This is a genomic window from Planctomycetia bacterium, from assembly GCA_016795155.1.
GTDB lineage: Bacteria > Planctomycetota > Planctomycetia > Gemmatales > HRBIN36 > JAEUIE01.
In genome coordinates, this window is record JAEUIE010000044.1 from 115,343 (window position 1) to 172,622 (window position 57,280).

General features: G+C 51.4%; 55 protein-coding genes (2 of these 55 cut by a window edge). 27 read left to right on the forward strand and 28 right to left on the reverse strand.

The features are described 5' to 3' along the window. Positions 1-147, forward strand: partial view of an HD domain-containing protein gene (locus JNJ77_15285; protein MBL8823949.1) — the 3' portion only. 564 nt of this gene lie to the left of the window's left edge; the window shows 147 of its 711 coding nt (coding positions 565-711); its start codon lies off the left edge, out of view; the stop codon is at positions 145-147. 45 nt (positions 148-192) lie between these two features. Here JNJ77_15285 and JNJ77_15290 read toward each other — a convergent pair whose 3' ends face one another. After that, positions 193-993 (reverse strand): hypothetical protein, encoded by an 801-nt coding sequence (locus JNJ77_15290; GenBank protein MBL8823950.1) that lies wholly within the window; start codon positions 991-993, stop codon positions 193-195. Positions 994-1,227: 234 nt separating this feature from the next. Between JNJ77_15290 and pyrF the strand changes: the two genes are divergently transcribed. The 3 genes from pyrF to JNJ77_15305 are packed head-to-tail and all read left to right on the forward strand — an operon-like array spanning position 1,228 to position 3,761. Next, complete coding sequence (gene pyrF, locus JNJ77_15295) at positions 1,228-2,106, forward strand: orotidine-5'-phosphate decarboxylase (protein ID MBL8823951.1); 879 nt, start codon at positions 1,228-1,230, stop codon at positions 2,104-2,106. A gap of 48 nt (positions 2,107-2,154) precedes the next feature. Continuing rightward, the gene (locus JNJ77_15300; protein MBL8823952.1) at positions 2,155-3,150 is read left to right on the forward strand and encodes an NAD-dependent epimerase/dehydratase family protein; all 996 of its coding nucleotides are present in this window, start codon (positions 2,155-2,157) and stop codon (positions 3,148-3,150) included. Next, complete coding sequence (locus tag JNJ77_15305; protein ID MBL8823953.1) at positions 3,147-3,761, forward strand: class I SAM-dependent methyltransferase; 615 nt, start codon at positions 3,147-3,149, stop codon at positions 3,759-3,761. The genes JNJ77_15300 and JNJ77_15305 overlap by 4 nt, the downstream gene beginning before the upstream one ends. 3 nt (positions 3,762-3,764) lie before the next feature. On the opposite strand, the gene JNJ77_15310 is transcribed toward JNJ77_15305, so the two are convergent. From JNJ77_15310 to JNJ77_15325, 4 genes are all read right to left on the reverse strand, one after another. Then, positions 3,765-4,961, reverse strand: coding sequence for a pyridoxal phosphate-dependent aminotransferase (locus tag JNJ77_15310; protein ID MBL8823954.1), 1,197 nt, complete (start codon positions 4,959-4,961; stop codon positions 3,765-3,767). An 84-nt stretch (positions 4,962-5,045) separates the two neighbouring features. Continuing rightward, entirely contained in the window at positions 5,046-8,612 is a 3,567-nt protein-coding gene (locus tag JNJ77_15315; GenBank protein ID MBL8823955.1) for a protein kinase, read from the reverse strand. A gap of 48 nt (positions 8,613-8,660) precedes the next feature. Further along, on the reverse strand, positions 8,661-9,485 hold the full coding sequence (locus tag JNJ77_15320; protein ID MBL8823956.1) for a rhomboid family intramembrane serine protease: 825 nt from the start codon (positions 9,483-9,485) through the stop codon (positions 8,661-8,663). 67 nt (positions 9,486-9,552) lie between these two features. Beyond that, positions 9,553-11,058, reverse strand: a complete 1,506-nt coding sequence (locus JNJ77_15325) for a hypothetical protein (protein ID MBL8823957.1) — start codon at positions 11,056-11,058, stop codon at positions 9,553-9,555. Between the two features lie 74 nt (positions 11,059-11,132). Between JNJ77_15325 and JNJ77_15330 the strand changes: the two genes are divergently transcribed. Continuing rightward, entirely contained in the window at positions 11,133-11,642 is a 510-nt protein-coding gene (locus tag JNJ77_15330; protein ID MBL8823958.1) for a DinB family protein, read from the forward strand. A gap of 221 nt (positions 11,643-11,863) precedes the next feature. Then, positions 11,864-12,379 (forward strand): hypothetical protein, encoded by a 516-nt coding sequence (locus JNJ77_15335; GenBank protein ID MBL8823959.1) that lies wholly within the window; start codon positions 11,864-11,866, stop codon positions 12,377-12,379. Between the two features lie 62 nt (positions 12,380-12,441). Here the strand turns inward: JNJ77_15335 and JNJ77_15340 are convergent, their stop codons facing one another. The 6 genes from JNJ77_15340 to zwf all read right to left on the reverse strand — a co-directional run bounded on the left by JNJ77_15340 (position 12,442) and on the right by zwf (position 16,429). Continuing rightward, positions 12,442-12,852: a DUF2177 family protein gene (locus JNJ77_15340; GenBank protein MBL8823960.1), complete on the reverse strand. Its 411-nt coding sequence runs from the start codon at positions 12,850-12,852 to the stop codon at positions 12,442-12,444. 126 nt (positions 12,853-12,978) lie between these two features. Beyond that, positions 12,979-13,497: a hypothetical protein gene (locus tag JNJ77_15345; GenBank protein MBL8823961.1), complete on the reverse strand. Its 519-nt coding sequence runs from the start codon at positions 13,495-13,497 to the stop codon at positions 12,979-12,981. 87 nt (positions 13,498-13,584) lie between these two features. Beyond that, positions 13,585-13,779, reverse strand: a complete 195-nt coding sequence (locus JNJ77_15350) for a hypothetical protein (protein ID MBL8823962.1) — start codon at positions 13,777-13,779, stop codon at positions 13,585-13,587. 89 nt (positions 13,780-13,868) lie between these two features. Next, on the reverse strand, positions 13,869-14,255 hold the full coding sequence (locus JNJ77_15355) for a VOC family protein (GenBank protein MBL8823963.1): 387 nt from the start codon (positions 14,253-14,255) through the stop codon (positions 13,869-13,871). A gap of 13 nt (positions 14,256-14,268) precedes the next feature. Then, complete coding sequence (locus JNJ77_15360; protein ID MBL8823964.1) at positions 14,269-14,982, reverse strand: methyltransferase domain-containing protein; 714 nt, start codon at positions 14,980-14,982, stop codon at positions 14,269-14,271. A gap of 76 nt (positions 14,983-15,058) precedes the next feature. Then, entirely contained in the window at positions 15,059-16,429 is a 1,371-nt protein-coding gene (gene zwf / locus JNJ77_15365; GenBank protein ID MBL8823965.1) for a glucose-6-phosphate dehydrogenase, read from the reverse strand. 132 nt (positions 16,430-16,561) lie between these two features. Between zwf and JNJ77_15370 the strand changes: the two genes are divergently transcribed. Next, positions 16,562-17,569: a trypsin-like peptidase domain-containing protein gene (locus JNJ77_15370; protein MBL8823966.1), complete on the forward strand. Its 1,008-nt coding sequence runs from the start codon at positions 16,562-16,564 to the stop codon at positions 17,567-17,569. Between the two features lie 19 nt (positions 17,570-17,588). On the opposite strand, the gene JNJ77_15375 is transcribed toward JNJ77_15370, so the two are convergent. The 3 genes from JNJ77_15375 to JNJ77_15385 form a co-directional block, all read right to left on the reverse strand. Then, positions 17,589-17,840, reverse strand: coding sequence for a hypothetical protein (locus JNJ77_15375; protein ID MBL8823967.1), 252 nt, complete (start codon positions 17,838-17,840; stop codon positions 17,589-17,591). Positions 17,841-18,005: 165 nt separating this feature from the next. Continuing rightward, complete coding sequence (locus JNJ77_15380) at positions 18,006-18,581, reverse strand: hypothetical protein (GenBank protein ID MBL8823968.1); 576 nt, start codon at positions 18,579-18,581, stop codon at positions 18,006-18,008. A gap of 62 nt (positions 18,582-18,643) precedes the next feature. Next, entirely contained in the window at positions 18,644-18,853 is a 210-nt protein-coding gene (locus JNJ77_15385) for a hypothetical protein (protein ID MBL8823969.1), read from the reverse strand. Between the two features lie 118 nt (positions 18,854-18,971). On the opposite strand from JNJ77_15385, the gene JNJ77_15390 reads away from it, so the two are divergent. Both JNJ77_15390 and JNJ77_15395 read left to right on the forward strand, forming a co-directional pair. Next, positions 18,972-19,538, forward strand: coding sequence for a PEP-CTERM sorting domain-containing protein (locus JNJ77_15390; GenBank protein MBL8823970.1), 567 nt, complete (start codon positions 18,972-18,974; stop codon positions 19,536-19,538). A 158-nt stretch (positions 19,539-19,696) separates the two neighbouring features. Further along, entirely contained in the window at positions 19,697-20,143 is a 447-nt protein-coding gene (locus JNJ77_15395) for a universal stress protein (GenBank protein ID MBL8823971.1), read from the forward strand. A gap of 506 nt (positions 20,144-20,649) precedes the next feature. On the opposite strand, the gene JNJ77_15400 is transcribed toward JNJ77_15395, so the two are convergent. Continuing rightward, positions 20,650-21,279 (reverse strand): hypothetical protein, encoded by a 630-nt coding sequence (locus tag JNJ77_15400; protein ID MBL8823972.1) that lies wholly within the window; start codon positions 21,277-21,279, stop codon positions 20,650-20,652. Between the two features lie 69 nt (positions 21,280-21,348). Then, a complete protein-coding gene (gene acs, locus JNJ77_15405; protein MBL8823973.1) occupies positions 21,349-23,298 on the reverse strand; it encodes an acetate--CoA ligase in 1,950 nt (649 codons plus the stop codon). A 286-nt stretch (positions 23,299-23,584) separates the two neighbouring features. On the opposite strand from acs, the gene JNJ77_15410 reads away from it, so the two are divergent. Next, positions 23,585-24,946, forward strand: a complete 1,362-nt coding sequence (locus tag JNJ77_15410) for a pre-peptidase C-terminal domain-containing protein (GenBank protein ID MBL8823974.1) — start codon at positions 23,585-23,587, stop codon at positions 24,944-24,946. A gap of 90 nt (positions 24,947-25,036) precedes the next feature. Here the strand turns inward: JNJ77_15410 and JNJ77_15415 are convergent, their stop codons facing one another. Both JNJ77_15415 and rsfS read right to left on the reverse strand, forming a co-directional pair. Further along, positions 25,037-26,512 carry a DUF1254 domain-containing protein gene (locus JNJ77_15415; protein MBL8823975.1) on the reverse strand — a complete coding sequence of 492 codons (1,476 nt, stop codon included), beginning with the start codon at positions 26,510-26,512 and terminating at the stop codon, positions 25,037-25,039. 234 nt (positions 26,513-26,746) lie between these two features. Further along, positions 26,747-27,214, reverse strand: coding sequence for a ribosome silencing factor (gene rsfS, locus JNJ77_15420; protein ID MBL8823976.1), 468 nt, complete (start codon positions 27,212-27,214; stop codon positions 26,747-26,749). Positions 27,215-27,523: 309 nt separating this feature from the next. Between rsfS and JNJ77_15425 the strand changes: the two genes are divergently transcribed. Next, positions 27,524-27,832, forward strand: a complete 309-nt coding sequence (locus tag JNJ77_15425; GenBank protein MBL8823977.1) for a hypothetical protein — start codon at positions 27,524-27,526, stop codon at positions 27,830-27,832. A gap of 150 nt (positions 27,833-27,982) precedes the next feature. Then, positions 27,983-28,261: a transposase gene (locus JNJ77_15430; protein ID MBL8823978.1), complete on the forward strand. Its 279-nt coding sequence runs from the start codon at positions 27,983-27,985 to the stop codon at positions 28,259-28,261. A gap of 607 nt (positions 28,262-28,868) precedes the next feature. On the opposite strand, the gene JNJ77_15435 is transcribed toward JNJ77_15430, so the two are convergent. Together JNJ77_15435 and JNJ77_15440 are read right to left on the reverse strand one after the other, a co-directional pair. Further along, positions 28,869-29,456 carry a transposase gene (locus JNJ77_15435; GenBank protein ID MBL8823979.1) on the reverse strand — a complete coding sequence of 196 codons (588 nt, stop codon included), beginning with the start codon at positions 29,454-29,456 and terminating at the stop codon, positions 28,869-28,871. 183 nt (positions 29,457-29,639) lie between these two features. Continuing rightward, positions 29,640-30,428, reverse strand: coding sequence for an FkbM family methyltransferase (locus JNJ77_15440; GenBank protein MBL8823980.1), 789 nt, complete (start codon positions 30,426-30,428; stop codon positions 29,640-29,642). Positions 30,429-30,595: 167 nt separating this feature from the next. Between JNJ77_15440 and JNJ77_15445 the strand changes: the two genes are divergently transcribed. From JNJ77_15445 to JNJ77_15455, 3 genes are read left to right on the forward strand one after another with little or no spacing between them, the layout of a single operon-like run. Next, complete coding sequence (locus JNJ77_15445; GenBank protein MBL8823981.1) at positions 30,596-31,552, forward strand: pyridoxal-phosphate dependent enzyme; 957 nt, start codon at positions 30,596-30,598, stop codon at positions 31,550-31,552. A gap of 24 nt (positions 31,553-31,576) precedes the next feature. Then, complete coding sequence (locus tag JNJ77_15450; GenBank protein MBL8823982.1) at positions 31,577-31,972, forward strand: RidA family protein; 396 nt, start codon at positions 31,577-31,579, stop codon at positions 31,970-31,972. Between the two features lie 58 nt (positions 31,973-32,030). Then, the gene (locus JNJ77_15455) at positions 32,031-33,143 is read left to right on the forward strand and encodes a polysaccharide pyruvyl transferase family protein (protein MBL8823983.1); all 1,113 of its coding nucleotides are present in this window, start codon (positions 32,031-32,033) and stop codon (positions 33,141-33,143) included. Here JNJ77_15455 and JNJ77_15460 read toward each other — a convergent pair. After that, positions 33,132-34,298 carry a glycosyltransferase family 4 protein gene (locus JNJ77_15460; protein MBL8823984.1) on the reverse strand — a complete coding sequence of 389 codons (1,167 nt, stop codon included), beginning with the start codon at positions 34,296-34,298 and terminating at the stop codon, positions 33,132-33,134. The genes JNJ77_15455 and JNJ77_15460 overlap by 12 nt on opposite strands. A 361-nt stretch (positions 34,299-34,659) precedes the next feature. On the opposite strand from JNJ77_15460, the gene JNJ77_15465 reads away from it, so the two are divergent. Next, positions 34,660-35,151, forward strand: a complete 492-nt coding sequence (locus JNJ77_15465; GenBank protein MBL8823985.1) for a DUF2203 family protein — start codon at positions 34,660-34,662, stop codon at positions 35,149-35,151. An 849-nt stretch (positions 35,152-36,000) separates the two neighbouring features. On the opposite strand, the gene JNJ77_15470 is transcribed toward JNJ77_15465, so the two are convergent. Continuing rightward, the gene (locus JNJ77_15470) at positions 36,001-36,363 is read right to left on the reverse strand and encodes a hypothetical protein (GenBank protein MBL8823986.1); all 363 of its coding nucleotides are present in this window, start codon (positions 36,361-36,363) and stop codon (positions 36,001-36,003) included. Between the two features lie 182 nt (positions 36,364-36,545). Between JNJ77_15470 and mutL the strand changes: the two genes are divergently transcribed. Then, positions 36,546-38,330 carry a DNA mismatch repair endonuclease MutL gene (gene mutL, locus JNJ77_15475; protein ID MBL8823987.1) on the forward strand — a complete coding sequence of 595 codons (1,785 nt, stop codon included), beginning with the start codon at positions 36,546-36,548 and terminating at the stop codon, positions 38,328-38,330. 113 nt (positions 38,331-38,443) lie between these two features. Here the strand turns inward: mutL and JNJ77_15480 are convergent, their stop codons facing one another. Both JNJ77_15480 and JNJ77_15485 read right to left on the reverse strand, forming a co-directional pair. Continuing rightward, on the reverse strand, positions 38,444-40,900 hold the full coding sequence (locus JNJ77_15480) for a ComEC/Rec2 family competence protein (protein ID MBL8823988.1): 2,457 nt from the start codon (positions 40,898-40,900) through the stop codon (positions 38,444-38,446). Positions 40,901-40,917: 17 nt separating this feature from the next. Continuing rightward, complete coding sequence (locus tag JNJ77_15485; GenBank protein MBL8823989.1) at positions 40,918-41,922, reverse strand: SMP-30/gluconolactonase/LRE family protein; 1,005 nt, start codon at positions 41,920-41,922, stop codon at positions 40,918-40,920. 275 nt (positions 41,923-42,197) lie between these two features. On the opposite strand from JNJ77_15485, the gene JNJ77_15490 reads away from it, so the two are divergent. Further along, positions 42,198-42,752 (forward strand): hypothetical protein, encoded by a 555-nt coding sequence (locus JNJ77_15490; protein MBL8823990.1) that lies wholly within the window; start codon positions 42,198-42,200, stop codon positions 42,750-42,752. Between the two features lie 94 nt (positions 42,753-42,846). Here the strand turns inward: JNJ77_15490 and JNJ77_15495 are convergent, their stop codons facing one another. Next, positions 42,847-43,380 carry a hypothetical protein gene (locus JNJ77_15495; GenBank protein ID MBL8823991.1) on the reverse strand — a complete coding sequence of 178 codons (534 nt, stop codon included), beginning with the start codon at positions 43,378-43,380 and terminating at the stop codon, positions 42,847-42,849. Positions 43,381-43,513: 133 nt separating this feature from the next. Between JNJ77_15495 and JNJ77_15500 the strand changes: the two genes are divergently transcribed. Continuing rightward, entirely contained in the window at positions 43,514-44,023 is a 510-nt protein-coding gene (locus JNJ77_15500; protein MBL8823992.1) for a MarR family transcriptional regulator, read from the forward strand. Then, positions 44,020-45,273 (forward strand): tryptophan 7-halogenase, encoded by a 1,254-nt coding sequence (locus tag JNJ77_15505; protein ID MBL8823993.1) that lies wholly within the window; start codon positions 44,020-44,022, stop codon positions 45,271-45,273. The genes JNJ77_15500 and JNJ77_15505 overlap by 4 nt, the downstream gene beginning before the upstream one ends. Here the strand turns inward: JNJ77_15505 and JNJ77_15510 are convergent. Next, positions 45,268-47,181, reverse strand: coding sequence for a phospho-sugar mutase (locus tag JNJ77_15510; GenBank protein MBL8823994.1), 1,914 nt, complete (start codon positions 47,179-47,181; stop codon positions 45,268-45,270). The genes JNJ77_15505 and JNJ77_15510 overlap by 6 nt on opposite strands. A gap of 135 nt (positions 47,182-47,316) precedes the next feature. Between JNJ77_15510 and rnr the strand changes: the two genes are divergently transcribed. The 7 genes from rnr (at position 47,317) to JNJ77_15545 (ending at position 55,298) form a co-directional block, all read left to right on the forward strand. Next, positions 47,317-49,605: a ribonuclease R gene (gene rnr / locus JNJ77_15515; protein ID MBL8823995.1), complete on the forward strand. Its 2,289-nt coding sequence runs from the start codon at positions 47,317-47,319 to the stop codon at positions 49,603-49,605. Between the two features lie 2 nt (positions 49,606-49,607). After that, positions 49,608-50,027, forward strand: coding sequence for a VOC family protein (locus tag JNJ77_15520; protein ID MBL8823996.1), 420 nt, complete (start codon positions 49,608-49,610; stop codon positions 50,025-50,027). Between the two features lie 405 nt (positions 50,028-50,432). After that, positions 50,433-51,308: a UTP--glucose-1-phosphate uridylyltransferase gene (locus JNJ77_15525; GenBank protein ID MBL8823997.1), complete on the forward strand. Its 876-nt coding sequence runs from the start codon at positions 50,433-50,435 to the stop codon at positions 51,306-51,308. Between the two features lie 71 nt (positions 51,309-51,379). Further along, a complete protein-coding gene (locus tag JNJ77_15530) occupies positions 51,380-52,435 on the forward strand; it encodes a metallophosphoesterase (protein MBL8823998.1) in 1,056 nt (351 codons plus the stop codon). Between the two features lie 13 nt (positions 52,436-52,448). Further along, complete coding sequence (locus JNJ77_15535; GenBank protein MBL8823999.1) at positions 52,449-53,459, forward strand: AAA family ATPase; 1,011 nt, start codon at positions 52,449-52,451, stop codon at positions 53,457-53,459. Between the two features lie 89 nt (positions 53,460-53,548). Next, positions 53,549-54,652, forward strand: coding sequence for an exo-alpha-sialidase (locus JNJ77_15540; protein MBL8824000.1), 1,104 nt, complete (start codon positions 53,549-53,551; stop codon positions 54,650-54,652). Continuing rightward, positions 54,645-55,298 carry a hypothetical protein gene (locus tag JNJ77_15545; protein ID MBL8824001.1) on the forward strand — a complete coding sequence of 218 codons (654 nt, stop codon included), beginning with the start codon at positions 54,645-54,647 and terminating at the stop codon, positions 55,296-55,298. Before JNJ77_15540 ends, JNJ77_15545 begins: the two co-directional genes overlap by 8 nt. On the opposite strand, the gene JNJ77_15550 is transcribed toward JNJ77_15545, so the two are convergent. Then, positions 55,248-56,630: an ABC transporter permease gene (locus tag JNJ77_15550; GenBank protein MBL8824002.1), complete on the reverse strand. Its 1,383-nt coding sequence runs from the start codon at positions 56,628-56,630 to the stop codon at positions 55,248-55,250. The two genes, JNJ77_15545 and JNJ77_15550, sit on opposite strands and share 51 nt — an antisense overlap. Positions 56,631-56,668: 38 nt before the next feature. After that, on the reverse strand, positions 56,669-57,280 hold the 3' portion of the coding sequence (locus tag JNJ77_15555) for an ABC transporter ATP-binding protein (protein ID MBL8824003.1). The gene runs 111 nt beyond the window's last position; only the last 612 of its 723 coding nucleotides appear in the window; its start codon lies off the right edge, out of view; it ends in the stop codon at positions 56,669-56,671.

A 57,280-nucleotide genomic window follows, 5' to 3' on the forward strand; every position in this document is an offset into this window, starting at 1 on the left:
CGATTTTCACTCACGCCACTGGAAGCACTGGAAGTACTGGAAGTGCAGACAACAGGCCAGCTTGATCCTGACCTGGTGATACCATTCAGTAAATTCATCCGCTCGTCGCTGGAAACACTCCCAGAAACCAAGGCCCTCAAAGCATAACACCCCAAGATTTCTCCCGGGGTGCTGCAAAGGTTCCAGAAGATATTACTTCTTGTCAGCAGCCACTTTGTTCTGATGGAAGTAGCTGTCGATATCATTCATGATGTTGCTGCTGGCAGCAGGCTTGGTGACTGCCTTGTCGTTTGATTTGATATCTTCACGCAATTGGTGTTCAATCAGACTGGTTTCGATACGGTTTTCCAGGCTATCGACCAGTTCACGCAGTTGAGCGATTTCAGGTACCTGGAAATCTTCGCCTGCATGCTTGGCCTTGAGCTGAGCTACCTTGAGGTAATCGAGATCGGTCTTGAGCTTGCTGACGCGGGTAACCAGTTCTGAACGCTGCCCCTTGAGAGCTTCGCGCTGATCCTGCATCGACTTGATGCGGGCCTGCATCTGTTCCAGCATACCCTGCTTGTTCTTGAGTGCAGCTTCTGCAATCTTGAACTGCTTGAAATCCCGTTCCAGCTGTAAAGTTGCCATATCGCGGCTGGTGGTTGTTTTGCTGACCTGGATATTACGCACTTCTTCGGTGCGGGCCTGCAGTTCAGCTTTACGGGAATCGAGATTGGCGGTCATGGTTTCCACGTCGCGTTCGCAACTTCGAACGGCTGACATGTGGCTGGCGAGTGTGGTGATCAGACGATCATCCGTCTTATCCAGGTTCTGGAGCAGGTCTTCAGCCCGCTTGATCTCAAAATCGAGTGGAACCACTTTCTGAGTGGCCTGTCGGACTTCTTTCCAGCCCGTCTTCACATAGCTCATCAGTTCCCGGCCTGCGTTCGAACCGAACGCCCAGCCGACAACGACCAGCATCCCCGAAAGAATCAGCAATTTCTTGAACATCTGTGGCATCCTTCTGTCTAGAGGGGGGATCCCCACGTGTACGGTTGGAACGTTTCGACCTCTGAATGATTCGGTGATAACGTTCGGCTTGGTTAAAGAGTGATTCGATTGACTGAGAAGGGTATTTAGAAGATTTACAAGAAATATCAGAAATCTTGAGAATATCGAAAAGTATCGTTATTTCGCACCAATTGCAGTAAGAATAGTACTGAACACACTAGAACATGGGTCAAGATGCACCATTTCGCGAACCGCCTGCATGCCGGAATTCACCAGAAAAGGACGCCCTTGTGCGTCGGGCTCGATCCGCGTTGGGAGAGTCTGCCCCTCTCCATTACCAGTCTGCATCAGCGTGATATCGAAGGTCGTGCACAGGCTTATGAACAATTCTGTAGTCGTGTTCTTGAAATCGTGCAGCCCTACACAGCCATCGTAAAACCACAGTCTGCATTCTTCGAAATACTCGGCTCTGCCGGCCACCGGGCAATGGAACACATCATTTCCAAGGCACACCAACTAGGCCTCCTGGTCATTCTTGATGCCAAGCGTAATGACATTGCATCCACCGCAACCGCCTATGCCGAGGCTGCATTTGACCTGCTGAAAGCAGATGCACTGACGGTCAACCCGTATCTGGGCCGCGATGCAATGGAGCCTTTTATTACCGAAGCTAGAAAGCATCATGCCGGGTTGTATGTACTGGTGCGAACCAGCAATCCTGGCGCGGGACAGTTTCAGGATCTGATGACTGATCAAGGCAAGGTCCATGAAGTGGTAGCCCGTGCCGTTAATGACTGGAGCAATGAGCACCTTGGAACGAGTGGCTATGGTGATGTAGGGGCAGTGGTGGGAGCCACTTCGCCTGCAGAGCTGTCTCATCTTCGCACAATCATGCCACAGGCTCCTTTCCTGGTACCAGGTTATGGGGCACAAGGTGGATCAGCTGCTGATTGCCAGGGTGCATTTCAGACGAACGGCATGGGAGCAGTCATCAACAGTTCGCGCGGCATCATGTTCCCATTCAAACCCGACGACGCTCAATGGGAACAAAAAATTGAAACGGCTGCAAAGAAGAGTGCAGAAGAATTAGGAAAAGTAGCAGGACTACGGTGAGCTGCAAGATCATACAACAATCCTGTCACGAATCTTTGAAGGATTGAAATGCCTAAGTATCTCATCACCGGCGCCACCGGGTTTGTCGGCAGCCATCTGGCGGAAGCCTGTCAGCAGCGTGGCATTCCCACGGTGACCATCGCCCGTTCCACCAGTGATTTACGCTGGCCTCAGCAGTTTGGCTGTCAAGTTGTACAAGGCGATATCACCGATCCAGCAGCCATCCGCCAGGCGATGGAAGGCGTCAATGTCGTCATCCATTCCGCAGCGAAAGTAGGCGACTGGGGGCCTGTGGAAGATTTTCGCGAAGTGAATGTGCAGGCAACTGTGCTGCTACTGGAAGAAGCCAAGAAACGCAAAATCGACCGCTTCGTTCACATCAGTTCACTCGGCGTTTATGAAGCTCGCGATCATTTCGACACCGATGAAACCACTCCTCCGCCCGCCCGACATATCGATGGCTACACACAGACCAAAATGGAAGCGGAAGCTGTTGTCACTGGCTTCTATAAAGCGTCGCAAGTCCCAACCGTTATCCTTCGGCCAGGCTTTGTCTACGGCACTCGCGACCGCACTGTGCTTCCCAAACTGATCGATAACCTCAGGCAAGGCAAAGTGCGTTACCTCGGCTCCGGCCAACAGCAAATGAACACCATCCACGTGAAGAACATCATCCAGGCAGTCTTCCTCGCTATCGAAAAGCCTGAAGCTGTAGGCCAAATCTATAACCTCACCGATGATGAAGTCGTCACCAAAAAGATGTTCATGGAAACCGTGGCTGATACAGCGGGTTTACCCAGACCCACGAAACATGTTCCATTGGCTGTTACTAAAACTCTTGCCAAGGTAATTGAAAGCATCGCCCGGATGCGGAAAGCCAAGCAGGCGCCATTGCTTACCCAGGGACGCATCAAATTCCTCGGCCTGAACCTTGGCTACAGTTGCAACAAAATCAAAAAAGAACTCGGATATAAACCCGAAGTAAAGTTTGCCCAGGGAATGCCCGAAGCAGTTCGCTGGATTCTTGAGGATCAGAAGCGATGAGCCAGGGCTCCACGTCGCCATCCCTCAGTGTGGAATTCTTCAACCAGGTCTATCAAGGCAAGCCGGCTTGGGAGATCGATACTCCGCAGCCTGAAATCATCAAGCTGGCTGAAGCAGGAAAACTCACCGGACATGTGCTGGATATTGGTTGTGGCACAGGCTGCAATGCCATCTACCTGGCAGAGCGAGGTTGCAACGTGACCGCTTTTGACCTGGTTTCTGCAGCCATCGAACAGGCCAAAGCCAGGCTGGGAAATCGACCATTGCCTGTTAATTTCCTGGTTGCGAGTGCCTTGCAGTTACCGGAATGGTCTGAACCGTTCGATGTCGCCATTGATGCCGGGGTGTTCCATGTGTTCAATGATAAGGATCGACTGCGGTACAGCGAGAATATCCATCGTTCACTGAAGCCTGGTGCGAAGCTGTATGTGATCTGTTTCAGCGAACATCAACCAGGCACTGACGGCCCCCGACGGATGACACAGCAAGAAATTCGTGACTCATTCCAGCGAGGATGGCAGGTTGAATCAATTGAACCAGCCATCTACCAGACACAGGCACAGTTTCACGGATCAGCGAAAGCCTGGCTGGCTACGATCAAACGAGTCTGAAAACTATTTATCCGGATATGCTTTGAGCGCTGCAGCCAGGATTTTCACCGAAGCACGTAGATCTTCTTCCTTCAATACATAAGCAATACGCACCTCGTTGTTGCCCAGGCCAGGAGTGGCATAGAAGCCATTGGCAGGGGCAACCATCACGGTGGCACCATCTAACTGAAAATCAGACAATAGCCAAGTGGCAAAGGCGTCGCTGTCTTTCACTGGCAGCCTGGCAACGAAGTAGAACGCGCCTTCGGGCTTACGCAGAAACACACCGGGAATCTCTGAAAGACCCCGGAACAGAATGTCACGCCGTTTCTGATATTCCTGAGCAATGCCCTGGAAGTATTCAGGCCCCAGCTCTACTGCACCGCGAGCTATGAACTGAGCCAGCCCAGGCGGCGATAAACGCCCTTGTGCCATCCGCATGCAGGCATCATAAATCGGCTTGTTCCGTGTCACCAGGCAACCCAGGCGGATACCACAGGCGCTGTACCGTTTGGAAAGACTATCCACCACGATGACATGTTCTTCGAAACCAGGCAGCGTCAGCGTACTGATCGCCTGGTTACCGTCGTATACAAACTCACGATATACTTCATCTGCCAGCAGAAACAGGTTATGGTCCTTACAGAACTGGGCGACCATCTGCAATTCATCCATCCGATAAACCGTACCGGTTGGATTGCTGGGATTACACAGAATGACCATTCGGGTTTTGGGTGTAACTACCTTTTCCCATTCGCTGCGAGGCGGAAGATGGAAACCATCTTCACCTTTGCTCAACAAAGGCTTCAGGGTGACACCCGCCATCATGGCGAAGGATCGATAGTTGGTGTAGAAAGGCTCAACCACCATGATTTCATCGCCGACATTGCAGCATGCATACATGGCAAAGAGAATGGCTTCGCTGCCACCAGTCGTAGCGAGTATTTCCGAAGTCTTCAATTCGATGCCGAGCTTGCGATAATACTGCTGAATGGTTGCAACATACTCCGGCGTACCTGCTGAAGGTGAATAAGCATAAACCTTGTCTTTGAGTTGCAACAGTTTATCCCGCAGCGCAGGTGGTGTTTCCAGATCAGGCTGACCGATGTTCAGATGATAAACATGCACGCCCATCTTCTTGGCAGCATCAGCATAGGGCGCCAACTTACGAATAGGCGAAGCAGGCATCTGCATGCCACGTTCTGAAACAGCTAAGGGCATTCAATCAACTCCAACAGGAAGAGTTATTGTAGAAGCCAGAAGTCAGGAGACAGTAGTCAGGAGAATGGAAGCAATAGTCGAACGTTACTTGCCTGTTTCAGTCTTCTTCTGAGGCAAATAGGCATGCCAGACCGAAAGGCCGGCGTCCCAACTGTTGATCGCCAGCCGCGTGCCTGATTTGTTAAAAACAATGCGGGGGTTGATGGCGTAGTCGTTCTGCCTTGGACTCCCGTGATGCTTGAGCGTAAAAATCTCGTGCCCCAAAATGGTGTCGAAAAAGACAATGTTGCTATCGTACCCAGCCACCAGCACGCGCTGGGAATCAGGTGTGAAGGCTAGTTCCGTTGATTCGTAACCGGCAAATACCCTGTGCTTCTCTTCCCCGGTCTTGGCATCGCGGATGGTCAGCACATTCTTATCAGGCACAAAATTGCAACCAGCCATCCATTTGCCATCCGGGCTGAATACCAGGCAGACACAGCGTTCCAGATCGAAGACTTTCGTGTAACGATAGGCACCACGATCTGCGAGATCAATCAATCTCAACCACTGTTTACGGTCTGCACTGCGCAGGATAGCTGCAATCTGGGTGCCATCCTGGTTCATGCAGAAAGCAGTAGAAAAGAAGGGCATCTCTTCCCGATGCACCAGTTCAAAACTATCCATGCTCCAGACCTGGTATTCGCACTTAAATGGAACAGGCTTGGGCGGATTGCTGGCAGGCTGCATGAAATGCCCTGCCATCAGCAATCTCTTGTCATCACCACTGAAGCTTAATCGGAACGCATAGTAAGGCAGCGTCGGAGATTTCCAGATCTGTTGTCCTGACAATGAATCAAACAGCAACACATGATGCCCGGTGGCATCAACACAAGCCAACCTTCGTCCATCCGATGTAAAGCGAACATCCTGACGAGGAGCCCGGAATTCCCCCATCACACCTGGCAGGTGCATTCTCTTCACTACTTTCCTGGTCTGCAGATCAAGGTGCAGCAACTGTTGTGAACGATGCTCAAAAACCGCCATGAATGGAGTGTTCTCGATAAAACGGCAATCCGAAATCCATTCGCCTCCACAACCTGCATCGATGTTGTATTTGTCCTGAAACAGATTCCGGTCTACATCCCAGAGAATCACATTGGCATCAATGCCTCCGCTGGCCAGCAGTGAACTGTCAGGATCAAACGATGAAGTCCGTACCGATCCCTTGTGTCCACGGTATTCCCGAATGCAATCACCAGCCCGTGGTGAATCCTGCTGGATGTTCCAGACTCTGACCGAGCCATCCATACCGGTTGACGCCAGAGTGGTACAGGAAGCGTTAAACACGATCGAAGTGATGAAACCCTGGTGCCCCCGCAACACCAGCGGTGCTGCATCTTTCTCCACGGCAGACCACATCAGAATATCCTGTCCAGCCTGATGATCGGAGGATACGCACAACTGCTTTACATCGGGAGTAAACATCAGATGCGTGGGACGATGAATGCGTGTATGTTTCAGCAAGCTGCCATCTTGTGAGTTCAACCAGAACAATTCTCCACTTTGATAACAACACACCGCAAGCTGGTTGCCATCGGCAGATATGGCTAATCGCCAGTCACGAAATGAAAAAGATTTGATCCAAAGACTTTTGTTCTGTTCGATATCCCAGATACCTGCCTTATTATCCTGGGTTACAAACAAAATGCGCCTACCATCCGCACTGAACTCCAGATGCTTACACGGTTCAGGAAATTCAATGGATCGAACTGTCTGTTTATTAGCCACATTAAACAACTGAACCGTTTTGGGAATCACATCATGCTGCCAGTAAATGGCCAACCCGGCTGGCAATGCCAGTTTGTAGAATTTGCCCGCAGGCATGGCAAAACCTTTCAGCTTTGCATCACCTTTCAGTTCAGCCAGATCGAGCACGGTAAAATTGTTTTCCTGATCCATGACCAGGGCATATCGCCCCTGGCATGCCAGATGCACGTCTCGCAATGGCAATCGACTGCTATACACCAGCCGATGTTTCCAGAGTTTTTCACCCTTCTGCGGAAAATACAGGTATAGCCTGCCGGGAAACTGCTTTGGCCCGTAATCACCATAAAATTCAGCGCCTTCACACACCAGCATACCCTGCTGATCAGGCAGAAAATGGATGCGCTGTACATAATCCTGTGCATGCCGGATTACCTGCTCCATCGGCCTGCACAAACGCTTGAGATAATAGAATTCCCAACTGCGTGGATCACGCTCACCCTCCGCAGGCCAGCTCTGATCAAGCAGATGTTCTGCACGCTGCAACTGCCCCTGGCGAAGCAGCAGATCAGCCTGAGCTACTTTGCTGTAATAAAGGGAAAGTCTGGCACGCTGTTCCGATTCACGGGCAATATGCTCTGCTGACAGCGCCTTCCCAGCTTCATCCCGTGCGACCTTCTCAGCAATTCGGGCCTGGTCGCGCGCCAATCCAGCTTGTAACGAATGGGCTTCCGCGAGATAGCGATCCTGCTCCGCCTGGTACCAGAAAAAACCAATCACTATCAAGGCAACAGTGATGACTGTCAAAAGTAACCCGGCCAATGCTGCAATAGCCGGGTGCCGTTTCATCCATTTCCGGAACCGCTGCCACTCAGTAAGGGGTCTGGCCTGGATTGGCTCATGATTGAGAAATCGCGTAAGATCATCCGCCAGTGCTGCCGCTGAGTGATAACGCCGCTGCGGATCCTTCTCCAGACATTTCAGGCAAATAGTCTCGAGGTCTTTGTTGAGTTGTGGCTTGTACTTTCGAGGTGAAGGCGGCTCCAGGGTCTGTGCTTCCACCAGCATCTTCAACACATCGGCCGCTTCGAAAGGCAGGTGCTCAGTCAACAACTCATAAAAGATGACGCCGAGTGAATAAACATCGATGGAACAATGCGGGGCACGGTAAGTGGGATCAGCCAGTTCCGGTGCCATGTATTGTGGCGTGCCCACCAGAAACTCAGGTGCAGTGAGATCCCGGCTAGCCTCCCCATCAAACGAAATCGCCTTCACCAGACCAAAATCGGTAATCTTGGGATTGAAAGCTGTCGATGCCACCAAGCGGCTTGCAACATGCGAATCCGATGAGGGTGCAGGTGCTTCATGACTCAGCAAAATGTTCGAAGGCTTCAGATCTCGATGGATCAACCCATGGTCATGGGCATGCTGAATCGCCCGGGCCAGGGTGATCATCAGTTGAGCAGCTTCATTTTCTGTGAACTTATGTTCGCGTATGTAGCGAAAGAGTGTCGGCCCTTCGACATACTCCAGCACCATATAGGGATGAGGAATTCCGCCCCGGATGCCGGGCATTTCTCCCAGTTCATACACCTGCACAATATGGGGATGACGCAACTGGGCGACTGCTTCCGCTTCAATGCGGAACCGCATCCGCTGTTCCGGGCTGGCAAACTCCGGATCAAGAAGCATCTTGATGGCTACCAGCCGCTTCAGCCGAACATCACGGGCCTTGAAGACAATACCCATGCCGCCGCGACCCAGTTCCTGGAGCACTTCATAGCCCAGAATATCAGGCAACTGTGGCGTCAATGCGACAATGGAATCATTGCGCAACGTATCGGGCCCATGATCTTGACTGGGAGTGCGCTCAGGCTCAACCGGATTCAGTACCGAGGTGGGCATGCATAAAGATAGGTTATTCTTGTGGCGAACTCAAATGGGAGTGAACAATTACTCCCATCGTTTTAATTTCTTCTGCATACCCATAATCTGCAGCAAATTTTCTTCGCCATACTCCAGTTCAACCCAACCTGTTTGGATCAACAGAATACCCAGAAGAATACCAGCCAGGCATCCTGAAAGGTGTGCCATGTAGCCTATCCCGTCATGCAGATAGAAAATGTTGCCAAGCAGGTCGCAGACCAGATAAAAGAGCACCAGCCAGCCTGAAGAGATGGTTAGCACACCGATACCGAAAGGGATTTGAACGTAAAAAATGCGAGCATCATTACGAGGGTAAAACACCAGACACAAACCGGCAATGCCCATGATGGCACCCGATGCACCGAGTGATGGAGTGAGATCACCTGCCGCATATTGCAATCCAACTCGCACAAAATCACTCACTATTCCAAGCGCGAGATAACACATCAGAAAGAGGAAGTGATTCAGCTTGGCATTGATGGCATTGCCGAAGAGAAACAGAAAGAACATGTTGCCAAGCAAATGTCCCAAGTCGCCATGAACAAACATGGAGGTCACAGGCTGCCAGGGCCGCCAGGCTTCCGGATGCGTTGCCAGCGGCGTAACTTCTTTAGACCGCTCGAACTTCAACTCATTGATCAGCTTAGATAAACGCTCAACATCCTGCGGCGTTTTGCTCGCCTTAGTGCCAAGCTGATGTATCTCGATGATTCTCCTCGCATTATCCAGATCTGCCTTTTCAGGAAACCAGACCCAGTCTCCCAAAGTAATCAGGCAGGTAAACACGATCAGCAACCAGTTGGCGATGGGCAACTTCTGCATCGGCACGTCGAGATGGTATGGCAGAATCATGGAACTACCATAGATTGTTTATTTCTGCAGCTTATTCGCCTCGCTGGAGCATTGATTTGAAATAAACCTATCGCGTCTCCTCGGCCCGCTTGGCCATCGCATCCAGAATCTGTTGGCTAGTCCAGCCCACGGTGTGATTTCTTCTCGGTGCGATGATGATTTCGCCATTGAACTTAGGATTATCAAGATGATCCGCCGTTGATTTGAACCGATGCACTGCGTTGTTGAGGAAATAATCGTCTGCATCACCCACCCAGACATGTATCTTGCCGTTGAGCCGGGAGCCAATCGATTCCCACTTGCTTTCAAGATACAGTCGCAAATCGTGTTTCTTCCACGTTTCCACCACCGATTTGTCGATCTCACCAGTCCTGGCATTCCATAATGGCTTCGGCAATCCATCGGCACCACGTGGCCCATAAACTGCGTTCCACGAGCACCAGTCTTTTCCACCCGTGGCAAAGCTGCCACCACGGCCAATCACATTTTCCACCTGCGTTTCATGACGTACGGTCATCACCGTGTCGCCATTGACCGTTCGCTGGGAAGGCCGCTCGAACCCGAACTTGTTGACGTAGGCGTTGGTGTCCTCATAGATGTTGATCAATTCATAATCCCGAAAATCCACCGAGTCAGGACAGCTTGACCAGCAGCCATTAAAGTAATCGGGGTAGTAAAGCTGCAATGCCAGCGAAACCCAGCCACCCGTTGACGCTCCGGTAGTAAACCGTTTACCCGTGCCTCCGCATCGGAATGTCTTTTCGATATGTGGAATCACTTCCTGAGTCAGCGCATCGCCATAAGGCCCATTATTTTCCGAGTTCACCTGGTAAGGATCGCCAAACGGCCCTGCACCATCAAGCATGATCTGAACAAATCTAGGATCAGGACGAATACGGGAACCGCCCGTGTAGCGTGAGCCAAAACCACCAATGTGAACACAGAGCAGATACTGCTTTTCAGGTTCCTTATCGAAGTTTGCAGGCAAAATCACCGACAGACGATAGTACATGGGCCGCTTGTGAAAATCACTCAATAGCTTCGATGGAAACTTCAGGTATTTCACAGTTGCAGTATCACTGGGCATCCTCTCATCAGGCAAACGGTCACTCAGCATCAGTTGATGAGCCTGCTTAGCTTTCGGATTCCATTGAATGGTTGTCGGTTTGCTTATCAGGTTGCCAAAGGCTGTGGGCAAAGCAATATCCCGATTGGTGTGGAACACAGCCTGGGCGGAATAAGTACCTGCAGGAACTTCGCTGAGCTTGTTCACGGGGAATGCGGTGGAGGAATCATCGATCACTGCAATTTTATCTGCGATAAATTGATCCACATCCACGCCGAAGTAAGGTGAGCTGAATTTGCTGGTGGCGCCGATACCAAAGCGTGGTTCACCACCCCGCTGTCGTCCGCTCGGCGCTTGTCCCTCTTTCTGCAGGATGACCAACACTCTGCCTGATTCTGGAATTGCTTTCACCAGCGATGGATCAATCTTCACTTCAATGGTGGACTGGGCTTGAACCTGTGCAACTAAACCTGCCAACAACAGACAGATGAGCGATAAACGATTCATGGAGTTTTTCCCGTAAGACCGCTATCATGATACTGGCAAACCGAACGAATGCGAGTGAGTGAATAAACTGGTTTATGACACGTCTTCAATCAGCAATGGTCCAACTGAACCTGGCACGCCATTACACGCTGGGGCTGCTCAGTGACATTCCGGATGAGAAGTGGTTCTGGATGCCACAAGGTGGCGTTACCCATGTAGCCTGGCAGGTGGGACACATTGCCATGGCCGAATACAACCTGACTCTTGCGCGCATTCGAGGAATCTTGCCTCAAGATCGTGAATTATTTACCATTGATAACTTTGCAGAACTGTTCGGCAGAACTTCAATTCCACAAGCAGATGCAGCCAACTACCCTACCCCGTCAGCATTGCGAGAAACATTGACCAGGATACATGCACAATCGCAACAGGAGTTGCCTGCACTTGCAGATGAAAAACTGGATCAACCTTCTGCCCTGGCCAAACCACATCCAATCGTCACGACGAAACTGAGTTCACTTCTGTGGTGCGCTCAGCATGAAATGATTCATGCCGGCCAGATTGGTCTGCAGCGTCGCATGATGGGCACTGAACCGAAATGGTAGCCGGACTGTAACTTAGAGCGACTATCACAAAGAACCACCTCACCCCCAACCCCTCTCCCTCCAGGGGAGAGAGGAGAAAACTCTGTTTCACGCTGAATTTTTTGCGTTCCTGTCCATAGAGTATCTGCTCGTTCGTTAACATCCTGTCGCCCATCGTGGCTGACCTTCAGCAACTCGTTCTGATGCTTGCTGATGGTGTTCAACATCTCTGGAGTAGTACCATGAAGAAGATCGCACTCTGTCTGAGTCTGGCATTGCTGGCATGTACAGCGTGGGCAGACGACAAACCTGCTGGCAAACACTCAACCACCTCACCTGCTTTTGATGCTCTGAAAAAACTGGCAGGCACCTGGACTGCAGCAGGTCCTGACGGTAAGGAAATGCAAACCCAGTTCAAGCTGACAGCGGGCGGGTCGGTTCTGGTCGAAACACTTTTTCCCGGTACTCCACAGGAAATGGTCACTGTCTACCACATGGATGGTGGCGACCTGATCCTGACTCACTACTGCATGCTGGGAAACCAACCTCGACTGAAAGCTGCCTCCACCAAGGATACCAAAAAGCTGATGTTCAAATCGGTAGGCGGCACCAACATGAAGCCTGAAGATGCACACATGGGCCAGGCAATTCTAACCATCGTCGATGACAACCATTTCGAAGCTGACTGGTGTTCCTGCTCCAATGGCAAAGCGGATGAAAGTCATCACATTACGATGAAATTCACCAGGAAGAAGTAAACTATTTTGACTGAGCAGAGTCACTCGTTAATGGAGTGACTCTGACACCTTAATCGGCATCCTCACGATTTCAGCCACATCCCTGCAAAGTAACTGATGACGCTGACAATTGTTGAGAGCAAAGCACCCCAGATCAGGTCAATGATGGTAACCAGCATCGGCCAGTTCTTTACGGTTGCCTGATTAGTCAGATCATAGGTGGCATAGGTGACGAGTCCAAAGAGTGCAGCCTTCCAGATAACGGCAAACAACGATTTCTCTTCCAGTCCAGGCGATACCACAAACACCAGCAAGCCTACGATAAAGAGGCTGTAAAAGGCAAACGCTGCCCACCAGTTTATCTCAGGTGCCATCAGGTAGCCCAGGTGTTTCTGGTACATTCCCTTGGCTATCACCCCCAACCAGACCATATCAATAGCAAGAAATACCAGAAGTGTGACGGCATAGAGTTTCAGATAGTAAATCATTTTCATTCCCTGCTGGTTGCACTATCATTCGTCAGCATCCATGATAGCGGATTCGACAGTAATCGCTCACAGGCAAAGCGGTTTACCGCTCTGCCTGTGATTTATACTTTCGGAGATACCGCAGCAGGCTGATTATTGAGCATTAATTTCCTGCTTGATCTTCACTGAATCCAGAAACTTTTTAACCATCTTTGAACGGATTGTATTCTCATCCCTGGCACTCACCGTAACCATGTAGAGTTTGCCATTCTCAACTGTTATCCAGTGCAGTTGAAAGCCACCATCGTGCTGTACCAGGAACCAGTAACCAGCAGGTGATTGATCGTTCAGTTTGGTATCACCTTGTTTGATCACCTTCATGTTTTTCAGCTTTTCATCGACTCCTTCAAGATAAGGTATCACCATTTCCTTCAACTGTTCTGGCTGAGCCTTCTCAGCAGCGGCTGTCATACTGCCGGCGACAAATACCACGCCTTCGCTGGAACTGACATGCAGGGTCATCTGCACATGCGGTTGCTTGTCGCGAACCGTTTTGACGGTGCCGGGAAAGTTGGCAGAAAGATGGTTTTCTTTATCCTTGAATTCCCCAGCTACCATGAAACCGGAGAAAGTCAAAGCTGCAAGGCAGGTGAAAAGGATGCGACGAATCATGTGAAAGCTCCTGTTTACGGTTGTGTTTGCTGAACACCACCCTGTACAGACAGCTATCACCTTTGTGACAGAAATTAGCAGAAAATTTCAGTTCACCAGATCCAGATGAAGAATAGATGTCCATGGAAGAAACATCTGCAGCGACGACTGCCCTTTGAGCATTTCCAGAATCACTCCAGTTGCATCGGCATAAACCAGGGTGCCATCCATCGCCGAGGTTCCCTGTGTCCGCATCACGATATGCACACGCTTTTTGATCCAGTCAGCCAGGAGAGGAGTCATGGCAATGATCCTGTAGAAATGGTATGGGCTACCCCAGTATAGCGTATCGGTGTTGCCGATACATGTACGAAGTAGCCACTTTCACCGTACTATTTCGCCTGCGAATCGCGTTGCATAATGCCAAAGATATTGCCATCGGTGTCCTTCAGATAAGCCAGCCAACCGACCGTGGGTATAGGCATCTTGGGCAACGCAACTGTTCCACCTAACGATACACCCAGGCTGATCGTATCATCTACAGAATTTACTTCGATAGTGCAGACAAAACTGTTGATTGCCTGCCCTTCCACAGGAGATGGGCCTCGGCGAAGCACCAGACCGCCATTGATTCCAGGCTTGTCATCAGGTCCGGTGGTGATGAGCCAGTAATCCATCTGCCCCCATTGCTGAATATTCCACCCAAACAGCTTTCTGTAAAACTCGACTAGCCTCGCTGGATCCGCAGCATGAATTTCAAAATGCACCACTCGCGACATGACAGACTCCCATTCATTTTTTGCGAAGAATAGAAATCAATTCTATTCCATGCTGGCACATCCATTCCAACTTAAAATGTGCTGTGCTCTGCATTTCAGCCAGAAAGTTTTGCCAGGCTGGCTGATCCCAGACATGAAAGTGAATACTGTATTTCTTCTGCATCAGTCGCTGGGCGTGATCTTCTGCATCATCCGTGCGATGATCGACCAGTTGTGCCCATTCACGGTAATGGCCCAGCCTGGAATGATCCGTTCCCTGCGTATGATCCTCCCACAAATGATCCATTCCAGTTACTGGTCGCTCGCAATCAAACGTCTGCGATTTTTCAGGTATAGCCAGGTACAATATCCCGCCCGACTTCACGACGCGATAGAAATTCTTGAATGCACCGATCGGGTCTTCGCAGTGTTCAAGAAAATGATTCGCGATAATAAAGTCCTGCGAATGATCAGGAATCGTTTTCAGCGTTTCACCATCATCGATGATATCCAGAGGAATCAGAGGCAACGCGGCAAGTTCCGGATAGTGCTGCCTGAGTTCACTGACTGGCATGCGATCGATGTAGCGAACGAGAACCCCTGCAGGTACTGGCAACGGATTGTGCAGTGCACCAATTTCCAGACCGTTGCCACGAAGAAACCGATCTGCCAGAAAAGTGCGATCTTGTACGGGCCAAAGGTTCCGTGAAGGCCTCAGAAATCGTGTCATCCGTGACAATAGTTTCATGTGAACAGTCTCCGGTTGCTCACCAGATCATGATTGACGAATCAGATTTTCGCAAGACCGAGTTGAGTTGTACACATTAAACAACAGGATTATGCCAGCCACCAATTGCCTCGGCAAGCTGTTCCGTTTGTGGCGGGCCCCAGGTCCCGGGTTCATATATCGTGACTGGTTCATCCATGTGCAGAACCGGATCGACAATTTGCCAGGATTGTTCGATGGCATCCTGCCTGGCGAACAGCATTGAATCGCCTTGCATGGCATCTGTTAGAAGTCGTTCGTAATCCCCCATGCGATGGGCACTGTCACACTGAGTGGCAATCAGTTCTGTCGTAGTGCCAGCCATTTTTTCCGTATCACACAGCACCTGTGCAGACAGGGCAATGACTACATCAGGGCTGATGCGGAAACGGAAGATGTTCGTGGGTGGTTCCTGCTGACTGAACACTCTCGGCGGCTCACGAAAACGGACCAGCACTTCCGCACAAGTGACAGGCAGACACTTTCCAGCTCGCACCAGAAAAGGCACACCCTGCCATCGCCACGAATTGATCTCCAGCTTCATCGCAGCGAAGGTCTCCACCTTCGATTCAGGTGATACTCCTTTTTCCTGTCGATAGCCTCGATACTGTCCACGGATGACATCCGCAAGCGACAAAGGCTTAACCGCTTTGAGTGCCTTCATTTTCTCATCGCGAATCGATTCGCTGTCGTCACCTACAGGTGGCTCCATCGTCAGATGAGCAAGAATCTGCAAAAAGTGATTTTGAATGATATCGCGGATTGCACCGGTTTCTTCGTAGAAACCGCCTCGATCTTTGACGCCGAACGATTCAGCCATGGTGATTTGCACACATTCCACGTATCGCCGATTCCAGATGGGCTCAAGGAACGCGTTAGCAAAGCGGAAAAAGAGAAGATTTTGAACCGGACTTTTTCCCAGGTAATGATCAATGCGAAAGATAGCTGACTCATCAAAACTCTTCAGGAGAATCTGGTTCAGCTTGCGGGCAGACGCCAGGTCTCTGCCGAAAGGCTTCTCAAGAATCATTCGCGCCCCCGCCATGCAACCCGATTGGCTCAGTTGCTGAATAATCAGCTCAAAAGATGATGGAGGAATAGCCAGGTAGTATGCAGGCCTTTTGGCCTGGCCCAGTTCGTTGCGAATCTTGCGAAATGTTTCCAGGTCCTGATAATCGCCACCGGCATAGTGCAGTTGTTTAGCCAGAAGTGCGAAGGCTTCTTCGTTGAATGTACCTGACTTCTGAATACTCTCCCTAGCCCGCGTGACAAGTTCATCCTTGGTCATCAACCCCCTGCCGACCCCCACTACAGGCACATTAAGGTTGCCCCGTTTGGCCATGGCCTGCAGTGCCGGGAAGATTTTTTTGAATGCCAAATCGCCGGTGACACCAAAGAGCACCAAGGCATCCGAACGGGGTTGTTCCATGAGATAAATCCGTGATGAAAATCAACAAATTACGCCAGCCATGTCACACCGCAATGAGGTGATTGTATGGGGGATTGCACGGCTGAAACTACATTCCCGTGCTGCTTATTCCCCACAACTACAGGCATCATCATGCGCAACTATCTTCTTGCTTTGCTGTTACCGCTGACTTTGTGTCAATGCATCTATGCACAAGAGCAACTCTCTGCATCAAAACTTCGACAGAAACTCGAACAAGCCACTGTTTTGGTAAACACGAACCGCGGCCATGGCACTGGCTGGGTCATTGACCATCACGAAAAACTCATCGCCACCGCCAATCACGTGATTGCAGGCACTCACAGAGTAGCTGTACAATTCTCCTGCTTTTCGCAAGGCAAGTGCATTCAGGATCGGGATATTCTGAGTGAGAGATCACCATTGATCGAAGCCAAAGTTGTTGCATCACATCCTGATCTCGACTTTGCCATCCTGCGGGTATCTTCCATTCCCAGCGGTGTGAAAAGTCTTCCCCTGGCTAAAACTACTCCCGCGACCGGCAGCATGATTTACTCAGTCAGCCACGCCTCCAAGATGGGCACCCTCTATAACTTCGACAAAGCCAACATTGAGTTTACAGGCTTCGCCGCAGTCTCGGTGGCTGGTGTTCATCAACCAGACACCAGCATCCGCGCAGAGGTGATGGTTTTCCAATCCAATGCAGTCGATACCGGATCCAGTGGCTGTGCGTTCATCAACAACCAGGGCGAAGTCGTAGGTTACTGCGTGTGTGGCTCCGGGCTCATTGACCAAAGCAAGGTCAATCGTGTGGCTGTGTCCGTTCGTGAACTGCAGCGTCTGTTACATCCAGCACAAAAAAAGGCAGGCGAAGCAGGTTCAGTTATCGGCCGATGGGTCGGCAAAATGAAGACCGGCAATGGTGAAATAGGCATCGAACTCTGCGAGAATGGCAAAGGCGTCTTCATCGTACCTGGTGGCGGCAAGATCATGGGTTACTATCGTCTGGTCGATAACACCCTACGCTTCACCCGCAACGGCGAGACTGAAGTGATTCAATTCCATTGGCTCTCCGGCAACAGCTTCCGCCTCGCTGGCGAATGTCTCGAAGCTACTTGTCAACGCCACGATGGGGGTTGGTAGATCAATCTGAAAGTAACTGTTACTGAATAGCCAAGGAAGGCTGTTCACGCGGTGCCCAGGCTCGAACAAACTCATGCAATTCATTAGCCTGAAGTGTGTCATCCGGAATCCAGAGATCATCTTCATGCTCGGTAACAGGTGCACTGGTATCGTGCCACATCACCCAGCACCATTGGCCATGTCTTTCCAGGACATTACCCTGGCGTCGGCCATCGCGATCAGTGATGCAAATTCTCATAGGGTCATTTTCATGAAGCTGGCGCATCGACATGCTCAATCTCCTGCAAACTGCTTCTCAAAAAGTCCTGGGATAGAAACTCTGCCACCCTCCACACACACAGCAGTGCTGCAAGCAACAACAGGCCTAATATGGTGAAGGTGATCATGTGGTTGAATAATGCAACCACTGTGCCAAAGTGAGCTGAATCAGTTGGCACTAATTCTCTTGAGAAATCGTATGCTGCTGCAAAAACGTCTGCGCATCCTTACTGAGCACCGACCTCGGCATCACCAGTTCCTGCCGAGATTTGAGACTCAATACAATGGACTGCCCCACCTGAGCCGTGCCCATAATATCTGACCAGGGAATATTCCGCTGTATAGCAGCTGAATCTGTTTCCAGACGATCATCATAAAGTCGCCATTCGATCCTTCGATGCTCCTGGCTGCGCAGGTATCGATCTGATTGCCAACGCATCAACCATCGCCCCAGGAAAGGCATCGCATAAAAGGAGGCCTTGTAAAGCAGAACAACCAATGCAATACCACCCAATACCAGAAGTGTTGTCATGATGATGTCCTTTCCATCACTGATCCAGATTAACAGACCCATTGCAACCACAAGCTGTACCGCAGCCAACCCCAGAAGCAACAAAGGCTTGGCCGTCCCCCATTCGGGATACTTCTGCTTGAGTCGAGACAGGCGGAACTCCATCAAGTCCACTCCCTCCTGCCTGACGATCTCTTCGGTCAGTTCATACTGAATGGAAAAACGAGGCGTGGTATTTTGCATGACAAAAGCATACATCAGTTTGAATGATTTGGCTGGGGGAACTGAGGGTCGGCGTGATAATGTTAGTCGTTTGTCTTATCTGCTCTGGCAACCATCATCATCACCGTAAATCCTGTCCCCGCGATGCCGCCATAGGCACAAAGGCCCAGGATGGCGCCGGGTTGGATGACATCATGAGGCACGCCGTTGATGTATCGTGCTTGGTAAAGAAAAACAGCGAAGAGAAATCCGAAAAAAATCAGACCGATGCCGTGTGTCCACCAGAAAGGCATCCTGCGCTGCTCGGCACTCATCAAATAGCTGGGCAGCCAGATCGAGACGAGGAAGGCGCTGAAACCAATAGCCGAGAACGTCAGAGTGGATTCGGGGTGTTTGCGTTCGAGGAATGGAATGCGATTAGAACCACCGAAGAAGTTGAGCTTCCGGCCTGGTATCCGTGCAGACCCGGAGCCTCTCAACGGACCCGATGGTGGTACTGCCGCTGGTGGCGTGACCAATCTCTTTCCACATCGAGATTTGTCGGGGATCATTCACTCGAACCGTACGATGTTTCTGGTCGGAGTATTCCGCGACAGTGCAGGAGGGAATCCTGCAGGCACGCCGCCTGCCAGCTTGGGCTTTAGCGACCCGGAGAATTTCGGTGTGCTTGCTCCACAACTCAATCAGCTCTTTTTCGTAGGCGATGGTCGTACAGATAATACCAATGATATTCAGAGTTTCCTGGTGCCAACCGGTGCAACGCGACTGTTCCTGGGTTTTGCTGACGGCAACAGTTTCATAGGTTTCCCGGGGCACTACAGCGATAACTCAGGACAATTAGTCGCTGATTTTGCTTTCACTGCCGTACCTGAGCCTTCCACCTATGCCCTGATTGGCATCGCCCTCGGCGGCACAGCGTCTTATTCTTGGCGTCGTCGCAGGCAGCAACTCGCACTACTGGCTCGTGAAAGTGAGTAGTTGACTGAATATCGTCGCATGGAACGTGAAATCGTTACAAGAACCTGCTTGGAGCAACATATCCACAACTATGGCTAGCGTTTGCAAATGGATGATCGGGACACTCGATAATTACATCTGAATACAATAGTAGCAGTAGTTGATAAATGGAGATCACTATGTTGCATATCGGTACCATTCTTCACCCAACCGATTTCTCGGAACACTCCAAAAATGCTCTCCACGTTGCCTGTGCACTGGCTCGAGACTACGGTGCCCGGCTGGTCGTACTGCATGTCGCCAATGTGCCTGTCATTGATGAATATCAGACAGTAGATCCAGCAATAATCCGGAAAGAGGCCGAAGATCAACTCCACCAGCTTGAAATCCCCATGGACAATGTGCGTGCGGAGCGGAAATGCATTCTGGGTGAGGATGTCTCAGAGATTCTTCGATTTGCAAAGGAAATCAAAGCCGACGTCATTGTCATGGGAACGCACGGCCGAACGGGATTGAAGCGTTTATTGATGGGAAGCGTTGCTGAGCAGGTGTTGCGACAGGCTCCATGTCTTGTATTGACAGCGAACAGCCATATAACTGTTGCCCCGGTCAGTCATAAGGGGTGATAACATCAGCCGCATAGAGTAGCGCAGCTCGAATATGTTCTGCTTTGAGTGAAGGATACTGCTTGATTAGTTCCACGGTCAATCAAGTCTCCTTGAAGACCGGCTTGCCAAGCATGAAATCCTTGCGTTCTTCGATGTAATCGTCCCAAAGAAATACAGGCATAGGGTTTTCCTTCGTCTGTTCCTGGTTGACGATGGGTGGGGAGGAGCCAATGGGGAAGTGGATTGGTAGTCAACCAAACGAATTTCGTGCCACAGGTTAGCGGTACACTGCTAACCTGTGGAGACTTGCGAGGTGCTCGAAAGTTGCACAGAAAATCGGAGTACCGGGTACCTGTGGCATGAAGACGTTTCCTCGGGCACCTGGCAGAATCAATACAAGACGCACCAGAGATCGCGCGACGTTGGTGCGTCTTGCTGGTAAGTTGCGAGAGCGCATATGCCATGAAACTCTACGCGGCGACGCACCCTACGAACTTATCGTTTTCATGCTTGTTTGAATTTACCTACTCCGCACGGTTGAATTGGCTACTCAAAAATGAAAGTAAAGGTGTCTTCTCCGAATTGGTTGGCAAACATGACTTCAGTGATTCGACCATGTCGACTACAACATTGCGAGACCATTCGGCAACTGCTCTTGTACTAATTTGCCCGAGCCAAGATGATGAAACACCATGCTCAGCATTTTCGCAAAGATTCATAGCCCTAAACCTTTGTAGTATCTTTTGGGGCTCATCTGTGATCTTTTCTGGTTTCAAGTGGACAATGGCATCCCGCAGAGTAAAGAGAGTATCAAAGTCTTGATATGGCTTTGAACCCTTGTCGAAGGTCTCACCACTAAGCACCACCTTTGCGAGTAGAAACTTAAGTCTGGTTGAACCCCGCGAATTCTCAGTCTCATTTAGAATAGATGCAACTGATTGAAGTGGTTGATATCCAAATGATTTGTAATCGGCTTCAGCCATGATAGCGAGTTCCATGATGAAAGCTTCGAGTGTGGCTGCGGCAAAGAGGACTGCAACCAATGCATCATTTTGTCCGCCAGTAGTTTTGTCCGACACAGAGCCCAATCGATCAGATGCCGAAACAGTTATGTTGAAGAGTATGCCAGAATTCATGAAGTAGCCGTTCTTCATTGAGCCCCCATAGTTGGAACGTAACACAGCATAACAATTTCTGAATGTCTTGATTTGCCGGTAAGATCCCTACTCCTCCTCCTCCCGCAGCTTGGCCAGCACACTGTAATCCTCCAGCGTGCTCGTATCCCCTGTGGATGTACGCCCTGCAGCAATATCCCGCAACAACCGGCGCATGATCTTCCCCGATCTGGTCTTCGGCAACGAATCGGTAAACCGAATCTCATCCGGCCTTGCTAGCGCCCCAATCTCCTTGGCCACGTGGGCCATCAGTGTCTTCTTTAACTCATCGTTTGGCTGGTGGGCGCGATCCAGGGTGACGAAGCAAACGATTCCTTCGCCTTTGATTTCATCGGGTTTGCCAACCACTGCTGCTTCGGCCACGAAGGGATGGCTCACCAGGGCGCTTTCTACTTCCATCGTGGATAAGCGGTGCCCGGCGACATTCAGTACATCATCCACTCTACCCATCACCCAGTAGTATCCATCTTCGTCTTGTCGGGCACCGTCGGCGGTGAAGTAGACGTGGGGGACTTGGCCCCAGTAGCCATCGCGGTAGCGGTCGGGGTTGCCGTAGATGGTGCGCATCATGGCGGGCCAGACTTGTTTCATAACGAGGAAGCCACCGGACCCTGGCGGGACGGACTTACCTTCCTTGTCAACGATGTCGGGCACGACGCCGGGTAGCGGCTTACAACACGAGCCGGGCTTAGTGGGCGTGGCACCGGGGAGGGGCGACATCAGGATCATGCCCGTTTCGGTTTGCCACCAGGTATCGACGATAGGCAGCTTGCCTTTGCCGATGACGTTGTGGTACCACATCCAGGCTTCGGGGTTGATCGGTTCGCCGACCGAGCCGAGCACGCGCAGGCTGCTGAGGTCGTGGCTGTTCGGATGATGATCGCCCCAGCGGATGAAGGTGCGGATCGCGGTCGGTGCGGTGTAGAGGATGCTGACCTGGTACTTCTCGATGATCTCCCAGAAGCGGTCTTCCTTCGGTGCGTTCGGGGCACCTTCGTACAGGACGATGGTGGCGCCGTTAGCGAGCGGACCATACACGACGTAGCTGTGGCCGGTGATCCAGCCGATGTCAGCGGTACACCAGAATGTGTCGTTCTCTTTGAGATCGAAGACCCAGCGGGTGGTGGCCATGGTGCCGAGGAGGTAGCCACCGGTGGAGTGCTGCACACCTTTGGGTCGGCCGGTGGAACCGGAGGTGTAGAGGATGAAGAGGGGATGCTCGGCATCGAGTTGTTCGGGTTCGCAGTGGGCCTCGGCTCCGTTCATCAGATCGTGCCACCAGATATCTCGGCCAGGGTGCATGTTGACACTGGAGTTAGCCCGATTGAAAACGATGCACTTTTGCACCGTGGGCGACTTGGTCAAGGCTTCGTCAGCGTTGGCTTTCAATGGGATGAGTTTGCCTCGGCGGTAGCCTGCGTCGGCGGTGATGAGGAGCTTGGCCTGGGCATCGTTATTGCGGTCGGCGAGGGCATCAGCGGAGAAGCCACCGAAGACAACGCTGTGCGTAGCACCGATGCGGGCACAGGCGAGCATGGCAATCACGGCTTCGGGCACCAGCGGCATATAGATAGTGACGCGGTCGCCCTTGGTGATGCCTTGCGACTTGAGGACGTTGGCGAATTTGTTCACTTCCCGGTAGAGGTCCTGGTAGCGGAGCACTCGGCTATCGCCCGGTTCGCCTTCCCAGATGATGGCGGCCTTGTTACGGCGATCGGTTTCCAGATGGCGATCGACACAGTTATAGCAGGCGTTGACGGTGGCCCCGACGAACCACTTGCAGAAGGGTTCCTTCCATTCGAGGACCTTGGTCCAGGGCTTGTACCAGTGCATGGCCTTGGCACACTCGGCCCAGAACTCTTCGGGCTTGTCTTTCGCCCAGTTCCAAAGTCGTTCGTACTCCGCCATGCTGGGGATGTGAGCCGCCTGGCTGAACTCCGCCGACGGTTGGAAGACCCGCGATTCTTTGAGGACGGAGGTGATGTTCTTGGTGGACATGGGGGAGAGGCCTTAAACAGTGTGCTTTACATGTTAGGATATAAGTGATGTGCTAATTCGTCGTCGCAAACGCCAGTGAAGAGCAGTGTGTCACCTGCGAATAGGTGTCGATATAATTTTGGATATTTTCTCAACACAACATGAAGATCGCAAAGTCAACCACCCATTGAAAAGAATGAAGTAGCAGTGAGAATTTACTTGCAAGCTGAATTCTTTTCATTATTATCCTGTCTGACATGAAGTCACCTTGAGTTACGACGGAACGATTTATCAACTTCGGTGCTTCATGTCTACGCTTCGGTTATTCGTCGGCCTGCTTGGTTTATTATTTCTCAATTCAACTCTCTGGTCGCAAGCTCATCCACTTGCCCCTGCCCTCAGCAGTCGGCCTGGGGCTGCCTATACCATGTATCTGAACTTCAGCGGATTCGATTACCCTGGTACCTGGGGTGGTCAGACCCCCGGCGTTACGCCTGCCTACAATGGCCAGACGGGTACTACTTTTACTACCACGGAACAGGCCAATATCAAGAATATCTGGTCCCGCGTTGCCCAGGCTTATGCCATCTTTGACATCAATGTGACAACGGTTGACCCTGCGGTAGCAGCAGGCCAGGCTGCCAACGATTTGGCAAGGTACAACTATTATCAGAATACACCCCGTCTGATGCACACTGTGATTGGCAATGGTGCATCTACCTTCTACGGCAGTGCCGGCGGCGTTTCATATGTGAATGTGATGCATGATGCTGCGACTTTTAGTGGTGCACATACCAATTGGGCATTTGTAAACCGTTTGGGCGGAGTGACCGCATTCCACAATATTTTCACAGCATCTGCTCATGAACTCGGCCATGCTGCCAGTCTTAGCCATCAGGGTGACTATATCGGAAGCTCGCGGGTAAATGAATATTCCACCAATAATGGATCATCCACCATTGCACCCACCATTGGTGTAGCCTACGGTGCTGCCCGCAGTGTCTGGCGAGTCGGCCGAGTCAATACCGATGTCAATTACGTCCAGAATGATGTTCTCAGTATTCTGGTTAACAACCCAGCTTTAAATGGCTACGTCAACGATGGCATCGGTAGAACACTGGCCACTGCCACTCCTTTACCGTTGATTGGTGGATCGATTGATTTCAGCTCCACCAATGGCATCATTGTTCCGCAAAGCACCAGCAACCCGAACCCCATTGGTGAAAGCAATTATACTTCTGGCTATTTTTCCTTTTACACCACCGGTGGTAACAGCATCATCAATCTGCGATCTGGTACACAGTACATTACTCCAGGTGTAAACGATCCTGATTCTTCTCTGGATGGTACGCTTCGCATACTTGATGCATTTGGAAATCCAATTGCAGTAGCTGCGACCTCCAGTCTGCATGAAACACTCAACGTCAATCTGGCTGCAGGCAACTACTACATCCAGGTATCAAGCGCCGGTGGGCAGCAAGCCAGTCTGGGACCCAACGGTAATTGGGCGCCTGCACAGTTTTTTGATCTGGGTTCTTATTTCCTAACAGGTTCCATTGCGGTACCTGAGCCTGCAATATTGGCGGCATTGGGAGCAACGAGCATGGGTGTGGGTTTCTGGTGGATGCGTCGACGGAAACGGCTGGCACTTGAGAGAATTCTTCGATAGCCCGTTCTGACTGATGCAATCAAAAAATCCCCTGCTTACTTGTTGAGTAAGCAGGGGATTCAAGTTGGTCAACAGTTCTTATCACCAGACTTATCGAACGATCTCTACCGGAGGAATTCTCCAGGAACCGTTAATAATGGATGGATCGCGTTCGCGGGGCCAGTAGAGGCGCATCATCAGAATGAACTTATCCTTGGGAGCTGGGAGCCAGTTGGCTTCCTTTTCCGGACCGGGGTTCTCATGCTGGATGTAAATATCCAGAGAACTATCGGAATTGTACTTCAGCTTGTTGCGAGCACTGACCGTGTACTTGTTCAGCGGATTATCCACAAAGAAATAATCGCCGTTATACATGGTGAGTGACCAGAAGCCTTCAGCTGGTGGCGCCATGCCTGGGTTAAAGTGCATGACATATTTATTGGCACCGCTGTAAGGACGGCCTTGAGCATCTGTTTCTGAAGTGGGATAAACAGCATCCTGAGGACGGTTCGCACCCAATCCTATGGCAGTAATTAACGCACGCTGGAGGTACTTCGTGCCATACAGACCTGTGTCTGTGGTAAAGGTCCATCCATTCTGTTCCACGCCGGCATTCTTGAAGTGGGCCATGATCTTTTCGACCCCCAGCTTGGGTACATCCTTCAACCCCTTGGCAATGTTCGGATCCACCTTGCTGATGTCGAAATCCTGACCACGATAGATGCCGAGCCGTTCCATCTTGGCAACCATCAAGCCATCATTCACGCTCGGTGGATTATCTTTCAGGAGCTTGGCCAGCAGTTTGAAGTATTCACCGGCATCCATACGGTTGACCTGTTCGCGCACCGCAGTCTTCATGTCGATGCTGGAATCGACTTTCCCTTCAGGCGGCGTGTAAGGCTTGCCATAAGCGCTGAGTGGAACCAGCGTGATATCCTTCTGCAGGGCGTGCACCGCAGCGTAATCTTCAGAAGTTCCGGTGCAATAAATCCGTCCGAGCAGCCAGACAAGTGCTGTAGGTGAACGGTATTCAATCACTCCCTCTGGAATTGTGCCTTTCCAGTAGGGGCCAACGATGGCATATTTCTGTTCTCCTGTGCCGGTCGTCCGTTTGCCGGGCACCTGGAACACATCGGTCCAGCCATCGAGCATCGGGAACAGGTAATACCGATCGTGTGCGTTCGGCAAGGTCAGAATGTAGGGTTCCTTGGCAACATCAACCCACGCTGTGGTATAGAGCGTATCGGCATTGGGTGCTGTCACATCCTTGAATGAGGCGTTAGGATATTCTTTCATGCGAACGAAATGGCCCATCGGGGCGCGAGTTCCCTCAGGCTTCTCCACATTGGTCATCACTCGGCGGGTCATTTCCATGGTGATGAGTGGGTAGCCATAGATGTAGGCTTCCATGCCAAGCTGCTGTGCTTCACCTTCGGAAACCGGACCGCTGTTGATGCGCTCCTGCTGAGGCACCACCTGATAACGATCACGCTGGAACAAAGGCGGCAAAATACGCCTTCTCGCTCTTTCCTGTGCACTAGACTCCGGCACCAGACTGGTGACCAGTCCCAACACCAGCAGACTCATCAGAAACAGACGATGTCTTACCATCATTCGACTCCTTGAACACAACGGATTTTTTGAAATGCATGGACGACCAGCAACAGACAGTGTTTTGGTAGTCAGAAAATATGTTCAAAGCCAGAGAAAAATCAAAATTTTATCAATTCATCCAATAACCGAAATAAGTGCGGGCGCATGCACACCACCGGGGTGTGCTAATAGAGGTTGATGGAGAAAGATCAGGATGTTTTATCCGTATTAATAGCGCTGCCAGTCGATCTTTTTACCCTGGCCCCAGAGCTCTTCCAGGCGATAGAAATCCCGGCTGAAAGGATCGAACAGGTGAACGACAATGTCGCCGTAGTCTTGAATGATCCACTTGCAGGTTTCGTAGCCTTCGATGCCCAGACGCGCTTCGTGTTCACTTTCCATGTGCGAATCGATTTCCTCAGCCATCGCATGAAGCTGGCGGCGGGAGTTGCCGGTGGCGATCACCAGGAAATCGAACTCGGTCGTAATGGCTCGCGTATCCAGAACGAGCACTTCCTTGCCCTTGTTATCATCGCAGATACGGGCACAGGTGGCAGCACGTTCGAGAGCAACACGTTGACGACGGGGAGAAGTTGAACCAGCAAAGACAGGGCTATCGGTGGCGGCAGGAGCCGCAGCGGCTAGAAGTGCACTCAAGCGATCATCCTCCTCTACTCCGAAAGACAGGAAACCCATCGAAGCAGGAGGCCGACACACCTTGGCGACAGAATTGATTCGTAGCCGACCTCCTCAATTATGGGGTGAGACTCTCCCACCCGCTGTTCCTTCCACTCGGAAAGCAACAGGCTTCCAGCATACCGGTTGTGACTATAACCACAACCAGTATTCTCTACAAGATATCATCGGCTCTCCACGGGGGTTGTCAAGCAAAGCTTCTTGAGTTTTTCACAGTTATCTTGAAGACATTTCGTGAAAGTTGGAGGTTCGGGGAAGAAATCATGCTTATCCTCAGAAGCACTGTCGAGGTCTGTGCCATGGGCAAGGATGTTGGAGAACATCTGGGGCTACGGCAAGATTCATGGTGAACTGAAAAAGTTGGGAATCAAGATCTGTGATACCACCGTGAAGAACATCCTGATTGCTGCAGGTATTGATCCCTGTCCCGAACGCGGCGACAAGCCCTGGGCGGAGTTTATCAAGCAGCATGCACAAACCTTGTGGGCAACGGATTTCTTCAGCAAGAAAGTCTGGACTCTCAGGGGATTCGTGGATGTTTTCGTGTTGTTCTTCATTCATATCGAATCGAGGCGTGTGATTCTCGGTGGTATCACGACGAATCCCGACAATACCTAGATGAAGCAGCAAGCCAGCAATGTTGGCATGCACTGGCACAAGGAAAAAGTGAAGCCAGAAACCTTGATCTGTGATTTCGATACCAAATACACCAGGGACTTTGAATCCATTCTGTAGGCTGAAGGCGTTGAACTGAAACGGGTTGGCCCCATGAAGCCGAACCTCAATGCTTATGCCGAACGATTTGTTCAGAGCATTAAGCAGGAAGCTCTGGATCATTTCATCTGCTTTGGTGAGGATCATCTGCGTCACATTGCCACCTGCTATGTTGATTATTACAACACGGAACGAGCACACCAAGGCATAGGCAACGTACCGCTGACAAAACGGCGTATTCGGAAGTGGAAAGACACAGATAAAGCCAGTGCGATAGTTTCTACACTCCGTCTGGGTGGGCTTTTGAACAGCTACCACCGCCGAGCGGCGTGAGTTGGTAGCCACTCGCCAGTCTTCGCCAAGATTTAGGTTCCGTTTCGCTCTCATGATCATTCGTGATCGGACCTTCGTGTTTGTCTGTTCAGTTCTGGCTTTTCGGTCACTATTGTACCTGACGCAGTTAATAATTAACTTCAGCAACAACAAGATATATTACAATAAACTCAAGAAACATGCCAAGAGTGAATACATAAATATACTTACATTTTATCCTTTTAAATACGGAATATGTAAATATAAATGTACTAAATATTATTATCAATATTATCAATGAATTAATGGGTAGTACCTCCATATAATATCGATAATCAATTAAGTTTGGAGCTAATAATACATCAGATATTAAACCACACATGATTGGAAAAACCATGACAAAAACTAATGCGCTGACTGCTGAATAGATGGCAAGTAACGGACGAAGCGCCTGTGCATCACGCAAAGTCCGTATGCCCATATATAGAATAAATGGCACTAGACCCCCTGCAATCATAAGTATGATAATCATCAGTGATTCCCCGCACGGGTGCCATTGTCTGCCGAGATTGGGTGCCATAGTCTGGTCGTACTCGACCTGACTATGGTGTGACCACGCGAAAGCGGTTTAGTTGTACTCCCTGAGTGGATCATCGGGTAACGTCTTCCAATCAATCGGAACTCGTCCCACGGTGCGTGTCGCTCGATAGTCCCGGTAGCTGGACCATTCCCATTCCTCTGGCAGCACCACCAACTTTCGCCGTAGCGGGTTCTCATGGCAGTAATTGATCTTCTCCCATATCCTGGCATCTGTCCAGAGGTTCAGATCAAATCCTCCACCCGGTTGCCAGAATCGATAACACTGTCGGCCGGAGGGTTGCACATCCAGAAGCTTTTTCAGAAACGCCGGGTGATGCAGTTTCAAATACTTCACCGCTGCACGGGTGACACCCAGTTTCAGTGATGACAGAAAGTCGCTGGTGCTGTAGGCGTGGCGATGGGGGATCACCACCAGATGCACGTGCTCAGGCATGATGATATAGGCCCAGCAGCCGAAGTCGTGTTGTTTCAAGGTTTTGTAGAGTGATCTGATGAACCAGAGTCGGGATCGATCTTTAGAAAGTAGCTGCAACCTTTTCCAGCACGAGAAGGTGAATAAGTGAGCGTGGCCTGCATCGTTGTAGTGCTTGAGTCGGCGACGATGCGGATTTGACATTGAGACTCCGTTATCGGCATAGCTAGCGTGAGTACACGCAAGCTATGGCACCCTTGCTGGGGCGAGGTCTCCTGATCTCGCCCCTCGGCTTGACCAAAGGTTTCCGGTCTGCCAAGGAAACTGACAGTCATACAAATACAGCTTGCCTCTTGATTCTCAACACATTTCTTCCATCAACGCGATCTACCTGGCCGGACCTTGACAGAACAACTCTGTCCGGTTCCTGTGATCTTCGCTGACAATGGTGAACCCCGCCTTCTTCAAAGTCGCAACAGCTTCTTCGTATTTGATGTTGTGATGCAATTCCATGAGCATCCATCGCACTGCAGCAGCCCAGGTTTCAATTGTTTGCAATAGGAACGATTCAGCCCCCTCTATATCCACTTTCAGGATGTCCACCTGTTGAAGTGAGAGTTTTTTCAACAAGCTGGCCAGGGAATATGTCTGCACAGATACCAACCTGGAGGCCACCGCCGGTATATCGTCAAAAACCTGCAAATGGTTGCAGGTATGGGAATCGTTGGCCTGATACTGCATGACGCCATCACTTGCCGCCACCGCTGCGTGAGTTACCCGAGCATTGACCTGATTTTTCTCGAACAGTTTCTGACATCGCTCGGCATTGGCTGCAACCATCTCCACAGCTTCAATCCGTGCATCCGGGTACTGCATGCTCCAGAACAGGCTGCTCATACCGATATTGGCACCGAGATCGACGATGGTCTTTGCCTCGCTGGGCAGGGGATATTTCAACCAGGAATTATCATTGGAAAAGAAGTTCAGTGAAATCCGTGCATCTTCGGGAGTTTGCCAGTCTAGAAAATACTCTCGCGAATTCCCCGGCGGTTTCAGACTGACCACAACCGATTGAGTGCTGGAACGGAGATGAAATCGTCCCGTGTAGTACCACCACAATGCCTTCGATCGAGAAGTTATCCATGAGTTATTCAGCGTTTTTACAAAAGCAAACATGCAGTATTCCCTGCAGAGAAGCTGGTCTCTCAACCGCTTCTTAAATCAACAAGTAAATGAGGAAAGCTATTATGCACAACCTGTCTATCGGTTCTCAATAATAATCTTCCAGCTACTACGCATCTCCATAAGTATGAAGTGTAGCTTGTCTATTCGAGTATATTCCGATGCCTCCCACCCTTGCTGACATCCAGACTGCACATCAGCGCATCAAGACTCACATTCACCTCACACCAGTCATGTCGAGCAACATGCTCAACGAGATGGTGCGGGCGAAGCTCTATTTCAAATGCGAGAACTTCCAGAAGGTCGGTGCGTTCAAGGCACGCGGGGCCTGCAACGCGGTGTTTTCGCTCACTGAAGAACAGGCCCGGCGTGGCGTTGTCACCCATTCATCAGGCAACCATGGTGCAGCACTCGCCTGGGCCGCCAGATTGCGAGGCATACCTGCCACCGTGGTCGTTCCCACGAATGCCCCGATACCCAAGAAGCAGGCCATAGCCGGGTATGGCGCCACTATTGTTGAATGTGAACCCAACGTCAAATCGCGAGAACAAACCACGCAGCAACTCATTCAGAAGCATGCCTACGAGCTCATTCATCCCTTTGATGATGACCGGGTGATTGCTGGTCAAGGCACTGCAGCCCTCGAACTGATGCAGCAAGTGGAAGGTCTCGATGCCATCATTGCACCCACCGGCGGAGGCGGTTTGCTCTCCGGTATCGCGCTGGCAGTGAAAGGCACATCGCCGAGCATGCGAGTTTATGGTGCAGAACCCGCAGGTGCTGATGATGCCTACCGTTCGCATACTTCGGGTGTTCTGGTTACCGAGCAGACGCCGCAAACTGTCTGTGATGGTCTGCGAACTACTCTCGCTCCGCGAACGTTCAACATCATCAAAGAAAACGTGGATGGCATCGGCGTAGCGCAGGAAGAAACCGTGGTACGTGCCATGCGGTTGATGTGGAGTTTCTTGAAGATCATTGTGGAGCCTTCGTGCAGTCCGCCACTCGGTGCCCTGCTCGATGGAACGCTTAAACTGCAAGGGCAAAAGGTAGGCATCATTCTGACCGGTGGCAACGTCGATCTCGATCAGTTGCCGTGGTGCACGAAAGCAACCTAAATACTGAGAGTAATAGGAGCATCCATGAAAACAGTTCTCACCCAGGAAGCGCCAGTACCCGCAGGGCATTACTCGCAGGCGATTATCCATCAGGGAGTTGTCTACATCGCTGGCCAACTTCCCATCAAGCCTGGACAAAAGGAACATGTCATAGGCAGCATCGAAGAACAAACCAGGCAAACCCTGGCGAATCTCGATGCCATCCTGCGAGCCGCTGGCAGCAGTCGCGATAAGGTGTTGCGTGTCACCGTTTATGTTTCTGATGTCAAACACTGGGGGCAGGTGAATGCCATCTATGCCGAGTTCTTTGGCGATCATCGCCCGGCACGAACGGTGGTGCCAGTCGGCACATTGCATTATGGCTACGACCTGGAACTCGATGCTATAGCAGCGGCAGATTCCACTAGCGGAAAACCGTGAAAAATGCGATAAATAAGCAACTCGATGATCAACACAAGGAAGTGGCGAAGGAGCCGGGATGGCGCTTACGGTTCATCATTATTTTCCACGCAACAGCAGCAACGTCGGCGATACGCTGGTGGCCCATGCCATTCAAAAAGCGCTGGGCAAACACCTGGGAATGATTCAGTGGGTGAACCTGCCTGTCAACGAACGTTTTGAAGCAGGTGTGCCGACCGGATTGCGAGACAGCAACCTCAAGCGCACCAACGAAGAAGCTGACATGGTGGTTGTGGGTGGTTCCAACCTGCTCGAACCCCGCAAGCCTTCTAAAATGGTGCAACCCGATAAGCCTGGCTGGGGAGTTGCCACTTCGGTGGAATCCCTGCAGCAACTGCAGGTTCCCATGCTGCTCATCGGCATGGGTACTGGCAGCGACTGGGGACAGCCCATTCGCCAGTACACTCCGCAAGCCAAACTCGAAGTACAGTGGCTGCACGAAAAAGCCTTTGCCTGCGCTGTCCGCGATATGCCTACCCAGCAGCAATTGGCTCAGATCGGCATCGAAGCTGAATGCACCGGCTGCCCGGTAACTTTCCTGACTGATCGCCCGGTGACGGCACACAAAGACGCTGGACCTCTGCTTGTTTCGCTACCTCCAGCAAGATTGCTGAAATCATGGTCAGGCAAACGGTTCATGGCCAGTGCCATGCAGTACCTGCACTGGCTGATGAAAGAGAATGTCGATTTCATTGTCACACTGCACGAACGGGCAGACCTCGATTTTGCCTCACAATGGGTGCCTGCAGGCATCGAACGTTTTTACACCGAAGATGTCGATACACTTATCGCACGATATGAGCAATCGCGAGGTACCATTGGCTTCCGCCTGCACGCAGCACTGTTATCGCTGGGGTTAGGCAAACCCATTGTGCCGGTGAATGTCGATTGGCGAGGCCGGGCTTTTACCCATACGTTCGGCTTGCAGGACTTGGCACTTGAACCCAACAAATGGGGGCAGTTTCAACAACTGAAAGAACACACGCAACAGCTCTTGCAGAACGACTCCAGGCTGATTGATCGCCTGGCGCAACAGAAGCAAAAGTTCATGCAGCAGTTCAACTCATTCTTAAATCATGCCACGATGACATACCTGCAGATACAGAGAAAACCTACCCGATTAGCTGGCTAATCGAAGTGATTGCGAACTTTTCACTACCGATTCGAACAATTCCAGATGCCGACATGCGATGACAGGCCAATCGCATTGTTGGGCAAACGCCTGCACCGTACTCGATATGCCACGAGTCAACGCGGGTTGTTGCCAGAGTTGATGTAACTTTTCAGCGAGGGCTTCGGGATTCTCGCGAGGCACAACCCAGCCGGTCTTCCCCGGTGTTATCAATTCTTTTAAGCCCGGTGCATCACTGGCTACCACTGGGCAGCCTGCTGCAAAGCCTTCCAGCAAGACCATAGGGAAGGCTTCCCATTCGCGTGTAGGCATCATCAGCAGCCGGGCATTCTGGAGCAACCAGAGTTTCCGGGCATCTTTCACGGTGCCCAGGAAAATCACGTTCTGCTGCAACTTCAATTCCGCAGTCAGTTTTTCAAGTGCAGGCCTTTCCAGCCCATCGCCACCCACAGCCAGCATGGGTATGGTTGAACCAGAAAACCGATCTCGCCAGAGTGCCAGTGCCCTCAGCAGCACATCCACCCCTTTGCGAGGCATCAGACGACCGAGGAACAGTAGATATTGCTGACTCTGAAGCTGCACAGGCAACTCAGCAGGCCGATCCACAGGCTGGCTGTAAGGGCCTGCATGTACACCATTGGGTATCGAATGCAGTTGTTCAGGCCGGGCACCCAGTGAGCGGAACCCCTGATCGGTAAATGGGCCGATGGACACCAATGCATCAGCATGCTGTACCGCGAATTGATGTCGTTCTCTCAATCCACGATTGCGGTAGCGCGGATTGTCTTCGCGGACATCGCCGCCATGACTGGTAATAACCACAGGCGGCCCGCCTCGCAACCGCTCCAGCACGGCCAGGTAGCCATTGGGATAGACATTGTGGCAGTGCACGACATCACTACGGTACTTGCGAACCGTCCAGTACAGAGACAGGCGATACCACTCAACCAGCCACTTGGTGGAAACATATTTGGGATGTCTGACGACGGGATACGGATATTGTGAATCGCTGGCTCGATAACCCGTAGGCGGCACCGGGCAAAGCATCACAGGCTCATGCCCTGCCTGCATGAATTGACGTGCCAATTCATCCACCACCATTTCCTGACCACCCATGCAGGGGAATGCAGTATTGGTGAAGAGGCAGATGCGCATGGGAAAAAATCTCGTACCGACTGCGTAAGAATATCGTGATACAGCACAAACCATCTTGACCCATATCACAAGTTTCACCAACAGACCAGATCAATCTCAATATGGGATGAAGCGAAACCATCTGTCCATGTCAAGCATAAAGCGGAACATGAATGAAAATGCTGTCAAATCGGCAGTTTAATTCGGTCATATCCTATCCATCCCACAAGTTGGGCAAGATACTATGCGTCAAACCGGCAGCAGGCACGATTGGTGCCGAAATCATCAAGCCGAGCACGCTGGAACGACGTATGATAGCAATACAAGGTAACCCGCGGACCGCTAGAACACGCGGCGGGCTGTTAAACAGAGGGCCCGTATCATGAGCATGCCAAAAGGTAAGAAACCAGCTCGTGCTGCCAAGAACAAGAAGGCTGCTGCCAACTTGTTCCTTCTCAGCCAGGCTGATACGATGCTTCCACTCGTCTCCCATATCACCGAAGAAATCCAGGCTCGCTGGCAAAGGCTGGTGGAACTGGAAAAAGAACAGATTGACCTGGAACGACGCAAACGGGATTTGAACTGGCCTGAACGTTCACGTCGTTACTCTGTCAACGATGAAATTACCGCTGAGCAAAACAAGCTCCGCGATTCAGTGCTCGAACTGGAAGACCTGAACGTGATCCTGGTTGACCCGGTGGTAGGCGAAGCAGCTTTCCCCACCCAGGTGCAAGGCCGCAAAGCCTACTTCGTATGGCGCGTCGGTGCCGATTCGGTCAAGTGGTGGTGCTTCGCCAACGAACCGCAACGCCGAGTCATCCCCGAAAGCTGGCGCAAAACGACTCCGGTACCAGGCGTTGAACAGGCCGTGTAAGTTATTTTTCTGACTACAACCTGACCCCCACGGGATAAAACCGTGAGGTTTTATTGTGTAGACGCGGCTTCCAGCCGCGTCAGCGGGGATATGGAATTATCTGGATCGACACTTAGTAATCGGCTTACTACTAGCATCATTTCAGTTGCTTACTTCGATAACAGATGACCGTAATGTCGTTCACAGGCAGAGACAGATAATTGCATTCCAAATTGCAACCGATTTGTGGCTGATATGCTTGGATCATTAATGTACTTCGAGATTACATACATTGATGCTGCAAGTGTTTCTTTGAAGTTTACGTCCGTCTGCCGTTTTCCCAAAAGGTACTTTGCAAACCCAAAAATAGAAATCGGAGCATAGTAACCAACACCTGTAGCTAACCAGCCGAACCCAATTGCATCAAGGGTAAATTTGCAAGTAGTTCCGTCAATAACGTAGTTACAGTTGAATTGCTTTCTGCCTTTATGACCGGGATACTGTATCAAGTTCACACTCTTTTCCGTGCCCAGCAGATCGCCATTAGCAAATATCTCTTGATGTGCAGCTAGTAATAACGAGCGTATTGACTCTGTTACTTGGTTATTACCTAAGTTACCGCACTATCTTAACACATACTGTACGAATGTACCGATTTCGACGACTTCATCAGGAATTCCTGAACTGCCATTTTCAAAAAAAATTGACATCACGGTTTGTTCGTGAAAGTGCATCTCTGTTTTGGTATTAATTGTCATCGTTCTCTATCCTGCACAATTACGTTCTAACATTTGCCTCGCGCGTGGCCATATCGAGAATAGGATGTCGCTTACGAGTACCTGCTCGGAAACGACACAATTAGAAAGCAGTTTAATCATCAGGAACAAAAGCATGCACAGTTTCAAAGCTTGGAGACCAGTATGCCAAATAACCTGGTACAGTTTTCCATTCATCCAGGAATAGGCGTCCGTCATTCGCTTGTACAATTTCAATGTTCTCGATATTCATGAGCCGAAATGCGAGACGTACATCGTTTGGGTCGATTGTCTCTTTAGTAGAACTTTCACCACTCAAATGATAACCCAAAACTTGCATAGTACCATTCTGCTTTGTCCCTAGAATATGGGGACATATAGTTCTGCGAGTTGTTTGTTTCTTTCCATGATTGATGATCTCAACGCTTTTTCTGTTCTGAACAGCTTGCTCAAGTATTTCAAAAGGATCTTTTCGCATTTGTATCAATCAACTTGAAGAAAAGATGAATAGCAATGCAACTGTAGTTTACAGTATGTTTACACGCAATTCAGTGAGCAGCTTTTTAGAAATTTGCCTTACCGGACTCCGAATAGTTGAAAAACACTAGATGATGATTGGCCGCTTCCCGCATACCCCGCCCTCCATAAAATCATCTCCCTATGGCATCGCGTATTCGACAACTTGATCCCACGCTCGTCAACCAGATTGCTGCAGGCGAAGTGATTGAAAGGCCGGGCAGCGCGCTCAAGGAAATGCTCGAAAACGCCATCGATGCCGGGGCTACCCAGATTGATGTCGAAGTCGCCCAGGGGGGCATCGAACTGATCCGCGTAGTCGATGACGGCATCGGCATGGTGCCGGAAGATTTGCCTTTAGCCTTATCGAGTCATGCCACCAGCAAAGTCAGCACCGCGAGCGATCTGGAACAGATTTGCACGCTCGGCTTCCGGGGCGAAGCGCTCGCTTCCATAGGCAGCGTTGCCCAGGTCATCGTGCAAAGCCGCACCCGCGAACTGGAACAAGGCGCTCAACTCAAAGTCGATGGCGGAAATTTCTCGCCCATTGATGCCTGGAATGGCAGGCCGGGCACTCGCATTGAAGTCAGGCATCTTTTTTACAACCTGCCTGCCCGCCGGAAGTTTCTGAAAACCATCCCCACCGAAATGGGGCATATCAGCGAAGCAGTCATCCGGCTTGCACTCGGCTTTCCACACGTAGGCATCTCGCTCAAACACAACGACCGCGATGTGTACGACATACCAGCCAACAGCCCGCTCAAGGAACGTATCACAAGATTCTTTGGCGAGGAAATTGGTGACAAGCTCATTGAAGTGAGTGCAGATCAGGGGCCGCTAAAGTTGTCAGGCTATATAGCGGAACCGAGCGTCAACCGGGGCAACAATCGGCTGCAGTATTTCTTTGTCAATGGCCGGTGTATTCGCGACCGTACCTTGGGCCATGCTCTGCAGGAAGGCATGCATGGCCTGTTGATGGTAGGCCGGTATGGCATCGGCTTCCTGTATCTGGAAATGCCACCTGACCAGGTCGATGTCAATGTGCATCCATCGAAGGCTGAGGTGCGCTTTCGCGATAACCAGGTGCTGCATCATCTGGTACGAACGGCGGTCCGCAAAGCCCTGCACGGCTTACCCTTGCATGGCAGCATGAGCCTGCCCACCGCAACACCATCCACGGCAGGTAACTGGCAACTGAAGCCGCCTCCAGCACCTGCACCAACATTGTTTCAGGAAACGCCTCGAGTTGCCCGGCCAACTCTGCCTGAATTGTCTCCACCGCCTCGCACCAGCGAAACAGCAGCACCCATTATTTCAACTACGCCTGCACCCATTGAAGCTGCGGAGCCGGCATACGATGGGCCTCGTGCTTTGCAGTTTCATAACAGCTACCTGGTGGTGCTGGAAGGCGATGGCATGCTGGTGATTGATCAGCACGCACTGCACGAACGCATTCTGTATGAACAACTGAAAACGCGCCTTCAGAACAACCAGTTGGAAATTCAGAAACTGCTGGTACCTGAACCGGTTGAGTTGATTCCCGAAAACTATTCGCTGGCATTGGCACATCAGCAGGCCTTACAACAACTAGGCCTCGAGATTCAGCCCTTTGGCGGAACCACGGTACTGGTCAGCAGTTATCCAGCGATGCTCAAGCGTTCACAGCCAGCAGCGATGTTGCGTATGGTCCTGGAGCATCTGACTGCTACGGGTGATATACCATCAGTAGAGCTCTTGATGGACAAACTCCTCTGCCTGATGGCTTGCCACGCTGCCATCAAAGCTGGGGACCGGTTGACCCCTGCTGAGATGGATGCCCTACTCGCTCAAAGGCATCTCTGCGCCGATTCCCATCACTGCCCGCACGGCAGACCGACTTCGCTGTTCTTCAGCAAGGCTGAGTTAGACAAACAGTTTGAACGGATTTGATTAATCAAACTGAACCGCTTGGCGCTTCTTGGCGTCTTGGCGGTAAAAAAGAAAAAAACCTCCAAGTCGCCAAGGAACGCCAAGAAAAATGCACATCTAATGAACTGAATATTTTAAGGCCAAACTTGCTTCGTCAGATGCGTTCTTGCTGCGATCTTTTCATCCGCCATTTGGACAGTCACTCCGCCGTGTATCCAGGTTCTCCACATCGTGCCTCCCAGTGGTGCATAGGGATCAGGCTTCGGACCTCGTGGAAATGTCTCCGAACTGATGACGAGTTTTGGCCTACACCAAGCTGCAAATCGGCTCGTGTTCGAAACACGCGAACCATGATGCGGCGCAACGAGCACATCGACCCTTTCAATAGACGATTGCATCACCTGTTCCAGCCCTTCCTGCTCCAGGTCGCCCGTCAATAACAACCGTGTGCCTTGATAGGTGACCAGTAATACCATGCTGCGAACATTTTCAATCCCTTCTGGTCCTTTCGAAGGTGGATGCAGCACCTCTATTTCCAGTTCTCCATCTTCGAGGATATCGCCCCGTCGAAGGGTACTCAACGATACGTGTTTCCGTTGAATCTGTTCCAAGGTGGCTCGTGTGCCTCGGTCTGGCTTTTCTCCGAAAGTGGGTGTCATCCGGATTTGACCTATCCGAAAACGCTCCAGCAAATCAGGCAAAGCATTGAAATGATCCAGATCAGCGTGAGAAAGAAACAGCTCATCGATCTTAGTCCGGCCTCGATACCAGAGATAATTCGAAAGATGACGCAAGGCAATTTCAGGCCCAGCCAGCGAGCCTACATCATAGACCAGGCATTTGCCGGTCGGCGTTTCCATCACGACACAGGTGCCATGCCCCACCGAGAGTACAGTCACCCGCAAATCCTGTGTTATGTCAGGCTGGGTGAGCATTACCAACATCAGCAACCAAACTGTTGCCGCCGTTGCAAACCACTTCCACCATCGTTCGCGACCTGGCCAGAGTAAGGCAGGAATCAGAATCAGATAGAAACCTGCCACCCACCAGTTCGGAACATCAGGCCAGTAGCCAAAGCTGTAAGGCAGTTCGCGCGCCAACGCCACACACCAGTCACTGAACCGGAGCGAGGTCTCGGCCAGCCAGGCAAATACATCGGAAACAAGAGGAATGCTCTGCAACAGCACCAACAGAAAACCGCTGATCAACGCAACCGTGATGGGAATGATCAGTATAGGTCCAAGTATGACTGCAACAGGCGATATGAGATGGAACTGGGCCAGCACCAACGGCAGCGCGCACAACCAGACGATAAACGAGGCCCACAGTGACCAGCGAATTACTTCCCAGCATGCATGAAGGAGCCTCCACCAGAATGGTTTCAATTCCACCGCCAACTGATCCAGTGGCGAACGATTCTCCCTGACCCAGCGATAAAGCGGAGAAACCATCTGCATCAACACGAACACTGCCAGAAACGATAGCTGACAACCCACATTGAGAATATCAGCGGGCTGAATGACAGCGACTGCAATCCAGGCAAAAGCCAGGCTGTTGATCGGGTTAGCCTTTCGACGTAACCAGAGTGCCATGCACCAGGTGAGTACCATAATGGCGGCACGCACCACAGGCGGCCGGGCACCCGTCAGGAACACATAGAACAGCACCATCACTGCCAGCCAGACGGATCGATGCCGCATGTCCAGACCTGTCAACCGGAGCAACAAACCGACAAAGGCGCCGAGAATCACTAGATGCTGACCTGAGACTGCCAGTACATGATACACACCAGTATGCAGGAAGCTTTCAAACTGGTCGGGACTGAGCGCTGCCTGCTCGCCACACAGGAGTGCTTGAGCGATGCCAGCCTGTTGTGCAGGCAGAGATGTTTTCAAAGACTGCCTGACCCAGCTTCGTGCCTTGGCCATTATGGATGCGATCGACCAGCGGGATGATGCAGGGTGAGGATGGATGCCATCAACGGTTTTGACCAGCAATGCAGCCTGGATTTTCTGATCAAACCAGCGTTGCCTGAAATCCGATCCACCCGGATTCACTGGTGGAGAAAATGCCAGTAGGCTGCCCAGCACTTCTACTCCATCACCCACCGAAAATTTCTTGAGTTCGCCCTCAACCGTCACTCGAACTATGCCGGTAACAGGTAGCCAGCGATCCGTTAATTGCAGTTCATGCACTCGCAGCAGGAACAGGCTGTAACCCATCGTGCCCTGTCCCGAAAGCAACTCCGGTCGGCGGGGCAAATGGAATTCCACATCTTCTGCAACCACTCCACGCAATTTCACCGGAACACGATCCATCAGTGCATGGTGACCGATGGCTTCGGCAGGCCATTGATATTGAACGCGATACCAGCACGCAGTCAGAGCGACTGCCACGCACCAGAGGAGTAATGTCATGATGGGCGAATGTCGCAGCCTGGCCCATAGTGCACTTGCCAGCAAACCTACCAACAGCGCAATCAGCGTGATAGAAGGAAGTGGGAAATAGCGTTCCAGCAGAATACCCAGAGTGACTGCACCAGCAACGGGCAACAACGGCGCTGCTATCGGGGCATATGTCGAAGACACCATTCGGCCTTTCATCAGTTTCAGAACAGGCCCTTGGTGCTGGTCGCAATTCGATAGAGCGATTTGTCCGCAGTGAGAAACAGCGTGCTTCCATCCTCGCCAAACCCGCAATTGGCAGTAGCACAACCCGGATCGATTCTTCCCAGTAGTTCCGCTTGGGCGGTAAAGACCCAGACACCCCCAGGCCCGGTGGCAAACAGGTTGCCTTGCTTATCTACTTTTAGTCCATCGGGCAACCCTTTCATGCGGGGAACCTGCCTGGTGACATCGTAAAAGATCTTGCCTTCTCCCAGCGTGCCATCTTCTTTAACAGGAAAGCTCATCCAATAGGCTTTCAGCGGATCGGAATTGGCAACATACAGCGTTTTGTAATCAGGCGCGAAGCCAATGCCGTTGGGCCGGGTTAATTCTTTGGTCAACAAGGTAACCTTACCCTTCGCATCCAGGCGATACACGCCGCAGAAATTCAACTCACGGGCAGGATCGTTCGGCCCCTTCTCCAACCCATAAGGCGGATCGGTGAAATAGATGTCGCCATTCTGATGAAGCACCAGATCGTTGGGGCTGTTGAACCGTTTACCTTCATAGCGATCAGCCAGCGTAGTAAATGTCTTGCCATCGTCATTCAGCCGGGCAACGCGACGGTCACCATGCTGACAGAGGAGCAGTTTGCCTGCTCCGTTGAAAGCAAGTCCGTTGCATCCTCGCTCACCACCGCGAGGCGTTGTGCCGGTGTAGCCACTATGATCGAGAAACGAAGCAAGGCCGTCTTTTTTTGACCATTGCCAGACTTTGTTCTTGGGGATGTCGGAAAAGAGAAGCCGATTCTCACTGGCCTGCCAGACTGGTCCTTCTGCCCAGTCAAAACCATCTGCCAGCTTTTCCAGACTCGCATCAGCAGGCACCAATTGATCGAAACGTGCATCGTGCCTGACGACGGTGCCATCTTTTGTTACTGTCATGGAATACGCAACACTTCCTGTTACTGCCAGGACGGAGAGACTGAGAAAACTTCGACGGTTCATGGTTCGTGCCTCGAGGTATTATGTAGTTGAACCAGATAACTGTCTGTCAAGCAACAAAAATCTGAACATAGAGGCTGCCTGAATTTCCCATCTTTTCCTGTCACAACAAGAGATGATCGAACTGTGAGAAATTGAAGAAAGTGCATGTCCCCAAAGTTGCTAATGATGATGGGCTGCGTATGATCTACCGGTAGTGAGTCACCGTAGCGGAGTCGCTGTTGGTGAGCGTCAGCTAGTTGACCATTCAATTTTCAAGTCTCAAGGAGAAGCACATCATGATGATTCGCAAGATCGTTGCCAGCGTAGCAGTACTGGCCTGTATGGGTCTGGTGATGGCAAGTGATATCAAGTCTGGTCCCCAGGTTGGTCAAGGCATCGGCGCCTTCCATCCATTCAACGTATTCAATGCAGAATCTACCGATCTGTGTATGAAGGAAAACTGCATTGTTTGTCAGTACGGCAGCAAGCCAGTTGCATTGGTGTTTGCCCGCAATACAGACAAGCCAGTTGCTGAACTGATCAAGAAACTCGATGGCGCTGTAGCCAAGGCTGGTCAGGAAAAGATGGGTGCAGCTGTAGTATTCCTTTCCTCTGAAGACAATATCAAGGATGTTGTCTCCAAGATGCAGACCGAAAATGGCATTAAGAATGTCAGCCTGGCTGTTGATGGCCCCCAAGGTCCTGCTGCTTACAAGATTGCCAAGGAAGCTGATGTAACGGTTATCATCTACAACAAGAAGAAAGTTCTTGCTAACCATGCTTTCGACAAGTTCGACGACACTTGCGTTGAAAAGGTCAAAGCTTCCATCAACAAAGTTCTCTCGAACTAGACTACCTGTCACATCTCGTTAGTACCCAGAGCTGACGCAGAAAACCGAAAAGCCACCAGGATAGCTGGTGGCTTTCTTCGTCTGCTGTTCACGCTTATGCCCGAGCCACTGCCAATTCCATCTTGCGAAGCCTGGCGAGTCGCTGCCTGCTGCGAATGCTGCCAAACCCGTTGGCAAGCCCCAGCAACGCTCCACCACCTGCTCCCACAAAAACCAGGTATCTATCGGTCTGTGTCGGCATGCCGATCATCACACCCAAAGCTGCACCCAGGATCGTTCCGACGATTACCTCGGATGCTAAAGTCCAGCCGCCACCAATCACTGTTCCAACCAGCCAGCCTGCACCTTTGAAGATACTGCCAACAAAACCGAGCAGGCCACCTGTCACTTTCCTACTACCCTGGTATGCCACATTAACGATCTTCTTCGCAGGCTCAACAATCTGCTGCTGCACCTGAGGTTTCTCGCCTGATCGGTAATACCGATAAGCACTGTATACGCCGTAGCCAATGATAAATGGAACAAACAGTCCTATAAGAACACCACTGAAACTCAGGCAGACAACGCCAAGTAAACTAAGCCCCAGAAATCGTCCAATCAGTGCAGGAACAGAAGCGGCAGGTTGCATTTTTATTCTCCTTCGGGGCTGGCTGTGAGAGTTATTCGCCAACCATCTCACGATATTTGCTGAATCTGTCGATTTTATCCCGTCGAATTTCATTTGTCTGGACAATTATTGTTTGAACATGTATACTACCTGTATGACAGCTACCCGAAATGCCTCCATGCATCGGATTCGGTTCGATTCACTCGAACAGGAAGCCTATTTAACGCTCTGGCGTACCTACGACCGTTTGAAAGTTTTTGAAGAAGAACTCTTTGCCCAATGGGATTTAACAGCTCAGCAATACAACGTCCTGAGGCTGTTGCGGGCAGAACATCCAACGCCTGTTCCCACGCTCAGCCTGGTCAGCAAACTGATATCCCGCGCACCCGATGTCACCCGTATGCTTGATAAACTCGAACACAGGCAACTGATCACGCGCAGCAAAAGCCAGAATGATCGCCGTTCTGTCATGATCAACATTACTACAGCAGGCCTGCAGCTTCTCGAATCGATTCACGAACCACTTTCCGCCTGTCATGAGAAACAGTTAGGGCACTTGTCGGATGCAGAACTCAAAACCCTGGTGCAACTGCTGCACCTGGTCAGGCAGCCACATGAAACAAACCAGGGGCCCTGGAATACCAACCGCAGGAGTTCAACATGAAACAGTATGATGTTATCGTTATTGGGGGTGGACCTTCCGGCAGCGCCTCAGCAACCCTACTGGCCCAGAAAGGGTACACAGTAGCATTGTTCGAACGAGAACACTTTCCCCGCTTTCACATCGGTGAATCACTGATCCCCTTCACGTTTCATGTCATCAAGGAACTGGGGCTGCTTCCCAAGATGAAGTCGAGCCACTTCACTAAGAAGCACAGCGTGCAGTTTGTTTCTGAAAACGGCAGACTCTCGGAACCATTCTACTTTGCTGACTATGATCCACACGAACGGTCGCAGACCTGGCAGGTCAGACGCAGCGAGTTTGACCATCTGCTGCTGAACAATGCACGTGAAAAAGGCGTGGCTGTGCATGAAGGAGCACGGGTTATCGAAGTGGTGTTTGAAGGTAGTCGCGCCACCGGAATTCGCGTTAAGATCAATGACGAGCCTGAACAGTTTGTCGCTGCTAAAGTGGTCATTGATGCCAGTGGCCAATCAACCTTGATCATGGACCGAATGAATCTCCGTAAGTGGGACCCGGTGCTCAAGAAGGCTGCGCTCTGGACCTACTGGAAGAATGCTTACCGCGATACAGGACGCGATGAAGGTCCTACCATGGTCATGCAGACCAAAGGCAAAAAAGGATGGTTCTGGTACATACCCCTGCACGATGACATTGTCAGCGTCGGGGTGGTAGCTGGTTACGATTACCTGTTTCAGAATCGTACGAAAGACATGGAAGCACTCTACTTTGAAGAAGTGGAGCGTTGCCCAGGCTTGCAACCTCGTCTGAAAGACGCCACCCGCTGCGACATCTTCCGTGCCCAGAAGGAGTATTCCTATGTAGCATCCCAAGCCGCAGGTGATGGCTGGGTCCTGGTGGGCGATGCCCTGGGATTCCTCGATCCACTTTACTCTTCCGGAGTGCTGCTGGCACTCACTTCCGCCAAGATGGCCACTGACACGATTCACCAGGCAATTCAGAAGAATGATCTCAGCGAAACCATGCTGCGTAGCTGGGAGAAGGAGTACTTCAAAGGCATGGAACGAATGCGCAACCTGGTCTGTGCCTTTTACGACGGACTCAACTTCGGCAAACTGGTCCGCAAAAATCCCGATAAAAAAGGCCTGATTACTGATGTGCTGATCGGCAACCTGTTCAAGGATGAACTCGATGAACTCTGGCCTCTGGTCGATGAACAACTGCAGGAGCAGCGCATCGCGGAAGCCCAGGCACATGTGATTGCATCATAAACCCACACGTGCCAGGGCGAGCGTCACAAACGCTCTACCCAAGGCTTCGCCAGACGTAGCAGTGTCGGCACAGAGCTTATTCCACTCTGCTGGTGCAGTCCCAGGTAAACAAGGTTCGGTGCAGGCCTCGATATAGGCCTTGGCTTTAGGTTCTGTACCGCTGGGACGTAAAGCCACTTTCGCGTTGCCTTCTACATGAAATTCCAGCAAATTGCGACTGGAACGATCCGTTTCTCCCTTGATCGTCCCCAGGCGATTCTCTTCGCTCCAGTAATCGACCACCTTGAGTACCTTTCGGCCATCTATTTCCACTGGTGGATTCTCACGCAACGATGACAACATACTCAGCATCTGTTGTTTGCCAAGAATTCCTGTCATTACAATGTTCTGCAGCCCGTTCCAGAAGAAGCCGTAGGTACGGTTCAGGTATTCCAGATATTGAAGGACGGTTCTGCCCCGTCGCTTCTGGAACAGTGCCAGGTCAGCCAGCAGCAGGCTTGGACCTGCTGAATCCTTGTCGCGAATTTCCGGGGTGACCATGGCGCCGTGGCTTTCTTCCGTAGCCATCACCAGATCATCAGGCTTTCCGGTGATATCGTAGTATTTGCCATGCACTTCCAATTGATTCAGAACATCTGCGTGGTACTTGAAGCCTACCAGCAGATCGTCGACCAGTTGCACGCCGAACTTGCGGGCAATCCGGCCAATCTGTCCGGTCGTCACTGTTGTCGTGATAACCAGTGGTGAGGCAGTAAGCCTGCCCTGCACCTGGAGTTGTTCTAACCGAAAATGCGTGAGCAGCGAGGCAATCTCGTTGCCCGTAAGAAATCGCCAGCCTCCATCGTGTGGAATCATGGCGCCGATGCGATCCGCATCCGGGTCGGAGGAAAGCACCAGATCAGCATGCTGTTCTGCAGCGAGCCTGGTGCCTTCTTCCATTGATGCAGGCACTTCCGGGTTAGGCGATTTCACATTCGGAAACTGACCATCCGGAGTCGATTGGCTCGGCACCGGAATGACAGTATATCCCTGCTTGACCAGTGCCTCCTGCACCGTCATTCCGCCCACGCCGTGCAGCGGTGTATACACCACCTTGCATTCATCTTTCACCGGCGGGTTCACCATGCTCTGTTTGCAGATCAGATCGATGTAACCCCTATGCAGGCTGTCATCAATCCATTTGATCAAGCCCTGCCTGACTGCATCGTTCCATGGCATCACTTTGATTTCTTCTACCTGATCCACCAGGTCTGCCATGATTTGATCGTCAGGCGGCACGGGTTGGGAACCAAAGTCGTCATAGAACTTGCCTCCGTTATCATCAGGTGGGTTGTGCGAAGCGGAAAGATTCAAACCACCGTGTGCCTTGAGTTGCCTGATGACGAAAGAAAGTTCCGGTGTAGCCAGACATCGTGTCGATTCTGGCGTCAGCACCCAGCAACGGATGCCATTGGCGGCATACACGCGTGCTGCCAGGTGACATAAGTCTTTGGAAGAGAGATTCAAAACCGGATTAGGCAACTCCGGGTTATATTGCTTGCGGGCATCCTTAAAGCAACGCACATCATAAGCGACCGCCACTTGTAGTTCTGGAGTACCTGGGAATTTTTCCTTGAGATAGGCCGCATGCCCCTGCACCGATGCGGTCAAAGTCCACGGGTTCATGCGGTTCGGGCCAATGCCCACAGCACCACGCCTGCCTCCTGTGCCAAATGGCAAAATCTGGTAAAAGCGATCCAGCAAGCCGGTCCACTGCTGCTGTTCCACCAGCCACTGTATCTGCGGGCGATACGGCAAAAACGCCTCACCGCTGAGCCACTGCCTCAGATAGGAAATGGCCCGTTCCTTTACCACATTGTCCACTTGAATTCCCGCAAACCCGGCACGACACGCCGACAACAAATCCATGATTTCACCCTGCTGGATCAATTCAACTCATGATGGCAGTGTAACGGCTAACGACGTTGGTTGCCAACGAATATCGACAGGTTCTTGCGTCGTTATTCACTCCACCTTGTTCCTGCAACACGTATCATACCATGCATGCGAACTACATGGGTTGAACAACTACTGGAACACGTCACCCAGCCAGGCTACAAGCCACAGACTCCCAAAGCACTGGGCAAGCGATTGCAGGTGCCTGCTTCTCAGAAGAATGCCTTCCGCGATGCCATCCGTCAACTGATTCGCGAAGGATCAATTACGTATGGCAAAAACCATGAGATACGCTCGACCCAGAAACCTGAACTGATCAAAGGCACTCTCCGAGTCGCATCAGGCGGAATCGGGTTTGTTCGACCCGAAGGCGCAAGCCGCGATGGTGACATTTTTATCCCCGCCTTTGCTTTGGGCGATGCTATGACGGGAGACACGGTAGCAGTCGAACTGGCTAAAGGACGTTCACGACTTGGCCCTCGAGGCATTATCTCCCAGGTATTGGAACGTTCTACCACACAATTCGTCGGCACCTACACGGAAAAAGCACAGCAAGGCTATGTCATTGTCGATGCAGGTGTCATCGCTGAGCCTGTTCATGTGGGCGACCCGGGGGCCAAGGGGGCCAAGCCGGGCGATAAAGTAGTGCTGGAACTCATTCGCTACCCGACGATGGATCGTGGTGGCGAAGGCGTCATCACCGAAGTGCTCGGGCCAGCCAACAGTGCAACCGTTGAAACGCTGAGCGTCATCCGGGCTTTCAATATTCCAGAACACTTTTCCCCGGAGGCTCTCGAAGAAGCCAGGCAGGTTGCTGCTCGATTTGATGAGACCAACCTGGCAGGTCGGCGGGATTTTACAAAGGATTTAATCCTTACCATCGATCCCATTGATGCCAAGGATTTTGACGATGCCATCAGCATCCGGTTTGATACTTCACGCAAGCACTGGTACGTCAATGTTCACATTGCTGATGTTTCCCATTTCGTGCAGCCTGGGACTGCACTGGATAAGGAAGCACGCGAACGAGCTACCAGCGTCTATCTGCCGCAAAAAGTCATTCCCATGCTACCTGAGATTATCTCGAATCACCTGGCAAGTCTGCAGGAAGGGCAAGTACGCTTCGTACAGAGTGTCTTGATGGAATTCGATGCCTCCGGCGAGCCTATCCATTCCGACTTTGTTCGCGGCGCCATCAAGGTCAGCAAGCGGTTTCATTACGAACAGGTTTCCGAGTTTTACCAGAAGCAAGATAACAAGGAACCTGTCGAAGACATCCATCCCGATTTGCAGCAGATGTTGTTACTGATGAGGCAATTCACCCTGATGCGCCGGAAACGGCGCTACCAGCAGGGTGTGCTCGAACTCAGCATGCCTGAAGTGGAACTCGATTACACCGACGATGGGAAAGTCGATGGTGCTCATCTTTCTGTCAATGACATCTCCCATCAAGTGATTGAAGAATGCATGCTCAGTGCCAATGAAGCCGTGGCTACCAAGCTGGATCAACTCGATGTACCTTTTTTACGCCGCATTCACCCGGCACCCGACCCAGTCAAACTCGAAGACTTGCTGACGTTCGTCTCTGCCCTCGGCTATGAAGTCAATCGCAAAACTCCCACTGACCGTTTTCAATTACAGCGGCTTTTGAAAGCTTCCAGCAAACGGCCTGATCAGTTTGCTGTTCATTATGCCCTATTGCGAAGCCTGAAGCAGGCTGTTTACTCTCCCAAGGATGAAGGGCACTATGCCCTGGCCAGCAAAGATTACTGTCATTACACCTCGCCCATCAGACGTTACCCTGATCTCACAGTGCATCGCCTGATCACCCGCTGGCAACTGACAGGCCGTGTTAAAAATGATGAACGAGAACTCGTCAACCTGGGAGAACATTGTTCCGAAATGGAACGCCGGGCTGACAAGGCTGAGCAGGAACTGATCAAGATTCGATTACTCGACTACCTCAGCGACAAGCTTGGCAGCGTATGGAAAGCAATTATCACTGGCGTGGAGAGCTTCGGCTTCTTCTGTACTCCGACACAGTTGCCGGTCGATGGCCTGGTGCGCATCGCAGCCCTCGCGGACGATTATTATCATTACGATGAAACTACCCACACGCTCATCGGCACACGCAGCAAGAATCGCTATCGGCTCGGCGACACGGTCTGGGTGGAAGTGGCACGCGTCGATGTCTATCGCCGCCGACTCGATTTCCGTGTAGTGGATGATCCGAGCAAGGGCATCAAGCCAGCAGGAGCTGTCACATCGGCTTGCGAAGAAGAGGCTGTTGAAGAAGCATTACGCCGACCACGACGAACCAAAGAGCGAAAGCCTAAGAAGAAAACATTCCGCCCGGCAACCAAGCCGAAAGGCAAGGGAAAGAAGAGAGGTAAGTAGACATGCAGGCCCGACGCATCTTTGAAACCTGCCTGTGCGGTCGTGATTTGCTAGCCATTCGCCGGTTTTATTCGGAGGTTATGGGGCTGCCTGTCGTGGGTAACATGAATACCCGGGGGATTGTCTTTCGCTGTGGCGATGGTGTGCTCATCGTTTTCAACCCGGATGAAACACGCGTTGATGGCCCCAGCCCGGCACATCCCCTCGCAAAGATTCCACCACATGGCACCGAAGGCCAGGGGCATATTGCTTTCCTGGCTGCTGCTGAGGAATTACCCGCCTGGAGAGAACACCTCGCCAGACTCCAGGTACCCATCATCTCCGAAGTGAACTGGGAAGCGGGTGGCACCTCCATCTACTTTCACGACCCGGCAGGGAACGTGGTAGAGGTGGCGCCACCTACGTTGTGGGGAGGATTTTGAGAATGGCATCCATTGACGAACGTAATTGAGGAATACCATGTGCCTGGCTTTTGCTGCAGTGGGTGCGGGGGTTGCATACCTCATACTTTTATTCTTCTCCACGCTTGGATTTGTTATTCTTTGTCTTTATTCGGCATCTAATCTGACACTCTGGCTAACTCTCAGGTTTTGGCTGCTGGCGATTGGTTTTCTTCAGTCGTGGGTCTTATTCATCATGGTAAGAAATGACATCATTACTGATTCACAAGGATGGCTCGCATTAAGTTCATTGTGCTGCGTTATATTTTGTTTTGGTATCTTTCTGCGAATGGGGCTTAAACAGGAAAGAAAGAGTATAAGTAGATAGCGAAGTTACTTACGGGTCATTGTTTGTATCATTTCCTCAAAGCCTGCCGAGAGAAATAAATGATCGACCTCGCCGTTATCCCTGTTGCCGGTGCTGGTACTCGTCTGCTGCCTTCCACGAAAAGCCAGCCTAAGGAAATGTTGCCGGTGGGCCGCAAGCCGGTCGTGCAATATGTCGTCGAAGAACTGGCAGGGTCAGGCATCAAGCGGATGCTCTTTGTCACCGGGCCGGGGAAAAACTCCATCGAGAATCATTTCGATCTCAACAGTGAGTTGATCAACTTCCTCCGTGAAACGGGAAAAGAAGAATTGCTTAGCGAACTGGCGTTTGAACGGGCAGCGCTCGAATTCTGTTATACGCGGCAGCGCAGGCAACTGGGCCTCGGACACGCAGTGCTCTGTGCCCGGCCATTTGTCGGTCAGCAATCGTTCGTCGTCGCGCTGGGCGATTCCATCATCGGCATCAATGCCCAGTCGCGTATTGTGCAGCGCATGCTCGATGCATTTGAACAGCAGTCGGCAGACGCAGTGATCTGTTTTGAAGAAGTGCCAAAGCATGAAGTGAAACAGTATGGCATTGCCAAACCAAAGGGTGAAGCAGCTGACGTATTCACCCTGGCTGATATCATCGAAAAACCATCCGAAGCTGAAGCGCCAAGCAACCTGGCTGTTGCTGCCCGCTATGTCTTCAGCCCGGCTATCTTCGATCTGCTGGCGAAAACACAGCCCGGCAAAGGTGGCGAGATTCAACTCACCGATGCCATCCGCACCCTGATTCATCAGGGTGGGAAAGTGATGGGCATACGCCTGGGCAAACACGAGCAACGCTACGATATAGGCAACTTTGAGAGTTATTACAGTGCCTTCGTCGATTTTGCACTGGCTGATCAGAAGTATGGCCCCTCACTGCGTGAACATCTGCGTCGAGTTTTATGACGCACTACCCATTCCATCGTGGCACATTGCTCCTGACTTTGCTACAGTGAGAAATCCTTCGGAGATTGTGCATGCACCTCTTTGATCGTCGCCAAGCCCTGGCTGCTGCCTTTGCCACCTGGCCACTGACCAACTTGCTCGGACAGAATCAGACCAAAGACCCATACGCTGACGGCAAGTTGATCGACGGCGAACCGCCGCTGCCAGTTTCCGGCTCATTCACCCTGGCCGTGCTGCCTGACACTCAGAACTACAGTGAGCGCTTCCCGGCTACATTCCTGGCTCAAACACAATGGATTGTAGACAGCCACGAGAAACGCAACATCGCTGGCGTGCTGCATCTGGGTGACATCACCAATAACAACAGACCCGTGGAATGGGAAAACGCCCAGCGTGCCATGCGACAACTCGATGGCAAAGTTCCCTACTTCATGTGTCCAGGCAACCACGACTATAGCGAAGGTGGTGGATGCAAGGATCGAACCACGCTACTCAACAATTATTTCCCTATGTCCGAATATCGCACCCGCCCTCAGTTTGGCGGAGCTTACGATAAAGAACCTGATCGAATGGAAAACACTTTCCACACACTTCAAGTGGCTGACCGGAACCTGTTAGTATTGGCACTGGAATTCGGCCCAAGAAGGGATGTCGTTCGATGGGCCAACGAAGTTGCTACCAAATATCCCAAACATGAAATCATCCTGATCACCCATGCCTTCATTTATTCTGACGACACTAGATATGACTGGAGGAAATACGGAGCAAACCAGAAATGGAATCCACATGCCTATCCGGTTGCCAAGGCAACTCAGGATGATGTATGCGATGGTGAAGATTTATGGAACCTGCTCATCAGCAAACATGAGAACTTTATCCTGACACTCAATGGACATGTACTGAACGATGGGTTGGGCAAGTTCATTTCAAAAACACCAGGCGGCCGGTCTGTTCCACAAATCCTGGTCAATTTCCAGATGCGGCCCAAAGGTGGTGATGGCTGGCTGCGATTACTCGAATTCAATAAGGATCGCCAAACGATGGAAGTGTACGACTACTCCCCCACACGCAAACAGCTGAACGTATCGGAGCAGAATCGCATGACTCTAACTCTGGCAGGCATTTAATATCATCATGACCATGCAACCACCTTCTCACGCAGACAACTCCATCTCCTATCTGCACGCAGAAGATGTCGTACGTTTGCGAAGTCAACTCGATCCCCTCTTTGCTGAGCTAGGCAAAGCCATGGTCGGGCAGCAACATGTGCTGAACAGGCTGGTCATTGGTCTGTTGGTCGGTGGACACGTTCTGCTCGAAGGTGTTCCAGGCTTGGCCAAAACCCTGGCTGCCCGCTCGCTTGCATCATGCCTGCAACTCGACTTTCATCGCATCCAGTTCACGCCCGATCTGCTTCCCGCAGATATCGTCGGCACACAGATTTACAACCCGCGCTCCGGTGAATTCACCGTAAAAAAGGGACCCATCTTCGCCGACATCGTCCTGGCTGATGAAATCAACCGCGCTCCAGCCAAGGTGCAAAGTGCTCTCCTTGAAGCCATGCAGGAGGGACAGGTTACTATTGGGGAAACAACTCATGTGCTGCCAAAACCCTTTCTGGTGCTGGCGACACAGAACCCGCTCGAGCATGAAGGTACTTATCCACTGGCAGAAGCTCAGACCGACCGCTTCCTCATGAAAGTGAAACTCGATTACCCGAATGCCGAGGAAGAAAAGGCAATCCTGCAACGTCAGGCGAAAGTTGCCTCCCATACATCCATTCATGCCGTGATTGGTAAAGAAGTCCTCAGCCAGTTGTCGTCTGCCATCGACCGCATTTACCTCGACAGTAAAATCGAAACCTATGTGATCCAGATCGTACATGCGACGCGAAGGCCGACAGAATTCGGCATTCCCATTGCACAGTACATTCAGAACGGTGCCAGCCCGCGAGGCACCATTGCCCTGGCCCTGGCTGCCAAGGCCTTTGCCTTACTGGAAGGAAAGCACTTTGTCACACCCCATCATGTTAAATCCATCGCTTTGGATGTGCTGAGGCACCGCTTGATGCTCAGTTACGAGGCGGAAGCAGAAGAGATAACGGCTGACCGTTTGCTGCAGGACATCTTGAGCCATGTGCCGGTTCCATGATATAGAGTACTGCCCAACTGGGGTTCTCCAGCCAGGCAGGAGCTTTTATCATCGAACCACGGTCATCCACCAAACTCTTCGTCATTCTCATGATAATGGCCCTCGCTGCCAGCTGGCGGCCTGCGCCAGCTGATCCCCGTTTCCAAATAGCATCGTTCCCAGCGGCAACTCCTCCTTCAGCTAGCTCATTTACTTCACATGTCGTCGAACGTCCGCCCGGCGTGGGGGAAGTACACGGTTCATCGCTGGTAGTATTGCCTAACAATGAACGGCTCATGGTCTTTTTCGGCGGCACGCATGAAACCGCACTCGATGTTCGGCTTTATCAGTCGCGCTTTCAGAGAGGACAATGGCAACCTGCCACGCCACTGATTTCACCTGCCGAGGCAGGCCAGGCGGCCTGTCGTTACACCCGGCGGGTGGGCAATTCCTCCATGATCCGCGATGATGCAGGCAGGCTGCATCTTTTTTTTGTCAGCGTGGGCTACTTCGGCTGGTCGTGCAGCAGTTTGAACCAGATGACTTCAACCGATGATGGTAAATCCTGGTCGCCGCCACTTCGGTTGCTCACCACTCCTTTTTTCAATGTCAGCACACTGGTGCGCAGCCCGGCTGTGCCACTGCAGGATGGTGGCTTTCTTCTTCCAGCCTATATCGAAATCACCAACAAGTTTCCCGAGGTGCTCCAGTTTGATGCACATGGAAAGTTTGTCCGCAAAGTTCGCATGAGTGATCAGCATGGCTCATTGCAGGCCTGCCTGCTTCCTATCAATGGTCAGCAGGCTTACGCCTATGAACGTAATCGCTTTTATCGTTCAACTCCCCGCTTGAAAGTCCAGGAAACACATGATGGTGGCCGTACCTGGTCTGCCGTCTCCACGATTGAAGTACATAATGAAGATTCGCCGGTAGCTGTCGTTCAAGTGGAACCTGACCTGTATCTGATGGCATACAACCCCACACACGACCGTGAAAAACTGGAACTGGCTTACTCCCGCAACGGTATCGACTGGAAGACATTCAAAACGCTTGAATACATGCCACTGACCACCAGACAGAAAGTGATTGAATTCTCCTATCCCACCATGCTCAGGCAAGGAGACTCGATTGATCTGGTATACACATGGCATCGACAAGGTATCAAACATTGCCGTTTTAATGTCACCTGGCTCAAGGAACAGATACATGACTGATAGTATGGGCTTCCTGGGCCTGGCTTGCATACTGGTCAGTATTGCACTGCGGACACTTGCTCAGTTCCGAATCAGCCCACGCTTTTTACTGGGTACTGGGCTGTTACTGACTACGGCACTCTTCATTCCCTGGAGGGAGCACTCGATTCTGTTCTATCTTCGTGGAGTAACTGGCGATCTTTCGATTGCCACCTTTTGTATCATTTGTTTCCAATTGATCCATCTCTGCACGAAAGGCAGACACGGCCTAGCAATTTTTTCCTGGCAACTGGCTCTGGGCATCGCTTGTTTGCTCAGCGTGCTCTACCTCTCCACGTTTGGCTACATCGGGTATGATCTTTATGCCTGGGGTTACCATCCCACCTGGATGCTGCCTGCAATCGCAGGCCTGATGCTCTGGGCCTGGCGAACCTATTCCGACTTGGCCTGGGCCTGGCTCATTGCAGTAATCTGCTTTGCCGGTGGCATCACTCCCAGCAACAACCTGTGGGATGCACTGTTCGATCCCTTCATGCTTTTTGGGTGTGTGGGAGTATTGTTGGGCCAGTTGATTCGAATTGCAACTGGCCCATTTTTGAAGCGACAACCTGCCATCTTACTCGTGCCGCAGAGCCTCAATCGGGTCAAGCCGGGCAGCGCGACGTGAAGGATACCATCCGAACAACACGCCTACGATGACTGCAACAAAGAATGCCATGAACACACTGGGGATGTGAGGCAACGCTGGCACTCGCAGACTGAAGAATTTAGCCGCAACAATGGGCGCCAGCCAGATCACGAGAAATCCCAGACCCACGCCCATGAGTCCACCGACCGTAGTCTGTACCACCGCTTCGACCAGGAACTGGAACGTCACATCGCCTCGCTTGGCACCCAACGCACGGCGAATGCCGATTTCCCGTGTGCGTTCTGTCACGGTCGCCAGCATGATGTTCATGATGCCGATGCCACCGACCAGTAGTGATATGCCTGCAATCATCGCCATCTGAATGCGATAACGGTCTCGGGTGATTTCGGCCTGCTCCAGTTTGTCCAAGGGCACTTTGACGTTCCAGTCTCGCTTGTTGCGATCGTGGTACATTTCCAGCTGAGCTGTTACCATCTCTGCAGTAGCCCGCACCTGATCCATCCGCTCGACTGTCAAAATGATCTGGCTCAACTGCACTTGTTCAGCACCACGCATACCACTGCTGCGTATGAACGTAGTTTCTCCCAGAAGTGCTTTGCTGGCTGCTAGCGGAATGTAGATATCTTTGTCGTAACTTTCAATTTCTGCACCGCTGGTGGCTGGTGGCCGATCGCGCATCACGCCGACAATCGTAAATGCTGCATTCTTGCCCGAAAAGCGAATGACCTTGTTGATCGGGTCCTCACCGGGATACAGTTCGCGTGCCGCTTCGGAACCAAGCACACAGATGTTGCGGGGATAGGGTGTTTCATCTGTTTCCACAATAAACCGGCCAGCAGCAATTTTATCACCAATTCCATAAGTCGTTGCATAGTGCGGCGTGGTGGCAACGATGCGGGAATTGAGCATCCGCTGATCAGTTACCGGTCTTACCTCCGCCTTGAAGGTTCGCAACGGCAATGGACTATGAATCAGATTAGGAATCGTAGTGCGGAACCGTTCAAAATCCATCTCGGTGAGACCATATTTCGCCACGAAGGATCGTCTGGTGGAGGCAGCATCGTCCGGGGGCTTCTCGCTAAGCACGATGATATTGGTTGCACCCTGTCGCATGATGTCATCGAGTGCATCCTGCATCGAGCCTTCGCCAAATGCCATCAGGGCAATCACCGCTGCAGTACCAATGATGATACCCAGTACGGAGAGAAATGAACGCAGCTTGTGCAACCAGAGATTGCGAACCGCAGTGACAAAACTGCGACGAAGTTTCGGGCCTCCAATCGGAGTGTATGCCAGAATAGCTGGAACCACAAACAGGCCAACGCCCAGCGCATACGGCCAGTACGCCATAAGAGTCGACAAGATGGATTCCACCGAATCAAACATGGTCAGGCAACTGCTCCGTGAGGTCGACGATGCGGAATGGGTTTGTTGCGTACATCACTTTCAATGTGGCCATCTTTCAGTCGGATTACCCGTCTGGCCCACTCAGCAATGTCGTTTTCGTGCGTCACCATGATGATGGTTTTACCCATTTCATTGAGCCCCAGCAGCATGGTCATGATTTCATGGGATGTCTTGCTGTCAAGGTTACCCGTTGCTTCATCAGCCAGGATGATATGCGGATCATTAATGAGTGAACGGGCAATCGCCACACGCTGCTGCTGACCACCGGAGAGCTGGGGCGGACGATGGTCAAGACGTTTGCCCAGTCCGACCATTTCAGCCAGCCGAATGCAACGGGCTCTGGTCTGAGCGTTTACCTTGCCCTGATACAGCAAAGGCACCTCAATATTTTCGATTACTGTGTACTGAGCAATCAAGTTATATGCTTGAAAAATGAAGCCTAGATATTTGCTGCGGACTTCGGAAAGCTGATCATCTCCCATCTGGGAAACATCCTGCCCAGCGAGAAAATACTGTCCCGAAGAAGGTCGATCCAGACAACCCAGCAGATTGAGCAGTGTTGACTTACCCGAACCGGACGGCCCCATCAGGGC

Excerpts from the sequence above, each read along its gene's own strand:
- JNJ77_15290 (MBL8823950.1), bottom strand. The coding sequence starts at position 993 with ATGTTCAAGAAATTGCTGATTCTTTCGGGGATGCTGGTCGTTGTCGGC.
- pyrF (MBL8823951.1), top strand. The coding sequence starts at position 1,228 with ATGCACCATTTCGCGAACCGCCTGCATGCCGGAATTCACCAGAAAAGG.
- JNJ77_15300 (MBL8823952.1), top strand. The coding sequence starts at position 2,155 with ATGCCTAAGTATCTCATCACCGGCGCCACCGGGTTTGTCGGCAGCCAT.
- JNJ77_15305 (MBL8823953.1), top strand. The coding sequence starts at position 3,147 with ATGAGCCAGGGCTCCACGTCGCCATCCCTCAGTGTGGAATTCTTCAAC.
- JNJ77_15310 (MBL8823954.1), bottom strand. The coding sequence starts at position 4,961 with ATGCCCTTAGCTGTTTCAGAACGTGGCATGCAGATGCCTGCTTCGCCT.
- JNJ77_15315 (MBL8823955.1), bottom strand. The coding sequence starts at position 8,612 with ATGCCCACCTCGGTACTGAATCCGGTTGAGCCTGAGCGCACTCCCAGT.
- JNJ77_15320 (MBL8823956.1), bottom strand. The coding sequence starts at position 9,485 with ATGATTCTGCCATACCATCTCGACGTGCCGATGCAGAAGTTGCCCATC.
- JNJ77_15325 (MBL8823957.1), bottom strand. The coding sequence starts at position 11,058 with ATGAATCGTTTATCGCTCATCTGTCTGTTGTTGGCAGGTTTAGTTGCA.
- JNJ77_15330 (MBL8823958.1), top strand. The coding sequence starts at position 11,133 with ATGACACGTCTTCAATCAGCAATGGTCCAACTGAACCTGGCACGCCAT.
- JNJ77_15335 (MBL8823959.1), top strand. The coding sequence starts at position 11,864 with ATGAAGAAGATCGCACTCTGTCTGAGTCTGGCATTGCTGGCATGTACA.
- JNJ77_15340 (MBL8823960.1), bottom strand. The coding sequence starts at position 12,852 with ATGAAAATGATTTACTATCTGAAACTCTATGCCGTCACACTTCTGGTA.
- JNJ77_15345 (MBL8823961.1), bottom strand. The coding sequence starts at position 13,497 with ATGATTCGTCGCATCCTTTTCACCTGCCTTGCAGCTTTGACTTTCTCC.
- JNJ77_15350 (MBL8823962.1), bottom strand. The coding sequence starts at position 13,779 with ATGACTCCTCTCCTGGCTGACTGGATCAAAAAGCGTGTGCATATCGTG.
- JNJ77_15355 (MBL8823963.1), bottom strand. The coding sequence starts at position 14,255 with ATGTCGCGAGTGGTGCATTTTGAAATTCATGCTGCGGATCCAGCGAGG.
- JNJ77_15360 (MBL8823964.1), bottom strand. The coding sequence starts at position 14,982 with ATGAAACTATTGTCACGGATGACACGATTTCTGAGGCCTTCACGGAAC.
- zwf (MBL8823965.1), bottom strand. The coding sequence starts at position 16,429 with ATGGAACAACCCCGTTCGGATGCCTTGGTGCTCTTTGGTGTCACCGGC.
- JNJ77_15370 (MBL8823966.1), top strand. The coding sequence starts at position 16,562 with ATGCGCAACTATCTTCTTGCTTTGCTGTTACCGCTGACTTTGTGTCAA.
- JNJ77_15375 (MBL8823967.1), bottom strand. The coding sequence starts at position 17,840 with ATGTCGATGCGCCAGCTTCATGAAAATGACCCTATGAGAATTTGCATC.
- JNJ77_15380 (MBL8823968.1), bottom strand. The coding sequence starts at position 18,581 with ATGCAAAATACCACGCCTCGTTTTTCCATTCAGTATGAACTGACCGAA.
- JNJ77_15385 (MBL8823969.1), bottom strand. The coding sequence starts at position 18,853 with ATGCCTTTCTGGTGGACACACGGCATCGGTCTGATTTTTTTCGGATTT.
- JNJ77_15390 (MBL8823970.1), top strand. The coding sequence starts at position 18,972 with ATGCGATTAGAACCACCGAAGAAGTTGAGCTTCCGGCCTGGTATCCGT.
- JNJ77_15395 (MBL8823971.1), top strand. The coding sequence starts at position 19,697 with ATGTTGCATATCGGTACCATTCTTCACCCAACCGATTTCTCGGAACAC.
- JNJ77_15400 (MBL8823972.1), bottom strand. The coding sequence starts at position 21,279 with ATGAAGAACGGCTACTTCATGAATTCTGGCATACTCTTCAACATAACT.
- acs (MBL8823973.1), bottom strand. The coding sequence starts at position 23,298 with ATGTCCACCAAGAACATCACCTCCGTCCTCAAAGAATCGCGGGTCTTC.
- JNJ77_15410 (MBL8823974.1), top strand. The coding sequence starts at position 23,585 with ATGTCTACGCTTCGGTTATTCGTCGGCCTGCTTGGTTTATTATTTCTC.
- JNJ77_15415 (MBL8823975.1), bottom strand. The coding sequence starts at position 26,512 with ATGAGTCTGCTGGTGTTGGGACTGGTCACCAGTCTGGTGCCGGAGTCT.
- rsfS (MBL8823976.1), bottom strand. The coding sequence starts at position 27,214 with ATGGGTTTCCTGTCTTTCGGAGTAGAGGAGGATGATCGCTTGAGTGCA.
- JNJ77_15425 (MBL8823977.1), top strand. The coding sequence starts at position 27,524 with ATGTTGGAGAACATCTGGGGCTACGGCAAGATTCATGGTGAACTGAAA.
- JNJ77_15430 (MBL8823978.1), top strand. The coding sequence starts at position 27,983 with ATGAAGCCGAACCTCAATGCTTATGCCGAACGATTTGTTCAGAGCATT.
- JNJ77_15435 (MBL8823979.1), bottom strand. The coding sequence starts at position 29,456 with ATGTCAAATCCGCATCGTCGCCGACTCAAGCACTACAACGATGCAGGC.
- JNJ77_15440 (MBL8823980.1), bottom strand. The coding sequence starts at position 30,428 with ATGTTTGCTTTTGTAAAAACGCTGAATAACTCATGGATAACTTCTCGA.
- JNJ77_15445 (MBL8823981.1), top strand. The coding sequence starts at position 30,596 with ATGCCTCCCACCCTTGCTGACATCCAGACTGCACATCAGCGCATCAAG.
- JNJ77_15450 (MBL8823982.1), top strand. The coding sequence starts at position 31,577 with ATGAAAACAGTTCTCACCCAGGAAGCGCCAGTACCCGCAGGGCATTAC.
- JNJ77_15455 (MBL8823983.1), top strand. The coding sequence starts at position 32,031 with ATGGCGCTTACGGTTCATCATTATTTTCCACGCAACAGCAGCAACGTC.
- JNJ77_15460 (MBL8823984.1), bottom strand. The coding sequence starts at position 34,298 with ATGCGCATCTGCCTCTTCACCAATACTGCATTCCCCTGCATGGGTGGT.
- JNJ77_15465 (MBL8823985.1), top strand. The coding sequence starts at position 34,660 with ATGAGCATGCCAAAAGGTAAGAAACCAGCTCGTGCTGCCAAGAACAAG.
- JNJ77_15470 (MBL8823986.1), bottom strand. The coding sequence starts at position 36,363 with ATGCGAAAAGATCCTTTTGAAATACTTGAGCAAGCTGTTCAGAACAGA.
- mutL (MBL8823987.1), top strand. The coding sequence starts at position 36,546 with ATGGCATCGCGTATTCGACAACTTGATCCCACGCTCGTCAACCAGATT.
- JNJ77_15480 (MBL8823988.1), bottom strand. The coding sequence starts at position 40,900 with ATGGTGTCTTCGACATATGCCCCGATAGCAGCGCCGTTGTTGCCCGTT.
- JNJ77_15485 (MBL8823989.1), bottom strand. The coding sequence starts at position 41,922 with ATGAACCGTCGAAGTTTTCTCAGTCTCTCCGTCCTGGCAGTAACAGGA.
- JNJ77_15490 (MBL8823990.1), top strand. The coding sequence starts at position 42,198 with ATGATGATTCGCAAGATCGTTGCCAGCGTAGCAGTACTGGCCTGTATG.
- JNJ77_15495 (MBL8823991.1), bottom strand. The coding sequence starts at position 43,380 with ATGCAACCTGCCGCTTCTGTTCCTGCACTGATTGGACGATTTCTGGGG.
- JNJ77_15500 (MBL8823992.1), top strand. The coding sequence starts at position 43,514 with ATGACAGCTACCCGAAATGCCTCCATGCATCGGATTCGGTTCGATTCA.
- JNJ77_15505 (MBL8823993.1), top strand. The coding sequence starts at position 44,020 with ATGAAACAGTATGATGTTATCGTTATTGGGGGTGGACCTTCCGGCAGC.
- JNJ77_15510 (MBL8823994.1), bottom strand. The coding sequence starts at position 47,181 with ATGGATTTGTTGTCGGCGTGTCGTGCCGGGTTTGCGGGAATTCAAGTG.
- rnr (MBL8823995.1), top strand. The coding sequence starts at position 47,317 with ATGCGAACTACATGGGTTGAACAACTACTGGAACACGTCACCCAGCCA.
- JNJ77_15520 (MBL8823996.1), top strand. The coding sequence starts at position 49,608 with ATGCAGGCCCGACGCATCTTTGAAACCTGCCTGTGCGGTCGTGATTTG.
- JNJ77_15525 (MBL8823997.1), top strand. The coding sequence starts at position 50,433 with ATGATCGACCTCGCCGTTATCCCTGTTGCCGGTGCTGGTACTCGTCTG.
- JNJ77_15530 (MBL8823998.1), top strand. The coding sequence starts at position 51,380 with ATGCACCTCTTTGATCGTCGCCAAGCCCTGGCTGCTGCCTTTGCCACC.
- JNJ77_15535 (MBL8823999.1), top strand. The coding sequence starts at position 52,449 with ATGCAACCACCTTCTCACGCAGACAACTCCATCTCCTATCTGCACGCA.
- JNJ77_15540 (MBL8824000.1), top strand. The coding sequence starts at position 53,549 with ATGATAATGGCCCTCGCTGCCAGCTGGCGGCCTGCGCCAGCTGATCCC.
- JNJ77_15545 (MBL8824001.1), top strand. The coding sequence starts at position 54,645 with ATGACTGATAGTATGGGCTTCCTGGGCCTGGCTTGCATACTGGTCAGT.
- JNJ77_15550 (MBL8824002.1), bottom strand. The coding sequence starts at position 56,630 with ATGGCGTACTGGCCGTATGCGCTGGGCGTTGGCCTGTTTGTGGTTCCA.